Consider the following 56,510-nt stretch of genomic DNA (forward strand, 5'->3'; position numbering starts at 1 on the left):
CATCAACATCAACGTCACCGGAATTTTCTTCACAACTTTTCCCTGACAACACATAATGAACCAAACTCCAAATCGCCTGCAGTGCTTTCAACACCATTTCATCCTTAACAGCAAACAAAGCTTCTACCTTAAACCATGTTCTTAATTGGATTCAATCCTCCAACACTGTCGAAATTCGCACGCTGCTATGCCACGACATTAAGCTTTTCATCTACTATATTGTGGGACCAGATGCTCTCTCATGATTGGCGAATGCTTCAGTGACACCTTCAAGTATTTCTCCTTCACCACACTTCTCCACGAGGTATTCGCCGCCTTTTTCTCTGTCAGGGCTGCCGAGTGTGGCGAGGTCACCTTTTGCCGCTGAGCGATTAAGAGGGACGACTGGCACCCAAACGCCCAAGCTGATGACTGATTGAACGGCTTTAGAGATGGCCACTGGGTCTGCCACGTTGATCAACAGGCCGTCTCACCCTTCTGGATGAGGTCTTCAACGTCAGTGATATGTTAGGTGGCGTTCCGGCCATCGAAGACGACTTACATGCCTGTCTTTCCGTCTTCGTCAACAACTAAGTTAAAGTTGCTTTCTTATGAGTATAACAATATTATTTCAAATACTAATATCAAATTTTGGAGTAGATTTAAGAAATAATAATTAGAACGAATATGGAAAAAATAGTAATTTATCCAAAAATATATTCAGACCAAAATTAAATAATCATCAATAGGAAACAGGGTCAATCTCAAATATTATTTCTTTACTCCACAAAGGGTTTGACCCCTCACTACCCAACCGGCACAAAAACCCCCAACACCCCTACAAACCTCATATCCCTCCCCATAAACTCCGTCCTATGAACACTAAAAAACACATAATCCCGATACTCTGAATGACTTTTAATCATCCTCTCCCCTAATCCCTTCAACGTTTTATTCTCTAAAGGCTGATTGATTCCCATCCTTTCACCCATCACACCTAACAGCCACTCAGCATACATATCCTCTGTAGGCTTTGTCATGTACATGCTACTCAATAAAGCCACCGTGACGGCAGCGCTGACGATCCACTTTTTCAACACAATCCCTCCCCTATAGAAACAGGCAGAATGCTTATCCTGCCTGTTCGTTAATACATATATGATGAAAGAAATCGGGAGATGTATTTATCTTGCCAACATCCCCATTTAATTTAGCTTTGTATCTAATTCATGTTTATGACAACCTTCTCCATTTCCCTACTGCACTGTACAGAACGGGTATGAAGACAAGGGTGAGCAGGGTGCTGGTGGCAAGTCCGCCAATGACTGTGATGGCGAGCCCTTTTGATATCACACCTGATGAGGATGTGGATAAAGCGGGGGTTAATGAGGACGGATTCAATTTGACTTTATGCATTACTCTGGAAAAACCCACTTTCAAACTAAAGATAACTGACCGTTATCTGTTTCTGTTTTTCTATTCACTTTTGCAATTACAAAGAATGGGTCCATCCCCCAGCTCATTAACGCTTCACCGTACCTAGGGTCTGATACCAATATCAAGGTGCCCAAAAACCACTAAAAAGGACAAGGCCGCCGCCTTGTCCCTTTTTAACACTATTCGCAGTGAACCTAACACACTCTCTCACCTTATATGTGCCAGTTCCCCCGCTTTTCTTATCTATGCACGCAATAACGCTCCATTTGGCTCTTTTAACTCCTGCTCTACTATTTGATTCATCTTAGAGAAGTGGTCCAGAAATTGTTGTGCCAACTCTTGTTCTTCCGTGTCACTTTTCAATGAAACGATGTCGCGCAGAATCTGAGCCATCCAGGAATTATCAAAATAACGATACTTACCTGTATTCCAAGTGGTTTGCTGAGGGGATTTCTCATTGACATAGTACTTCCAGAAAGGCATCTGTTTCGATTCCTCGTCTGTCAGTTGGAGTCTGTAATGGGAATGGGCCGGAATATTTCCATCTTCACAAAGTTTACCGATGAAATGATCCTTCACCATATAGACACCTAAAATACGTCTGTCTTTTTCAGGACTGCCGGGATCGAGTGCTGTCAGCAGGACCGCACTGTTTTGGTGTAAGCGACTGGGCTTGTTTGGTTTACCCTTATTTTTACCACTTTTTATTTCACCAGAGGAAACCGTCCAATCTGAAAAGGAGCTGCTCTGTTCTTCTGGATCGCACTTGTAAACCATCTGCGATTCGGGATGTAGTTTATGATTTTTCATAAGTTTTTCATGACCCACTCGAAGCTCCTGGTTTTTTCTTTGGCGTGCCTTTTCCTCTTCCTTCTGCATTTCTTCCTCTTTGCGTTCCATTTCCTGCTCGTGTAAAATTTTTTCAAGTGAATTGGCAGCATTTTTATCATGTAGTTTCAAGTGCTGTCCAAATACATCCGGGTAAACAAATTTTTTATTTTCCGAGGCGAAATGTATTTCAACTACCGTATCATTATGTTTAACGATACTTCCCATACCAAACCGCTCATGTGTAACTTTCTTATTGATTAAATTCAATATATTAGTCCTCCTTGTATAATCACTCGGGTACTATTGCCTGAAAAGCTCACAAAACTGTTTGAATTTCCCTTCGGAATAAATAAGATATATAACTAAACGTTCTATATAAAAAATCACCAGGAAATAATTATAACATTTTTTTGATAAAAATACAACTTTAGTGTTGACAACCTATTTTATTGCAAGGTAAAATGAAATTTTGTTCAAATCTTGATGATTGGTACAGCTCATAGTTTTTTCGTTTTTCTCGTCAAAATCCCCGATTAAATGTGGACGGATCCAATTTGACTCTTTTTGAATTAATCTGGAAAACCGCACATTCCAAGCGAATGATAGGTGATCCTTAACAGCCATTGATTTTAGTAGTAACTATGCTGCTACGTTGCTTTCTTTCGGTCGATGCGTCAAGGAATTGGGACTGAACGCTATAACTTTCATTCTTACCCCTCTACCTCTCCAAAACCGGCACAAAAACCCCCAACACCCCAACAAACCTCATATCCCTCCCCATAAACTCCGTCCTATGAACACTAAAAAACACATAATCCCGATACTCTGAATGACTTTTAATCATCTTCTTCCCTAACCCCTTCAACATTCTATTCTCTAAAGGCTGGTTAACCCCCATCCTTTCACTCATCACCTCTAACAGCCACTCAGCATACATATCCTCTGTAGGCTTTGTCATATACATGCTACTCAATAAAGCCACCATGACGGCAGCGCTGACGATCCACTTTTTCAATACAATCCCTCCCCTATAGAAACAGGCAGAATGCTTATCCTGCCTGTTCGTTAATACATATATGATGAAAGAAATCGGGAGATGTATTTAATTTTGCCAACATCTCCACTTTATTTAGCTTTGTATCTACCTCATGTTTATGACAACCTTCTCCATTTTCCCACTGCACTGTACAGAACGGGTATGAAGACAAGGGTGAGCAGTGTGCTGGTGGTCAGTCCGCCAATGACGGTGATGGCGAGCCCTTTCGATATCACACCTGACGAGGATGTGGACAACGCCAGTGGGACGAGTGCCAGGATGGTAGCGAGTGCCGTCATGAGGATGGGACGGCAGCGTGTGGTACAGGCTTCGACCACTGCAGGCTCTAAGGTCATTCCGCTGATGAGATTGGCTTCTACCCGGTCCACCATGACTACTGCATTGGTGACGACGATTCCGATGAGCATCAGCATCCCGATCATGCCGCTCATGGATAGGGTTTCTCCTGTGATCAGGAGCGCGCCCAGAGAGCCGATTGGGACAAAGATCAATGATGACAGGATCACAGATGGGGTAATGATTCCTCCGTATGTGATGGTGAGCGTTAAGAACACGAGTCCTACGGCAATCATCATGGCCTGCCGAGATGATTAGACTATAAATTTGCCCTTCAGATATTCATGTGTAAAATAAAAAAACAACCATTCCAACTGGGAACGGCTGCTCTTGGATTTCGTTATATTTTCGTCGTTTCAAGATTTTTCAATATAAACTGTTCTAGTATTTTTGTATAAATCTCTGGCTGTTCAGCATGTACCAGGTGAGAAGCGAACGGAATAACCGAGACGTGTACCCGTTTATTCATTTTAGGATAAATTTGAGCGCCGGCTGTTTCATATTCATTTCCTTCTCCGACCATTAAAAGTGTAGGGGCGGATAGATCCCTTATATCCGTCGTTTCATGAAATGGATACCAATCTGCGTCCTCACCCATAGAGATAAACTGCCTCCAATCAGATGAATGCAAATGATCAAAATATTGTACTGCTTGTTCATCTTTCAGGAACGCTCTGAGTTGTTCTGCCTGTAAGTTATTCATTTCATCCCAATTACCAGGCTTTTCGGAAATAACACCAGATAACGTGAGCGTTAAAGTCTTCTCCGGGAACATCTTAGCAAATTTCAAACCAACCAAAGCCCCTAATGAACAACCAACAATGTGTACCTTTTTAAGGTCAAAATCATTTAAGGTCTCGGCTAAATCAGAAGCACAATCCTCAAAGTAATTAGAAAAATCGTTCTCACTGGATTTCCCGTGACCTCTTAGATCTGGAACAAGTACTTTAAAATCCTTCTTGAAATGATCTCTCTGGTATTCAAAATCCGTTAAACCACTTTGTAAACCGGTATGAAGAAATACAATGGGTTCTCCTTCGCCAAATGTTTCTGTATGTAAAATCAATTCATACTCTCCTTTGTTGGAATATTTATAATTTTACAATACCATAAAAAGTAAGTGATAACTTGGCTTTTTTGAAAGTAATAAGCTTTCATTAAAGTTGTCTGTTATGAACTAACCAATGACTTAGTCCTTAATAAATCCACATTCATTTCCCTCATAAGTAAAATATTTTGAGTTTGAATTTGTTATTCTTCCAATTCATTGGGTTCTCAAAAAACGGATATTCCATCGTTTCATTCGAATGAATTGATATTAATGTTAATATTGGCGTGGAAGATGGCCATTCCCCCCTTAGACAACTAAGAAAAAGTGACCACAATTATATTTATCTAAATCTAAAATATGATTATATTTTTCATTCCAATTTCCATTCTCTAAATCAAAACTTAATCTTTCAAGGCATTCAATCACTTCCTTGTTATTCTCTTTAGCGAGTGGAGAAGTACCTTTTTGAAATTCACTATTTAGATAGATTTCAGGTTTTCTCCATCCAGCGAAAAAAAATTGATCCATCAAATTATGGGGTAATGGATATGGAATGATTTTTGGAGTTCGTCCTACCTGTTCCTCAAGTAATTGTGAAAGATTTTTTAGAGGTGGATGAATATTATACGCATCTTCTAATATTGATCCGAAATAATCCAATAGCCAACAATTCGCGTCACATAACCTGGGATCAAGAGTGAAAAGTGTGATTTTCCCATTTTCTTTTAATACTCTTTTCATCTCTCTAAAACAAAGTGCCAAGTCACGAAAATGATGTGAGGCTAGGGTGCAAATAACCCCATCCACCGAGTTGTCTTCTAATGGTATTTGCTCTGCAATACCTTCTTTCCATAGAATATTCCTATGGTGTTTAGCTTGAGCTCTCATTACTTTAGAAGGCTCCAAAGCAATGACGTGGTACCCCATTTCAGCTAATTCGTAGCTATAGTTTCCTGTTCCTGCACCTATATCTAATATAGTTGCAGAAGGTTTTATTTTAAGCTCTCTAACCAATATATTTGTAATTCGATGATCAGCCTTTCTAGTAGTGTTATATGTCTTCCCGATACTATTATAAACTGGCATGTCTCTACTCACTCCCATCTCCAATAAATATCCATTAAAAAAAGCTTCTGAATTAACCATACCATAATTACATTTAATTCCATATTATACAATAATAAAGGTCTTTTCTTATTCTGTTAAAATCCCTTAAACGGAACAAAGAAAAAACGCTGAAGATCATCTACCCGATCGATCTTCAGCAAAAGCATTAATCCCTCTTTAAGCACCGCCCCCGTTTATTGAATAAGAGATGCTAATCTTTAATCCCTAAAAGTTTTTTACTCAGAGTCTCTGAATCTTCTTTGTTTAATCCATCTTTGGATAACCTAAATGGGCTATCTTGTCGATTGTAAAACTCATCACCTTCACGCCAGTTTTCTAACCAAGGAAGAGACTCATTCTCTACAAATAACAAGATTTGATTTGCACATCTATTAATCGAAGCATCATCCTTGTGGTAACTGAAGTCATAATTTATCGGATATTCATTTTTATGACCACTTGCTTCGATTCCATTTAATTCTATAAATTCTTGATTATCTTTTAGAAAGCGTATCCCAGTATGAACTCTAAATGCAGGACCATATGAGAATTTATGTAAATGTATAAATTCAATTCTATCTTCAAACAGTCTGGTAAAAAAAGTAGGCTTAGTTTTAATAAATCCATATACCGATAATAATTCACTTAATTTCTTTTTCACTAACTCAGCGTTCTTCTTTTCTAACCTTTTATCTTTCAAAACATTTACACCGTCCCTTCTTCTAAGAGGTTGAATGTAGGCAACATTGTTTTAATACGTATTGTTCTTCTTCAATTAACCTGTCCGTTAGTTGGAGAACAAAATTTCATAATCTTCAAGTTTACTTTACCACATAATGTAATAAATCCTTGGGGGGCTGTCCCCTCGTGCATTCATTATCGCCTCTCCGTTCCAAGGCTAAGACACCAGGATTCAGTGCCAGCAAAATGTCCACTCACCATCTCCACCCTATCTACATCCTTAGCGTCGCTATGTTGGTGGTGTTCTCTAATATCTATTCTTTCTCTAAGTTCTTAAGTCTGTTTGCAGGTTATTTCTACACCCGATTCACATGCTTTTCGCCGCACGAAGATAATCCGGAATCAGCTTTATTATCAAACTGATCAATCCCAGAATCATCATAACTCTTTTTTACAGACATACCGATTCAATAGAAATTATCCCCACAAGCTAAATCATTCATCGGCTTTAACGTATAGACTCCCCCATACTCATACTTCTCCGACTCCCACCTCTTACAAAAAGGCCTCATTCTCACTTTAAAAAACAGGTCCTCTCGAATCTTCCCAACCGACTGAATATACTGCCTTTCACCGAACAACACCACACACCCTAACTGAACTCCGCCCTTATACATGACATTCAACAGAATCCACACATACAGGTGAAGGCCCTCCAGGTGATAAAATGTATCCAAGTCGAACACCCATTGGTTTAAATTTCTCCATCTTTCCATTTGATCACTCCTGATTCAATATGTATTCAACCCTTATATAGTGAGATTGGCTGGGAAAGGATACCCATTAGATTAATTTTTTTTAAAAATATGTTGTTATAAAGTAGAGGAAGGCTAAATGCTAGAAGTGGAGGAGAAAATGAAGAGCAGGTTTGTTATCTTAAAGATAATTATTACTTTTGTATGAATCATTTGTTAAACAGGTTCATACCCGCAACTCATTTAGGGCAAACACATGAAAAGCTCAATTCTTTTCTCCACTACTTTTATCACCAATTAAAAAAACCTCATCCGTACAATTGCACGAATGAGGTTTCCCACCACAATTTATTCTTCAGAGTCTTCTATATTTTCCTCAGTTACGAGCTTCAACGGCACCGGAATATTCTCCTCCACCTTCTTACCCGACAACACATCAGCCCCAGCCTGCACGGCCAACGAACCGATCTTCTCAGGCTGCTGCGCAACAGTCGCAGACAGATTGCCATTCCGGATGCTGGTCATCGCATCTTCATTTCCATCAAATCCAACGACTAACACGTCACGACCGGAGCTCTGAATCGCCTGCAGTGCGCCGAGTGCCATTTCATCGTTATGGGCGAATACTGCTTTGATATCTGGATTCCCCTGAATCAGGTTTTCCATCGTATTTAATCCTTCAGTACGATCAAAGTTAGCAGTCTGCTTGGCCACGACATCCAGCTTTTCGTCCGCGATGTTGTGGAATCCGGCTCCACGCTCACGGGTGGCGGATGCTCCTGGAACACCTTCAAGTTCTGCAACTTTGGCTCCTTCACCAAGCTGTTCGACGAGGTACTCCCCTGCCATTTCTCCGCCCTTTTCGTTATCGGAGCTGACGAGTGTGGCGACATCTCCTTTTTCCGCTGAGCGGTCAAGGGTGACGACCGGGATGCCCAGGCTGTTGGCGGATTGAACGGCTGTTGAGATAGCCGCTGAGTCCGTCGGGTTGATGAGTAAGACGTTGACACCCTGTTGGATGAGGTCTTCTACGTCATTGATCTGCTTGGCTGCGTCGTTCTGGGCATCGACGACGACGACTTCCATGCCTTGTTTTTTGGCTTCGTCTTTTACGCCGTTTTTCATGGAGACGAAGAAGGGGTTATTTAGGGTTGAAACGGATAGTCCGATTTTGATGTCTTCAGGGTTGGTGCTTGTGTTTGGCTTTGCCCATTCCGGCGGCTGCAGGGAGCAGGCGCCCAGGAATAGGATTGAGAAACTGATCAGTAGTAGCCATGCTTTTTTCATCGTATCCCTCCTACGCTGCTTTCTTTCGGTCGATGAGCACTGCGATGATGATGACGACACCCTTGACGACCATTTGGAAGAAGGATGAGACGCCGAGCAGGTTCAGACCGTTGTTTAGTGTTCCGATGATCAGTGCGCCGATCAATGTGCCGACGATCAGTCCACGTCCGCCTGACAGGCTTGTCCCGCCGAGGACGACGGCTGCGATGGCATCGAGTTCATAGGATGTACCGGCTGTCGGCTGGGCTGAATTCAGGCGTGATGTGAGGATCGCGCCTGCGAGTGCTGCGAGTAGACCTGCCAGTGAGTAGATCATCACTTTGATGCGCGGTACTTTGATCCCTGAGATCAGGGCTGCTTTTTCATTTCCCCCGATGGCATACGTTTTGCGGCCGAACGGCGTTTTGTGCAGGATTACCCACAGGATCGCGAACGTCAGGATCATCGTGACGGCGGGAACAGGGATGCCAAGGAAGTATCCTCTTCCGAACAGTTGGAATGCATAGCTGTCGCCGAGTCCTGTGATCGGGTTACCGTCTGTGTAGACGAGCGTCAAGCCACGGAACATGGTCATCGTTGCGAGTGTCGCGATAAATGGTGCCATTTTTCCTTTTGTGATCAGTAGTCCGTTGACCATTCCCATCACGGCACCGAGGATACAGCCGATCAGGATGGCAAGAATCGGGTCGATGCCTGATACCATCATCCCTGCCATGAGGGCACTGGATAGGGCGAGGATCGAGCCGACGGATAAGTCGATTCCACCTGTCAGAATGACGAAGGTCATCCCGTAGGCAATCAGGGCGTTGATCGCGACCTGTCGTAGTAGATTCAATAAGTTCAAGGGTTCTAGAAAACTAGGGTTGATGATGGATACGGTCGCAACCAGTACAAACAGTCCGAGTAGCGGACCGAGCTTTTGCATCAGATTGCCGACGTGATTCGTTTTGAGTGCGTTATTCATGTGCGAGACCTCCTGTCGCCAATGTCATGATTTTTTCCTGTGTGGCTTCTTCCTTCGTAAGCTCTCCTGCGATGGTCCCTTCATGGACGACGAGGATGCGGTCGCTCATCCCGAGCACTTCCGGCAGCTCGGACGATACCATCACGATCGCGACGCCCCGGTCGGTGAGCTCGTTCATCAGCTGATAGATTTCCCGTTTCGCTCCGACATCGACTCCCCGGGTTGGTTCATCGAGGATGAGCACTTTCGGTCCGATGCCGATCCATTTGGCGATGACGACTTTCTGCTGATTCCCACCTGACAGATTCCGTGCGTGGGTCCTGGCTGATTCAGTCTTGATCGTCAGCCGCTTGATGAGCATCTCCACAAAGTCCACTTCGCTTTTATCGTTGATCAAGCCTTTCTTTGTGAAGCTGTACAGGCTTGGCAGGGCGATATTGTCCTTCAGGGAAAAGTCGAGGACGAGTCCTTCGTCTTTCCGGTCCTCAGTGATGAAACCGAGACCGAGCTTCACTGCCTGATCAGGTGTTTTGATGGTGACCGGATTCCCGTTCACGAGGATCTCCCCTTCATACCGGCCGTCGAGTCCGAAGATAGTGCGCATGATTTCCGTTCGGCCTGCCCCCATCAATCCTGACATGCCGACGATTTCTCCTGAACGGACTTCGAAGCTTACGTTTTCAAAGAGTCCCTTTTTCGTCAGGTTCCGTACTTCGAGCATCGTTTCGCCTGGCTTCGGGTTTCGTGCCGGGAAGCGGTCGGTTAATTCACGTCCGACCATTTTCTTCACGACGTCATCGAAGTTCGTCTCGGGGATCGGCGTCGTATCCACTGTGCGCCCGTCCCGCATGACCGTGATCGTGTCACAAATCGTGAAGATCTCTTCCATCCGGTGGGAGATGTAGACGATCGACACGCCGGCTTTCTTCAGGGAACGGATGACGGTGAAGAGCGTCTGAATTTCCCGGTCCGTCAATGCCGCCGTCGGCTCGTCCATGATGATGACTTTTGCATCCGTCATGAGGGCTTTGGCGATTTCGATCATCTGCTGCTGGCCGACTGAGCACTGTCCCGCTTCTTTGGTGAGAGGGATGGAAATGTTCAGCTTTTGGAACTGCTCATTCGCAACCGCTTTCATTTTTCTCGTATTGATGAGACCGAATTGTGTAACCGGTTCCTTATTGATGAAAAGATTCTCAAGGACCGTCATCTCCGGCCAGACGTTCAGCTCCTGATGGATGAAGGCAACGCCGTATTCCTCGGCCTGTTTCGGATTATCGAACGTCATGTCCTTCCCGTCGATGGTGATCGTTCCTTGATCCTTCTTGTGAAGGCCGGTCAGGATGTTCATCAGCGTCGACTTTCCGGCGCCGTTTTCCCCCATCAGGGCATGGACTTCACCTTCCCCGATCTCGATGTCCACGCCTTCGAGGACAGAATTCGTTCCAAATGCTTTATGGATATTCTTCATGCTGATCTGCATGCAACTCACCCCTTTTTGTTAAAAAATAACACCCGCGTGAAGGATACAGTTCGCATACGGTGTCACTTCACCGGTGCGGATCACGGCCTTCGCTTTATGGGTTTCTTTCTTGAAATCTTCATGGGATACATATTGGATTCGGTCAAACCATGATGTCATCTGTTCATGAACCCCTGCATTGGTTTCTGCTTCATGTGCAAGCGTCACACTTTCGACGACCATTTCTTCTTTTAACAGTTTAACCACGTCCAGGAAAGACGGGTCACCCTGCTTCAATGCCAGGTCGATTTTCACGGCGTCTGACGGAATCGGGAGACCGGCATCGGCCACGACGATTGTATCTGTGTGTCCGAGATCGGCTAGTATTTTTGCAATGTGACTGTTCAAGATGCCATGTCGTTTCATTCTGCCAGCTTCCTTTCCACTTCGTCTCTTGTCGGCATGCCGCCCTGTGCCCCGAATCCTGTCACGGAAAGGGATGCGGCCCGGTTTGCGAACTTGAGGCTTTCTTCTATCGTTTGACCTTCGGCGATAGCCGTTCCGAATGCGGCATTGAACGTGTCCCCGGCCCCAGTCGTGTCGACGACTTCTACCTTGAAGGAAGGAACGAGGATTTCCTCTGTCCCGCTATGGTAGCGGACGCCCGCGGCACCTTCTGTGATGATGACTTTTTCAGGGTATTTCTCCAGCGCTTCTGACGGCTTCGCTCCGTTGAAAAGCACATCCGCTTCATGTTCATTCGGTGTCAGGTAGCTCGCACCATCGATGACTGCCTGTGAAATCTTTCGGGCTGGAGCCGGGTTCAGCAGCAATGGCACTTCGATGTCGAGACACAGATTTGCTACGTACTCAACCGTTTCCTCCGGGATTTCCTGCTGAATCATGATCAGGTCGCATGTTTTAAGGAAGTCGGCTGTTTTCTCTACGTATTCAGGTGTCACCAGATCATTCGCCCCTTTTACGACGACGATGCTGTTGTCCCCTTCAGCGAGGATGATATGGGCCGTGCCCGATTTTTGACCTGTAACCGGTTCCACATACGTTGTATGTACACCGTTCCTTTTAAAATTTTCTAGAATCTCCACGCCGTACGGGTCGTCCCCGACACAGCCGATCATGTACACGTCAGCCCCAAGCCGCGCTGCTGCAACGGCCTGGTTGGCCCCTTTCCCGCCTGGGACCGTGTCAAAGCTGTCGCCGAGTACGGTTTCTCCTGCGCCGGGACGTTTTGCTGATGTGACCACGAGATCCATCGATGAACTGCCAATCACGGCAATCTTCGCTTTCTTCATTGTTCCTCATCCCTTTCTTGTTGTGTTCCGCTCGATCAGTTCCACTGGAAGCTGAACGGATGAATCGATATCTTTTTCTTTTTTTATCAGTTTAATCAGAAGTGCCGCGGCCTGCCTGCCCATTTCGTATGCGGGCTGGCGGATCGTTGAGAGCGCCGGATACGACAGGCTGCTCTGTGGGATGTCATCGTAGCCGATGATCTGCACGTCTTCAGGGATTCTCTTCCCAAGGCGGAGCGCCTCATGGAGAATCGCAATCCCGACGATGTCATTGCTCGCGATGATCCCGTCCGTATCTGGATAAGTGGCAAACAGCTCCTCCGCCCATCCCTTCGCGTCTTCAAAGGAGAAGGACGTCGTCGACATCACCGTGAAATCCACATCGGCCCCGCTTAAATACTCGACGGCGCCACGGAACCGATCCTGTGCAGGCTTGATGTGAGCCGGCCCCTTCATGACCGTGATCCGCTTCGACCCTTTACCTACGAGCGTCTCGGCAGCAAGCCGCCCCCCTTTGCGCCCGTCGGCATAGACAGCCGGATAGTTGTCCGTCGTCCGGTCAAGGAGCACGAGCGGGAGATTCAGCTCGCTGTATAGCTGATCATGTGCCACATGATTCGTCGCAGAGATCATGCCCACCACATTGTTCTGAACGAAGGTCTGGATATAATCCAGCTCCTTCTGAATGTTCTCGTCGCTGTTTCCAAGAAGAAGCCTGAACCCTGCCTCACTCACTTCATCCTCCACCCCTCTCGCCAGCTGCGGGAAGTAAGGATTCGTGATATCGGGAAGCAGCAGTCCGATCAGTCTCGACTCCCGTTTAAAGAGAGAGCGTGCCACCTCATTCGGGCTGTAATTCAGCTTCTCGATCGCCGTCATCACTTTCTTTCTCGTCTCGGCCCCTACATAGCCGTTATCATTCAGCACCCGGGAGACCGTCGCCACCGACACCCCCGCTTCACTCGCCACATCCTTTATCGTTACCACATGTGTCACTTCCTGTTCGTTTGTTGGTTATTGTGTAACCGGTTACAGATAAGGTAACATATTGTTGTAATCGTTTGCAATAGTTTACTTCTAAAAGTTAGGCTGTTTTCGCTTAGATTGTTGCTAAAAGTGAGCATCTTCGGTAATTTGAGACTGTAGAATAAAAAAATTGCCATAGTAATGAATCAACTGCAATGTACTTGAATAACGTTAATCACTATTATTCAGAAGATGAATAAGTAGTTAATTCAGTGACTTTTGGTTTTTACCTTCGATGGTTGATTGGAGCGGAAGATGCTCGACTCCTGCGGGAACTGATGGACAGGTGAGACCCCGCAGGACAAAGTCCGAGGAGGCTCACCGCCATCCCCGCGGAAAGCGAGCATCTGGAGCGGAAATCAACCGCACCTCGCTTATTTAAAAGCCACAATGTTTACGAAAACAGCCTAAATTTAAGAGACTCTTTATTTCCAGAAGCAAGGTAAATGTACAAGCAAATTCTATCAACTCAAATATATTAATAGAGACCGTTTAATATTTTTGAAAAGGAGTGTTGTATATGCATCATTGTGGTGATGGACTCGCCAAAATTTTAAAATGTCAAATCAACCAAGCAGTCGCACTGCTTCTTGGAAGTGGAGACATTCAAAACCTTGTTGTGAAAAAAGTTGAGAATGGCGTCGTTTCAGGTATTGATTTGAACAATCCCCAGGCTGTTTATTCCGTGGCAATTGATAAGATTGAACGTATTATCACATATTCAAATTAAGGTGCTGTCCGGCATGATAGAAAAGAGATCACTTCATGATGATAAGTGATCTCTTTTTCTGTTCTAGCGGTTATTTTTCCCCTCTACCATGCCTATCAGAAAGCCACGGGGACTGTCCCCATGGCTTCTCTCGTTTCTCCTTAAGATGTTTCGCGCTCTAACCCACGTAACCAAGCTGTTAATAATACTGCTCCGAGTACCATAAAGGCGCCAATCCAAGGCGTATGAATGATACCAATTCCATCTACGATCATTCCTCCTAAAAAGGAACCGATCGCAATCCCTACATTAAATGCAGCAATGTTCAGTGCTGATGCAACATTTACTGCCGAGGGTACATATTTTTCAGCTAAGTTCACAACTAAAATTTGTAATCCCGGCACATTCATGAAGGCGAATAATCCCATTAAGAAAATGGCGATCACCCCTGCAACCTTGAATGGTGCCGCGAATGTCAAAGCAACCAAAATGATGGATTGAAGCAGGAACATCCAGAATAAAGCCTTTAGAGGATTCTTATCCGACGCTTTCCCTCCAATTACATTTCCGATCGCTACCGCAATCCCATAGACAAGAAGAATGATACTGACCCATTTTGAACTAAAGCCCGTGACATCTTCCAGCAGTGGTGTTAAATAGGTGAACGCAACAAATGTTCCACCGTACCCAAGTGCTGTGATCGCAAAGGCCAATAATAATTTGCCGTTTCTTAAGATCTTAAGTTGTTCACTAAATTTCGCTGGCGGTGCTTCTTTCAGGTTTTTTGGAACAAGAATGGCACTGGCGATAATGCCAATAACCCCCAGTAATGCCACTCCCCAGAATGTCGCTCTCCATCCAAATGCTTGTCCTATAAATGTTCCTAGTGGGACTCCAGTTACGGTGGCTACAGTTAAACCAGTGAACATAAATGCAATGGCACTGGCCCGTTTATGAACAGGTACTAAATCCGCCGCGATCGTTGACCCGATGGAAAAGAAAATACCATGTGAAAAGGCTGTAATAAAGCGTGCTGCCAGTAATAAACCAAAACTGGATGAGAGGGCTGCAACCGAGTTACCGACGATAAAAATGATCATTAAAGACATAAGCAAAGATTTCCTGCTCATCTTACTCGTTAGTGCTGTTAATACCGGTGCACCAATGGCAACCCCGATGGCGTATCCGGATATTAATAAACCGGCAAGTGTAATTGAAATCGATAGATCATCTGCAATCGACGATAATAATCCGACTGGAACAAACTCTGTCGTCCCAATTCCAAAAGCACTGATTGCAAGTGCCAATAAGGCCGGCGTGCCTCCTTTTGATGTTGAGTGATCTATGGTTGTTGCATGGGAACTCATTTAGAAAATCCTCCTTAGATGAAAATAGGTTTAGTTTCAGGTACAGTTGGCGCCAACCGCAATCCCTTGTACAGATCATTATGAAATGTATATTGAATAAATGGAATAACGCACTTTAAAGTATCGTAGTTACTTCAAAGTCCTATAGGCACCTTAAAGTACCTATTACATTCTTTCATTGCAAGACACGTTTTCGTCTGTACAATGAAACGGGAATACGCTTGATTATGAGCCTATTAATCATCTTTGAAAAGTACGCACTTTCAAGTGGTATAGGCACTCTAAAGTACCCTAAGCTTCGATTTTTTTTAGTCATTGCTTTCTGACATTGAAAAATCTGTATTTTAGGAATGGCGAGAGAGATATGTTATATTCAAAAATATACTTTGAGTAGATCGCTGCCGTATTGTAGCTTAATAAAATACAGGATTCTGGAGGTTAAAGGAATGAAAAAATATAATATTCCAGTAGAAGCAGCTTTGGAAGTGATAGGAGGCAAATGGAAGGTTGTCATACTATGCCACTTAATCAAGAGCAAGTATCGCACGAGTGAATTAAAACGCTTAATGCCCAATATTACACAGAAAATGTTAACCCAACAACTAAGGGAGCTGGAGCAAGACGGCGTTGTAAATAGAGTCATCTATAACCAGGTTCCGCCGAAAGTAGAATATGAACTGACCGAATATGGCTGGTCCCTGAAGCCTGCTCTTGATATGTTATGTGCTTGGGGAGAAAAACATATAGAAAATATTGATAAAGACGAAGGTTCCTTAATGGACGTTTAGAATAAACGAGGCTGGGACAAAACCCTCCTTTGATATGAAAAAGCCGGTGAAATTTTAGTCGTAAAATTTCACCGGCTTTGTTTATGTGTAAATGAATATATGGACCTCTTCTTAGAGTTACCACACAAAATTTCATATATAGATTCTTTCAAGCTAAACGTTACTTTTAAGTGCCTATAGAACAATAAAGTACCTACTATTCTTTTTTTTACGTTTGATTTACTATAGTTCAACAAGACATAGTGTGGCCATCTATTCTTGATCAACTAAAATGTTTGCAAAGGAGTTTTCACATATGGGAGTTCATAATATTCGTTTAAATAATGGAATTGAAATGCCTCAAATTGGTTATGGGGTCTTTAGGGTAGAAGAAGGGAAAGATTTAGAAGAAGCTGTTGTGACGGCAATTCGCTCCGGTTATCGCAGCATTGATACTGCAGCAATCTACGGAAACGAGCAGAGCGTAGGAAATGGGATCCGTCAAGCGATTGAGAAAGGAATTGTAACGAGGAAGGAACTGTTTATCACATCAAAACTGTGGAATAACCATGGTTCATATGATGAAACAATTACGGCATACGAAGAGTCTCTTGAGAGAATGGGCCTTGAATATCTTGACCTTTACCTCATTCACTGGCCAGGGAATGATAAATATATAGAACCTTGGAAAGCACTGGAACACCTTTATAAAGAAGATAAAGTGAAGTCTATCGGGGTAAGTAATTTTCAAGTCTATCATCTCGATAATCTCTTAAAACATGCCAAGGTTACACCTGTCATCAATCAAATTGAATTTCATCCAAAATTAACTCAAACAGAGGTTAGAGAATATTGCCTTCGTCACAACATTCAGGTGGAGGCTTGGTCTCCTCTTATGAATGCGGAATTATTGAACCATGACTTAGTAATAGAAATCGCTGAGAAATATAATAAATCAGCTGCACAAGTGATTCTTCGTTGGGATATCCAGCACGGAATCATCACTATTCCTAAATCTATGACCCCTTCACGCATGAAAGAAAATATCAACCTTGATGATTTTTCATTAAGTGAAAAAGAAATGAAGCAACTGGACGCTCTAAATGAAAATCTTCGCAGTGGACCTCATCCTGACGAATTTGATTTCTAATAAGGCTGAAGAAAAAGGCACGTTAAAACGTGTCTTTTTTTCTTTGGGACAAATCTGAGTAACGGGAGCAGACAGTGAATTACACACAACGAGCCGTACATTTTAAAGTGGAAGTTCAGGAACACCCTTTCTTGCCAACGATACAAAAAGACAGCCCTGATCCTAACGGGTTAGGTTTTGGAGTGCAAAATGTCAAATAACAGCACTATTCGCTACACGATTAGCTATAAAATTCCCACTAAATTCACACTTATAAACGCACAGTGATTGGTTATCTGTGCGTTTTTTATTCATAATAGAGGATTTTTCAAAGGTTTTATGGGATTTTATGTTAATATATTGATAAAGGGATTGTTCAATTAAAGGAGCAGTTTAATAGAATAAATCAAAACTTAACTAATATGTATTTCGTCTAAATACTAAGGTGTTGTCAATAGAAAGTATAGTAAGTTAAAAATTAAAAGGCTATCTGGAAAAAGAGTTAAAGAACTTGAAAATAAATAAACAATTTAATATTTGTACATATAAGTAACAGAGGTGTTTGTTGAACAAGCAGCCGCCAACTGTTCAAGTAAAAGTGCAGGATAATGCAATAAGTTGATATGTTAAAAATAATTAAAATAAGGAGGTAGTTTGTATGAACCTATCTGAACATAATATATAAAAACTTTTTAATTACTGCCGGGGTCCTCCCTAATTGTTTGAATATCAAAAAATTAAATCTCGGGAGGAAATTATGATTAAAGATAGCCAATTTTTAAATTTAATTAAAGATGTAGATAGAAGTTTTAAAGGGTGGGATTTTTCATTTATATCAGGCACCGGACGTATGAGTAGTGGCCTACTTTCTTGGTCATATGGTAGCCAAGCAATTCCGTTAATCCAAAGCACAAATACTATGCTGGACATGGGCACTGGTGGGGGAGAGTTTTTATCGATGCTTAGACCCTTTCCTCAAAATGTTTTTGCAACTGAAGGATACAAACCGAATATATTAATTGCAAAGGAACGACTTGAACCAATGGGTGTGACTGTTGTTCCTATTGATGAGGATACCAAACTTCCCTTTAAAAACGAACAATTTGACTTAATCTTAAACCAACACGAGTCTTATTCCCCTAAAGAATTAAGAAGAATAATAAAAGAAAATGGTTTATTTTTAACACAGCAGGTAGGTGGCTTAGATTGTGTTGGAATTAATGAAGCCCTTGGTGTTTCATTGAATAATGAATTTATAAATTGGAACCTAAAATCTGCTAAAAATGAACTTGAAAAAAATTCTTTTCAGGTTCTGCAATGCCAAGAGGAATTCCCTTTTCAACGTTTTTATGATGTGGGAGCATTAGTTTATTATCTAAAAGCCATACCTTGGCAAGTACCCGATTTTAGTGTAAAAAGATTTGAAAATAAATTGTATGATATTCATAAAACTATTCAAGAAAATGGATTTTTTGAAGTGAAACAGCATCGCTTTATGATTAAGGCTAAGGCAATATAATTTAACTGAGGTCTTTTATTAGACCTCAGTAACTGTTAACGGGGGCAATAACCGAAGATCAGCTAGATGATCCGGCTATTGCCCTTATTCAATTATTGGGCAGGTTAATTGAAGAAGGATTCCATACTCTAACTAATGCAATCCTTCAAAATGAATCCCAAATATAGGATTTTATTTTCGATCGGAATAAGATTTAGTTTGCTTAAACGCAAAGTGAATATTTATTTAAGGACAATCATAAACCTCTTATGATAAGAGGTGATTAGAATGCAAAAGCAACATACGATATTTATTATTTTATTTTTGTTTTATCTATTTGTATTGTTGGTAGTGAGCTTTGTAGGATTGGGATTTGGAATGAACCACTTGAGGACGATTAATTACGAAGAAGTAAATAATAATTTTGTTCCCTTGAAAACTATGATTGGATACGTTTTTAATATTGACCATTATAACTTTGATACTTGGTTCTACAATACTTTTGGAATAGTTATCTTATTTATGCCATTAGGTTTCCTACTTCCAAAAGTTTTCTCTAACTTAAATACATTAAAAAATGTTTTATTTTTTACACTAGTGCTGAGTTTGTGTATTGAAGTTTTTCAGTATCTAACTAAATTAGGAGTATTAGATGTAGATGATGTTATATTAAACCTAATTGGAGCTGCCTTAGGATACCTGATCTTCAAGATTCAGATAAAAAGTAAAATTTAGGTTATTGAATATTAGGGACAATATCAGAAGATCAGCTGCTGAGATCAAGTTTATTGCCCGTAATCAATTATCGGGCAGATTAATTGAAGAATTGAACTTGAATAATGTAGTTCAAGACAACTAAAGCAGTTATGCTTTAAGGAATGAGCCGCACTGTTAATAAGAAATTGCATTGGAAGGAGGATAATTGGTATGAAGAAAATATTATTATCTTTATTGTTTATTACTTGTTGTTTTGCTTTAATTGCTTGTCAAACCCAAGTTAAAGAAATGAAACCAAAAGATAATATAACTGATATATCAATATCTATATCTAATGGATATGGGGGTTTGAACGAGGATTATATACTCTTAATGGACCAAGAGAATTCTATCTCAGGCTTTGAAAATGTTTTGCAAAATGCTAAAAAACGATCTAGAGATATGGATGTAGCTAATGAAAAACCTGACTACGACTTGTTAATACGCTATGACAACGGGGAGACGCAAGGTCTACATCTCCTGCTTGGAAATACGGGGGAAGAAAGCGTAATTATGTACATAGGACACGAAAGACAAGGTTATATAGTTTCTCCCAATGAGACGAAAGAAATAAGAAAGTTATTAGATGTGTAGTTCCACATCAAGTTGATTTTTATAAAGAAGTTATAAAAAAAATACAAGCACAGGTTGTGTAAATAAAATTGTTGCTACATTTTATGATTAGTAAATGGTGTTAAAGTGCTTTTTTTGAATGAGTATGTTAGATAGGAAGTGGAATTTATAGGGTTATCAATAATTATTTTACTTGTATTAATTACAACTGTCACTATAATTGCTAAGCCCGTGATGTCTATAAAAAGAAGTGAAAAAGGGAGCTCACCTAGAAAAGTCGCTTATGTAGTTATAGGGATTTTGGTTGTGCATTGGATATTTTTTTTAGGAGGCGGTTATGCTTCATTGCCAAGGAATATTGCAGATGCAATATTTATGCCTATGTGGTTGGTGTTATGCCTTGCGGGGTTAGGTATAGTTATTTTTGAATTCAAAAACAGCCAAGTTTTTTCCATTTTAGTTGCAGGCTTCGTAACCATTAGTTTGTTATTCAGTGTTTTTATTAATGGAATATCTAATATGTAAAGGTCGCTTTTCTTATTCCATTATAGGGGGCTTTAATGGAATAAGGCAGTATAGAAATGAACAGACCGATTAAGCAATCGGTCTTTTTCTTCGTTCTACTACTTATAAATCATTCAGTTCATAGCATATAGCTATTTAGTAATACCGAGAAGCTGAGAAGGCGTTTTTGAATCCTTTCTCACACAAGTATTGGTATATGTTTTAACACACCAATTCGCAGGAGTATGTTAGCCATCAAACTGCTGTAAATTAGGGTACGAAATTACCATAAACCCTTTAATAACAACAAAAACAAGAGATCCAATTCATATGGAATTGGACCTCCATTTATATTACTTTTTTAATGTTTGTACTCCAAAACCGAATCCGTTACCCTGATCCGGCTGTCTCTTCGTCTTTACCAAACTCTTCCCAAATCACCGCCAAAAGCTGCTTATCCGTCAGCAGTTCATACCCCGTCAGGGCAAGGGCCTTGGCCCCGGTCACAAGGGCACGGTCACCTTCGGGGGATTTCGCTGCTTCCCTGAATTCGTTCGTGTGGACGACGAGGGATTCGGGGCCGATCTTGATGTAGGGGTGGATCGTCGGGACGACCCGGCTGACGTTTCCGGCGTCGGATGAGCCGAGGCCTTTACGTTCTGTTTGGTCAAAGGGCTCGCCGAGTGACTCGATGGCACGCTGGAATACTTGATCGAAACGGCGGTTGAGCTGAAAGTGATCCACTTCATTCTGGATTTTGATCACATTCAGTTCCGTTCCGGTGGCAAGTGCCGCCCCTTCCGCGATCGCTTTCACTTTCTTCGTGACTTCATTGCACGCTTCCCTGGTGGCAGCCCGGATATAGAAGCGGGCTTTCGCATAGTCAGGGACGATGTTGGGGGCGTCCCCGCCGTGGGTGATGATGCCGTGAATCCGCACGTCTTCTGTGACGTGCTGCCGAAGGGCGTTGATGCCGTTGAACAGCTGGATCACGCCGTCGAGGGCATTGATGCCGTCTTCAGGGGAAGCCGCCGCATGGGCAGACCTTCCTTTGAATGCGAAATCAAGCGGGTCGACGGCAAGGGTTTTCCCTGTCTGGGTCGTCCTGTTGAACGGATGGACCATCATGCAGGCATCCACGCCTTCGAACAAGCCGGCCTTGACGAAGCTGCCCTTCGCACTTCCGTTGGGGCCGCCTTCTTCGGCAGGCGTACCGAACACCACCACTTCCCCTCCTGTTTCATTCAGTACGGAAGAGAGGGCGATCGCCGCCCCGCAGCTTGCCGTTCCGATGATATTGTGACCGCAGGCGTGGCCGAGTCCGGGCAGGGCGTCATATTCAGCCAGATAGCCGATGACCGGCCCTTCTTTCCCGGAGGATTTCCGTGCCACAAAGGAAGTCTCATGACCGGCCACTCCCCTTTCCACTGAGAACCCGTGGGCTTCGAGGAGGGTGGTCAAAGTTTCTGAAGCAAAGAATTCTTCGTTCCCGATTTCAGGTTTGTCGTGGATCTGATGGCTGATCGACACGAGTTTTACGCCCAATTGATCAACTGCTGAGACGAGGTTGTGTGTACGGTCGGCAAGCGCTGTTCGTTGACTCATTTCTTTTCCCTCCTAATGCAATTCACTGACTGGCACGAATGTCGGGATCAGCGAATCTTTGTATGTTTTCTTGATATGTTCCGCTACGTCATCTTGCTGATAGATCTCCACGATTTTTTTGTAAGTTTGATTGTCTTTGTCTTTTTCCTGTGCCGCGATGATATTGATGAATGGCTTCGATTCTGCCCCTTCGATATAGATGCTGTCATCAACCGGGACGAACCCTGCTTCAACCGCGACACCATTATTGATGATTGATGCAGCCACATCCGGCAGGACCCTCGGTGTTTGGGCAGCGACAACGGTTGTGAATTCAAGGTTTTTCGGATTTTCTTTGATCGCTTCAAGACCTTGTGACTGATCAAATCCTTCTTTCAGCTCGATCAATCCTGCTTCCTCCAGTAAGAGAAGGGCACGGCCAAGGTTCGTCGCCTCTTGAGGCAGGGCGACTGTACTTCCTTTCGGCAAATCTTCTACCGATTCGTATTGTTCCGAATAGATGCCCATTGGCGCGATAAGCGTCGAGCCGATCGGTACTAAATCCAGATTATGTTCTTCCACGAAAGAATCGAAATACGAGATTGTCTGGAAGGCGTTCAGGTCGATATCCCCATCGGCGAGCGCCTGGTTCGGTCTCACGTAATCGGCGAACTCGACGATCTCGATGTCAATCCCTTCCTTTGCTGCTTTCTCTTTTATATACTCCCAGATCGGTGCCCCTGAGCCGTTCACGCCGACTTTCACGACTTCTTTTTCACCTGATCCCGATGCACTGTTTCCCGAGCACCCGCTCAATAGCAGGGTAAATAATAGAATGGCGATGCTTGCTAGACTGATTGATTTTTTCATGATTCCCTCTCCTATCGTCTTCTGATGATTTTTGATAATGTATTTCCTGCTGTCTGCAGTCCCTGTACCATCACGATTAAAATGATGACCGTCACGATCATGACGGATGTTTCAAATCGCTGATATCCGTACGCAATGGCGAGATCCCCGAGGCCTCCGCCTCCGACTGCCCCGGCCATGGCCGATGCCCCGACAAGGCCGATTGTTGCGATTGTGATATTCAGGACCAGCGTACTCAATGCTTCCGGAATGAGGATCCCGAAGATGATCTGCCACGGCCCGGCCCCCATGGACTCGGCCGCTTCGATGACACCCGGTTCCACTTCAAGGAGCGAACTTTCTACGAGTCTTGCAATATACGGCGCCGCAAACACGACAAGCGGCACTACGGCGGCTGCCGTTCCGATCGATGTGCCGACGACCAACCGGGTAAACGGGATGATCGCGACCATCAGGATGATGAACGGGATTGACCGGAACACGTTGATGATGCTGCTCAATACGGAAAAGACGGCTTTGTTTTCAAGCAAGTGTCCCTTTCTCGTCACCACGACGATGATGCCGAGGGGAAGGCCGATGAGTGTGGCGAACAGAAGGGAAAATGACACCATCGCCACCGTATCCCATGTCGCTTCAATAATCTTTGGCCAAAACAATTCCCAATTAACTTGCACGCTTCTCCACCTCGCTTACGAATAATCTGTTTCTCCAATAATCCAGGATTTCTTCCGTTTCGCTCCTGCTGCCGATGATCTGGACGATGAGATTCCCGAACGGCTGACCCTGGAGTTCTGTGATCTGCCCGAATAATACATTGATGTGGGCGTTGAATGCTTTTGCCGTCTCAGAAAGGATCGGCAGGCCCGTTGAATCTCCTTTGAAAATGAGGCGGCAGATGCGCCCTTCCTTGCTGTCATTCAATTTGTCGAGAACCGATGCCGGCAGCTGATCATTCATGACACTTTTCACAAAGTTTTTCGTCGTCGAGGTCTGCGGGTTGGAAAAGATATCGAACACGCTTCCCTCTTCCACGATTTCTCCATTTTCCATCACCGCGACCTTATCACAGATTTCCCGGATGACCCCCATTTCGTGGGTGATCATCACGATTGTAATCCCATACTCCCCGTTGATTCTTTTTAATAGATTCAAAATTGATTCGGTCGTCTGGGGATCCAGTGCGGATGTGGCTTCATCGCAGAGGAGAATCGATGGCGAGGTCGCGAGGGCCCTTGCAATCCCCACCCTCTGCTTCTGACCGCCTGACAGCTCGTCGGGATAATGCTTCGCTTTATCTTCAAGTCCGACAAACGCGAGCAGCTCCTTGACCCTTTCACTGATTCTTTCTTTCGGCCACTTTGCAAGTTTCAGAGGATAGGCGATATTCCCTGCCACCGTCCGGGACTGAAACAGATTGAAATGCTGAAAAATCATCCCGATCCGGTGCCGCTCCTTCCTCAGATCAATCGCCGACTGATCCTTCAGGCTGCGCCCCTCTATGAAAATATCACCCGATGAAGGTTTCTCTAAAAAATTGAGACAGCGGACAAGCGTGCTCTTACCCGCCCCGCTGAACCCGATCACGCCATAAATCTCTCCCTTTTTCACCTCGAAGGAAACATTCTTCAAAGCATTGAACGGGCCATCCTTCGTCTCGAATACTTTCGTAACATTCTGAACTCTGATCATACAGGACCTTCTCCTTTCGCTATGTATCCCTCTTACTTGTGCTTCCGGCCAAATAAAAAGTGCCCCCCTTCATAAGAAGAGAGGCACAAATATGTAGATGTCCCGCTCTTCTCATCTTTCAAGTCACATGACTTGATGGAATTGGCACGGTATTCATAAGAACCCGTTGCCGAGGTATCACAGGGCCAGTCCCTCCACCTCTCTGGATAAGAAGATATCGCTTTATTTAATTAATGTTATGATGCGTTTAAGCATTAGGGTAATGGTATAGAATTTCCATTGTTTTGTCAACAATGTTTTTTGAATATTTCATAAAAAACTAAAAAAACTGACCTCAGTCCCAGGTCAGTTTTGCCGCAATACAGAGTGGAGAGAACAGGCCTCGAGCCTACTCCTCATCCTTCTCTTCCTCTTTTTTCTTCCCCATCTTCGGCAGCCGCACGGTCGTCATTTCCCGGCCTTCGAAAATGTTCCCGATCCTCGTTGTGATGAACGTGATCAGGGTCGCGAAGATGACGATCCCGTAAAAGCCTGCCCCAATCCCGATGCCGACTCCACCTACGTAGAAAATCATCGCAGCGGAAGTGAGTCCTTTTACCCGCAGGCCGTCTTTCAGGATCACACCTGCACCTAAGAAACCGAGCCCTGAAACAATTTGAGCCGCAAGCCGGAAAGGATCCATCATCTTCCCGCTGTCCGGCTGACTGAGCATTTCCGCCCCTTCAATCGAAACGATCGTGATCAACGTACAGGCCACCGCCACATACGTATACGTCTTTAACCCGGCAGGCTTATTTTTCGACGTCCGGTCCCATCCGATCACGAACCCCAGGACCGCACTCACCACAATCCGGAAATAAATATCATGCTGCCAGAAGAAATCCGCTGCTGCATTGATGATATGTGACATGGTGAAATCCTCCTCCTGTGCAAGATTGCTATTTGTAGAATATTTTTTTATCGTACACTAAATTATTTGGTATAGAAAGGGTATGTCCAATCAAAGTTTCCCTTCTCTCATCCACTTGGCAATCCTTATACTGCCAAATACCGCTACTGCAAATATCAATATAGTAAGAACGACATATATGTTCAATGCGTTGATTTCTTTCAAACCATTATCATTTCCGGTTATAAAAAATAGTAAAAAGATAAAAGCAATGTAAAGCAGCACATTGGGTATAATCCAGGCTATTCTCAATTTATTCATACACAACACCTTTATTATAAGTTATTCCCCATGTATCGGCAGCACCGTCGAATCCTTGATCTCCCGGAGCGCCAGGCTCGTCTGGATCTTCGTGATCCCCATTTCATTCAGCCGCCTGATAAAGAGCTCGAGCCCCTTCCGATCCTTGCAGGCAACCTTCAGGAGATAATCGTATTCGCCGGTCAGACAGTGACATTCCAGCACCTCTTTCATCGCTTCCAATGTCTCCTCCAACGCTTCCAGCTTCTCCGTCCGGTGCTCATTCGTACTCATGAACACAAAGCACAACAAATCAAATCCAAGCTTCTCATGATTCAGTATCGCTACCTGCTTCTTGATATACCCTTCCGTCTCCAGCCGCTTGATCCGAGCATGCACGGCCGGTGCGGACAAATTGACCCGCTTCGATAATTGGAGATTGCTCAAATTCCCGTCCTTTTGCAGCAAATCCAACAGCTGCAGATCCATCTGATCAAGGACCCTGCTTACGATTGATTCCATGGTTGGTGTCTCCTTTGTGAATTGATGGTTAGTGGGGGGATGTGGTGAAGATTTGTAAGCTATTACTCTTAGATACTTTTATTTGTTTTGGTTTTTCTTATTATACTATACAACAAAGAAGCACAAGCACGGGGACGGTTCCCGTGCTTCCATACACTTTGACGTAATGCAGGCGTGCAAAATCATGGTTCATCCATTTTTGCGTGTTTACCTGCTTCATTTTACGAAAGGTTCAACTACTTACCATACAAAAAAGACGCCTGTCCTCATAAGGATCAGGCACACATAAACTATAGAATATAATTGGCTTGAAACATTTGTTTTAATCTTTTTAAATCTTCTTTTACATCTTTGGTTCCTTCAAGATTCATATCTCTTTCAAGGTTAATCGTATGTACAGGGGCATTCTCCAGAATATATTCCAGTAATCTCCAGACTTCTTCATGAACAGGCTCAGCATGTGAATCGATGAGAATACCATCCATTTCTGTGAAACCGGCAATATGCAAGTGGTTAATCTTTTCCTTTGGTAGAGCATCAAAGAATTGATAAGGATCATAATCGTGATTGACTGAATTTACATAGAGATTAGAAACATCCAACAACATACCTATCTCTGTTTCGTTTAATAATCTGACCCAGAACTCACATTCACTATAAACATTATTGGGCCAGTTGAATTGGTATGTGATATTTTCCAGATAAAGTTGCCTGCCAACATGGTGGTGAAAGTGACGCGCTTTGTCTTTAAGTAAATGGATGGATTCGTCTATAAAGAAGGATGGAATAAAGTCAGTCAAAGAATATTCCCCCACACTGCTAACGGCAAGGTGATCCGTAATAAAGGGGGCATTGATCTCGTTACTCAGCTCTATCAGCCTATCCAATTTCCTTTCATTGATATCTTCGAATGTAGCCATAGATAAAGACAAACTATGAGCCACCAGGGTAAAGTCCCTTTTCAGCCTGGAAAGTTCTTCATTCGTACTTGGATGATAAAACAATTCAGGTGATATTTCTAAGAAATCCACCATTTCCTTTAAATCGTCCAGTTGATCTGCAAATTCATTTCGGTAGCTTATTCCTACCCCCCTTAAACTATGCAATGGAGTCACCTTCTTCACGAATCGTTTTCTCATTTGATAAGAGAATTTTAAATGAATAGTTCACCCGGAAAAGGGAGAGTATGGTAAAGATGATCAAGAAAGATACAACTCCGAATTCATCTATGATCAAGTAAGAAATCGGTATAAAGATTAGTTTACTAAGGTCGCTTAGAGCAATGGTAATGGATTTGTATTTGGCTTTCATATGGTTAGGGGCTTTAATGAATATTTCAGCCCGTAACAGATTATTGATGATCGGGGTCCCGAATGTAAATAATGAAAAGCCGATCAAATAAAAGATTGGAACGGGCGATGCAGTCATCATGATTAATCCCCCGACAATGAGGGCGTTTGAAGTGATGAGGAGCTGTAACTTTGACCACTTGTAAACATCCACTTTTGATAAAAGCATGTTGGCAAGGATCGATCCGATGCCTCCAATGATCCAGAACCCTGAGAATACGGCTGTACTTGCATCGTACCTTAAATCTAACACGAATACAGAAACGCTTATAATAATCGGGGTAATCATACCATTGATCGTCTCTAATATACTTAACTCGGATAATGTTTTACTCTTCCAGACACTGATAAAAGATTCCTTCAGATTATGCAATATTTTAGTTGGATTTCTATCGCTCACTGTATCGATCGTTTCATCTTTCACGTAAGATTTCTGAATAAAAAGGACGATTCCCAAACTAATAACATATGTAGCTAAATCGAAAAGCAATGCATTGGCCGCAAAGAGTTTGAAAAATACCGGCCCAAGACCAAACCCAAGTGTTTTTGCAGACAAGAACCAAGAATTTCTGGCACTAATGTGCTTGACTAAGTTATCCCCTTCAATTAACTTATTCATCCAGATGTTCTGTGCTAAAGCATTGGCTGAGCCAAATAACCCATTGAGTACCATAAGGGGAACAAGTAGATAGAACAGTTCTTGCTGAATGGCCAGGAAAAGGAAGGAAAAGGTAAAGATTGATCCAATGATGCACAGGATCATAATCGTGATTTTCTTGTATTTGTCTACGTAATATCCACCAAAGAAGGTTGTGACGATCCTTGCTATGGAGCTGGTGATAAATAAGAAACTGGTAAATAAAGGGGAACCTGTCAGGTAAAAGGCCAGGATCGGAAGGCCGGTCCATGTCAATGCGGATCCAAAGCTATTAATCGTACTTAGCGCAACGAGGAGATTCACAATTTTAGTGTGTTTCATATGATTCTGCCTTTCTAATAAGAAGATTAGGTATGTTCATCTGGATGATAAGTTCAGCGTTCTCTATATATTCAATCTTTCTGGACTCTTCTTTCGGAGAATAAATCAAATAGTCTACGGAAGGGTCATTTGTATCTGCAATCTCTTTTAGCCATTGGTAAATGTCACTTGTGATTTCATATATTTTTGTACTCTCTAAATAATGAGGCTGTACAAATAAAAAGTAAGTAGAATCAAACTCATCCTGAAACATTTCTGCTTCATACGGAAAAGAATAATCCATTTTAAGAACACTGGAAGATTTTGGGGTACTGGCTACTTTGTATTTTTCAATTTCATAATGGGTATATTGAATTAATTTCTCATCTAGTTGAGAAGATGTAAGATATGTATAAAATGCGCTCAGATCAGCTTCTACAGATTGCCCTTTAAATTCGTTTGCTGAAAAATAACCGGTCATGAGTTCTGTGAATCTTGAAGCCCCTAAATATTCTAGCGTTTTAGGCAGTACAGTTACAAATCTTCTTGTCCTGCTGTTTATGGTAAAGGATCTGAACCTATTAAACCCCTCAATATGTAAACCATAGAACAGGGAACGATGATCTGCTTCTCGAACTTCCTTAAAATCTCTTTCATTCACTGTTGCCTTCATAAGCTTTAACTGTGCTTCACGTAAATCCGTTCTATTCATCTTATCCCCCTTAACAAACGAAAGAGGCAGGAATCTGCCTCTTTAGCCTTTTTGCTAGTATGCATGTCATTATTTAATTGGAGCAGCTCCATCGTCCATGCAGATCTCTTGAATCTTTTTCACTTGCTCTTCTTTAACTAATTTCATCATGAATGACCTCCCTTATGTAAAATATTAGACTAATTACCGCGGATAAAAGTCCTATACAATGTAACATTATGTAAATCTATGAACAATTTGGATTTTTATGTATGTACACTTGTCAGGGCGGACTATTAAGCAGGATACTCCAATATATTTGTATATTCGACATTTTTTATAACTCTAGTTATATTTTATAGATGTTACCAGATTTTACAAAGTGGATTAGCCGGAATAATATGTTCAAAAATGTGGCTTAAACTATCATGTAAGATAGTTTGGACAGATTGTAAAAGCATCCTTAACCCTCCTGTACTTTACTTCAAAATCAACCCTCTAATATATATAATAAGCAGTAAACGTTAATCCGTTTTGAACTATGAGAATCAGGATCTGGTCGATTATTTGAAAAAAATCCTCCTGTCTCACGTTAAATATAGCCAACATAAAAATAAAGAGTATGATGATGGAAGAATAATATATTCTTTTATATGTAAAGCCCTTTTTTGAAAAATAGCCAAAAAGGTGAGCACGGGGACGGTTCTTGTGCTTCTTGTCATTCAACAGAATGAACCAATGTGAACAAGGGGGAACACCTTTCATAGAGAAGCAACAGAACCGTCCCCATGCTCTCAAAAACCAAGCCACGGTACCTGTCCCCGTGGCTTCAATAATTCTTCAACACCATATCAATATGCGGAATCCCATCATCCAGATAGGTTTCCGTTACCGCCCTGAATCCAAACGATTCATAGAACGCCCGCAAATATTCCTGCGCCTGGATCTTCACCGTTTGTTCCCCCCACTCATCATGGATGAAAGCCAATCCTCTTGTCATTAACTCGCTTGCGAAACCTTTTCCACGATAGGCTTCCTTCACGAGGACTCTTCCTATGGACGGTTCTGTGTATGAAACGCCTGCAGGTAGAAGCCGGGCATATGCAACCACCTCACCGTTCTCTTCTTTATAAAGGTGATGGGCGTGCAGATCTTTTCCGTCGACTTCAAGGTAGGGACAATTTTGTTCCACTACAAAGACCTGGGTTCTTACTTGTAGCATTTCGTATAGTTCGTAATTTGATAGCTCATTAAAGCTCTTCACCTTCCAGCTCATATATAGAACACCCCTACTATATTATTTTTTGAGTAACAACCGGACACCTTGATCTGTTTACCTCAGCTTCCTGGAACGATGATATTCATCAATGGAGTTATTATAGCAGTTTCTTTAGGACAATGGAGACCGTGTATCCTGGCTACTTTGATTGGAAAGTCGCGCTTCTCCCCCACTAAAAAAAGCCTCACTCCATATAATGAAGTGAAGCTCTGTCTACTCTATCCCTGCAGCAGATCCTTTCGAATCGGGGAAAACATATCCAATATCACACATTCTTCTAGTACTTTCACTCTGTGCTTAATGCTCGATGGGATATATTGCGTATCCCCTTGCTTCAGGACTCTCTTGTTTCCATTCACTTCAAATTCAACCTGTCCTTTTTCTATGAAACTTAATTGTTCTTCCGGATGCTGATCTATCTCACCGACAAATCCCTCTGCCAGTTCAACTTTTACTAGCATCATCGAGCCTTCACTGCTCAATACTTTTCTTTTTACCATTGCTGCCCACTCTCCTTTTTATTTCTGTTACCCAAGAAAAAACGATCAGAATAAGCTTGGGTTTATTAATTTAGGAAGATAGAATGCGACTTCCGGTAAGAATGCGACAAATAATAAAACGACGAGAACAATCAATATATACGGCATGACTGCAGAGAGCGACTTCTCGATGCTGAGTTTTCCTATTTTAGCTGCCAACAGGAGGCATAACCCATATGGAGGTGTGACGAGTCCAATAGCGAGCGTCATCACCACAATTAGACCAAGATGCACTGGCTCCATTCCGAATAGGTTTGCTGTTGGCAAGATGACCGGAACGAATAAGATCATAGCTGGAATCGCGTCCATGAACGTACCGACGAAAAGGAAGAATGCAATAATGATCAGGATGAATACCCATTCTGCCCCGACATTGTTCACGAAGAAATCTTGTGCCTTAACTGCTAATTGATAATAGCTCATCAGTTCACCCAGCGCGCTTGCAGCTGCAAGGGCAAACAATGAAAGCGAACTCAATGCCAGTGTGTCTTTGATGATCTTTGGAAGATCCGATAGTTTCAATGTTTTATAGAAAAACATACAAATCAGTAACGTATACAGGCAAGCAACGGCTGCAGCTTCCGTTGGGGTGAAGAATCCTGAAATGATCCCCCCAATAATGATGATCGGTGTGATCAAAGCAGGCACTGTTTCGTACACCAGCTTAAAGAATTGACCGAATGTAGCCCTTTTCGACCTCGGATAGCCCTTTTTTAACGCCATGATATAAATGAAGAGCATCATGCCTAGACCGATCAGTACGCCGGGAACGATTCCCCCGAGGAATAGTGCACCCACCGATGCATTAGTCAAACCGGCGAAGATGATCATCGGGATACTAGGCGGGATGATGACGCCGATCGTTGAAGAAGCTGCCGTCACGCCGACAGCGGTTTCCGTATCATACCCCTGCTTCTTCATGTTCGGTATCAGGATTTTCCCGACTCCGGCTGTATCAGCCTGGGCAGCACCTGATACCCCTGCAAAAATCATGGAAACCAAGATGTTTGCGTGGGCGAGGCCCCCTCTGATATGACCGACCATCGTCAATGAAAGGTCAATTAGCTTTTGAGAAATCTTCCCGTGGTTCATTAAGTTGGCGGCCAGGATAAATAGAGGCACGGCAAGCAAGACAAACGAATCTATTCCATTCAGCATTTTCATCGGGACCGTCACCTCAGGAATATATGGAACGGTAAATATACCAAGAAGGGCAATGATGCCGATGACAAAGGCAATTGGTACGCCGATCAGCATCAGAATAAGGAATAATACAACCAAGCCTATACCAATCATGCCTGTGCCCCCCTTCCCTTAAGTGATTTAATAGTAGCCCACAATTGACTAGCCGAGTAAATCATCATGGTCGCCCCCATGATTGGGATGGAAATCCATACATACCCCATTTTCATTTCCGGGATGGACGTCCAGTTATAATGCCAGAAATTCTGCACTGTCTCGATTCCGTAGTAGAACAGCGCAAATGAAAATAAGAATATGACAGCATCAATGACAATCAGCAACAATTGTTTGGACATCCCTTCCAGTTTCCCTAGAAGGAAATCAAAACTGAAATGTTCCCTTTTGCTCACCATGACGGAAGCCCCCATAAAGACTGACCAAATGAATGAGTAATTGGCAACTTCTTCTGTCCATATGACCGATATGCCAAGATGTCTTGTAGTGATTTGAACGATGATGGCAATAAAAAATATCACTAAGAAAATAGCACCGATGGTCATCTGAATTTTTTCAAGAGCTTTAATCATGATTGTCTTCCCCCTTTCAATATTAAAGGGAAGAACAAATCAACTCTTCCCTTTAACCATCCTCTTTACTTAAGCTCCCTTACCCTCTCCAGCAGATCTTCTGCTCCCATGTCCTTCGCTGCTTTCTCTTGAAGAGGTTCAGCCAATTCAATAAATGGATTTCGGTCGATTTCGTTTACTTCCGCTCCTTCATCAATTGCTTTTTGTTTGAACTCTTCTTCCTGTGCATACACTGCTTCTCTTTCTGCTTCAACAGAAGCCTTGGCTGCCTCGAGGATTGTTTCCTGTTGCTCTTTTGAGTATGAATCAAATTTCTTACCGTTCACCAAAAGGAAACGTGTAGTGTAATCATGCGCTGTTTCAGTGATATATTTTCCGTTTTTCGTTTTATGGTGATTTTGCTGAACGAAGTAAGGATACGAGTTTTCAGCTGAATCAACGACATTTTGTTGAAGTGCCTGATAAAGCTCTCCCCATGCAATCGATGTTGGGATTGCTCCGACTTTCTTCCAATAATCCGCCAAGACACCTGAAGTCTGTGTTCTAAACGTCATTCCCTTTAAATCTTCCATTTTGTTAATCGGCTCTTTCCCGTAATAGTGCCTGACTCCCGCCGACCAATAACCAATCAATTTAAAATCATTATTAGATTTTTCGTTTATTAATTTTGCCATTTCTTCTCCGACTTCGCCGTCAACCGTCTTTTCCCAGTGATCATAACTGTCAAAAAGATAAGGCAGAGCCAGCAGGTCTATTTCCTTGATTCCCGTCTGAGTCATGAAACCCGGTGAAACAAGAACCACATCTGCTGCGCCAAGCTTCAGCTTCTCAACAAGTTCAGATTCTTCCGTTCCGATCGTCCCTGCATGTACTTCTACTTCAATATCACCGTCAGACTTGCTTTCAGCTACTTCCTTGAATTTCAAAAGACCCGTTTGATATGGATTATCCGGAGATGTTTGATTGTGCGCTGCCACGATCTTGATTTTCTTACCAGCTTCTCCCCCTGCTGCTTCGTCACTTCCACACCCGGCTAAAATACCTGAAAGACCCAACAATAAAACCAGTGAAATTGATAAAAATTTCTTCATCCCTATTTCCCCCTTATTTGAATTATGTTGCTTGAACAGCCTTTACCTTCTGAACGATTCGCGCGTATTCACGTGCTTTCTGCGTCAAGCGCTGATAATCTTCAGCGTGTTGCAATTGCTTCGAATTGACCAGATTTCCCCCTAGCCCCACTGCCAGTGCGCCTGCCTCTAGATATTCAGCAAGATTATCCATATTAATTCCCCCTGTCACCATTAATGGGATCGATGGGAAAGGACCGTGAATACTTTTCACAAATCCCGGTCCAAAAGTATTTGCCGGGAATACTTTGATCATATCTGCCCCGTGCTCAAACGCAGTTAGAATTTCTGTCGGTGTCAAGGCCCCCGGTATACTTGGGATCCCGTAACGCTTAGTCATCTTCACTGTGTCCAGGTTGAGTGAGGGTGAAACGATGAATTCACTTCCTGCCATGATGGCAGCCCTTGCCGTTTCCGGATCCAGGACCGTCCCTGCACCGGTCAGGACTCTTCCATCCATTTCATCTCTTACAATTTCTATCAACCTTGTAAACTTAGGTGTTTCGGCCGTGATTTCAAGCACCTTAACCCCACCTTCATACAATGCTTCTGCTATCGGCAGAATGGTGTGAGGATTAGCTTCACGAATGACGGCGACAAGTATTTCATCTTTTATAAACTCTACTAGATTCATGTTTCTACCGCTCCCTTCACTCTATATTTGCATGGCGTTCAGCCATGACTTCGTTCGTTTCTCCCTGCTCCAAGGTCCCAATGATGATTGCATCAAGCAGAAGGTGAACTGATTGATCGAACTGGTTTCCGAGAGGCTGTATCGACGCAGGTTCATGAGCTCTCCTGTACTTCGTCGCCGCCGGAATACAAATGACCCCATCGCTTATGCCCGCAAGCTTTGATTCGATATTTGTAGTCACGAGGAATACTTTTGCGCCTATTTCTTTCGCCTTTGAGGCAAATTGGACAATCGAACCGGTTGACCCCGATCCTGAAATAGCGGCAAGTAAATCCCCTTCTGCCATGCTCGGCGTGATGGTTTCCCCGATGACGTAAACCGGGAAGCCTCCATGCATTAAACGCATCGCAAATGCTTTCCCCATCAAACCTGAACGTCCTTCACCATAAACGAAGATTCGCTTGGCTCTTTTCAGCTGTTCTGAAAGGTGGATGGCCTCTTCTGCTTTCACCTTCGATAAAACCTCGGATATTTCATCGGCTACTGTCGTAATGATTGATTTCATTCCCTGATCAGTCCTTTCATCGCCCTAACCGCTTCTTCCGGATCGGCCGCTTTCGTGATAGCGCTGCCAACAATGACCGTATGAGGTCTTTTTTCAATAATGGCTGGCAGTGTCTCTAAGGTGATGCCGCCGGCAACGGCCGTCTCAAGTCCACTGATTCCTTGTGAAAGATCGAATAGATTGCCGATGTTTTCACCTGCTTCCTGCATGTCCTTCCCAATATGCAGGCTGACAAGGGTAACACCAAGTTTTTGTAACTCTTTTACTCTCTTACTCTCTGAGACTCCTAATAAATCAACCATGACTCTCTTGCCACGCGTCTCCGCCACTTCGAGAGTATCAGTGATCGTTTTGTCCGCAGAAAACGCCATGACGGTCGTGATATCAGCCCCAGCATCAAATGCCTGGATAGCCTCGTGTTTACCGGCATCACATGTCTTCATGTCAGCAACGAGGGTTTGATTTGGATACTTTTCACGGATTTCACGGATAATCGTCATCCCGTATTCCTTAATGACCCCGGTTCCTACCTCGATCCAGTCCACATAAGGACCGGTCTTCTCCAAAATATGAAAGCATTCTTCCCTGGTCAGGCGGTCAAGCGCCACTTGTATATTCATCCCATCCCCCTATCTTTCCACTCGTTCTTTTTCGCCCATATGGACAAGGACATCTTCTAAGTAAGGCAGTCCTTCATTATCACCCGTCACACTGACGACCATCGATCCGATGATATTTGCGAAGTGAAGAGTTTTCTCAAGTGGCCACTTCTGCAGAACCCCGTAGATGAACCCTGCATCGAATCCGTCGCCTGCGCCTACCGTATCCACCACTTTCTTCGCCTTTACGGCAGGGGCTTCCACATACTCACCTTCTACATATCCCACCGAGCCTTCCTCGCCTTTCTTGATCGCAAGATGCGTGATGCCGAATTGCTTGCAATGCTCGATAATTTCATGGGTGTCTGTTGTTCCAAACAACAGCTCCGCTTCCTCGACTCCCGTCAGAAGGATATCGACATACGGGAGGAAACTCCTCAATACATCCCTTGCTTCATCCTCATTCCACAGTTTCAAGCGGATATTCGGATCACATGAAACCATGACTCCATGCTTTTTAGCTTCGGCGATTGCATGTCGGACAAGCTCGATGTTTTTCTTTTTATCGACGGCTGGGAATACCCCTGTAATATGTAGAACCTTTGTGTTGTTCAGATAGCTGATATTCAAGCTTTCCTTTGTTAATACCGTTGTTGGAGAACGGTCTCTGTAATAAAAGGTACGGACACTGCCATCCCCGGCGATTTCCTTAAAGTTCAATGAAGTTGGATATCCTGCCGCAAATTCTACTTCGGAAACATCCACCCCTTCACCACGAACCGTATTAAAGATGTGCCTGCCAAATTCATCATGTCCTAGCCGGCTGATCCAACCAGTCTTTAACCCCAGCCTTGCACAGCCAATCGCAAAGTTCAGCTCTGCTCCGCCTATCTTCCTGTCGAAAGAAGAAACAAACCGCATCGGGCCTGTTGAAGAAGGATCAAGAGTAATCATCGCATCTCCAATCGTCACTACATCATTCATGAATAACATCCTTTCTCTTACATGATTCCCGTATGATTAACTTCGGATCAAAACGGACTACCAAGCCCTTTTCCTGATCCTCTTTCTTCTGGATTGTATTTAATAAAAATTCCGCCGCTTTCTTCCCAATCTCAAAAGTCGGTTGAGCAACAATCGTTAAGCCCGGTTCATAAAAACTGGCAAAGGACACATCGTCGATCCCGATGATCGCTATGTCTTCAGGAATTTTCATATGGTTTTCTTTTACATATTTCAAAATCTCAATGAGCGTCAAATCATTGCCTGCGAGGATGGCTTCCGGAGGATCATTCAAGGATAATAGCTCATGAACCCCTTCTTTGATCCTGTTTACTTCCCGGCTCTTAATATAGTCATCCCGGACATCAAGTCCATTGGCAGTCATCGTGTTCTTATAACCGTTGATTCTCTCCATCCGCGGTGTAACATTCCGAATCACATTCGTGATGATACCGATCTTCTTGTACCCCATGTCAATGAGATGCTGCACGCCGATCCCAGATGCCTTCTCGTTATCAAGGAGCATCGATGGAATCTCTACGTCCGGCACAGTTCGGTCAACAAACACAATTGGGTAGCCCTCCTTTAGCATCTCATTGTATAAGTTGACGTTATCGCCGGTGGGTAGCAGGATGATGCCATCCACCTGTTTTGCACGGAGCATTTCAATATACTTCCGTTCTTTCTCTGGATTATCATCCGCGTTACAGACAATCGTATGAAAATCAGCATCCTGACAGGTGTCCTCAATCGCCCGGATTACTTGCGTCGAAAACGTGTGAAGAATATTGGCCACAATCACCCCGATCGTCGTTGTCGACTTCTGCTTGAGGCTCCTCGCGACAATATTTGGTCTGTACTCTAACGTCTTAATGGATTCTTCAATCCTGTTTTTCGTTTCTTCCCTCATATATTCGTAACGATGATTCAAATATTGTGAAACAGTACTTTTAGATACACCTGCATGCTGAGCAACATCAGCAATCGTTACCTTTTTCATGTATACTCTCCAACTTTCATTATCTAAACCGTTTTACTAAACCGGTTTATTAAACCGATTTATTGAAATTATATGATAATTGAAAGCGCTTTACAATAAGTTTTTGGAAAATTGGTGAATTTAATTTTTAGGTATCATAAAAAAACGCGGAGGGACGCGTTTTTTGGTTACGATTTGACCAATGGGGACTCTGTTCGAAAAAGCTTGATTGTAAAATGGATCAAGGTTCCTAAATAATGGATGCTTATCCTATGTTTCTAGGTCTGCTGGTTCTCTGGGGTTCATTTGATAGAAGAAGAAATCACTATCAACGTTTGTTGGGGTTATTTGATAGGATGTGCACTCATATTAACAATGGAGATTCACGGCTTACCCACGCAGGAAAAAAAGGATAAGACGACGACTACACCGAATATATCCTTTAATCGATTGCCACATCATTTAATATAGAAGGGTGTCCCGAATGAAAATTAAATATAGTAAGTTCATTATCATTGCCGTCTTATTCATAAGCACGGCTTTCATCTATCTCTTCTCATTCAAAGAATCCAAAGAATTCACCGGGTTCCCTGTTCCGAAGGGCGCTGAACTGACGGAGAAAGAGAGCAAGTTAGAGAAATACAACTGGGCATCCGCCTCTGAAGAATACGGCTTTCCATTGCGATATCAACTGATCATCAAACTGTGGGGATGGGACAAAAGAGAGCAAATGGGTGCCCTGACCATTTACGAAAAGAATGGGGAACAGGTTGGGGTTGTATCATTGGAGGAGTATTTTTCTGTTGGTGTGGATTGAATTTGGGTGGAGGGTTAATTGAAGGAGTAAAGAACACTGCGATGGCAGTGTTCTTTACTAGGTGATTCTAAATAGCCGGTTAAGATTTTGATGTCTTATCGTATTTATGTCTAAAATGAATACCTTCTTTCATTTTTCTCATATACTTGTCCAATCCAACCCTCTTTTCATTCATATAATAGAATAGTAAATTTTTTATCATTCTATTATGTTAGGAGGGATTCAAAGTGCCAAACGCACCTGAACTTTCACCACCATGGGTGATTTATTTTAATCAATTGAAATACTCAATTGGGGCTGATCCCCTCGTGGAGGTGGGACCATTGATCCCGGTTCAAGACCAGTACCTTGCATTGGTGATAGTGAACGATTATGACAAAGCACAGGCTCTGGCTACGCTTCTTACCCCATCACAAAATTTTGGAAATGTTACTTTATCTGTTGTCGTTATTTATAATCAAGACATTGTGACTCCTACACCTTGCCCATTGGATGCTTTTGAAGTCGCACACCTTGTAAAAGCTGCCTTGGAAGGAAACACCTATTTTCAAAATATAGTCGTGCAGCCGCAATTTCCTGGGAGTATGGATGCTGTATATCCTATTTTTGCAGCGGAGGTTATACAATTCTATGCTGATGACATCTCCAATTACTGTAATACATTCGCTGGAGTTGCATCCCAAGTATTCCAAGAGGTCATGATCGACGCGCTATGCAGAGTACAAATATTATATTCAACGAGTTGCAGTGAAGAAAATAGCGATCAATGACGCGAAGTACCGTTCGATTTTGTGAGATTCTTGTTTTTGTATAGATATAGGAGACAACTTTTTGAAGAACACTCTTATGATGAGGAGTGTTCTTCTGTTTTCGTGACGAGCATAATCTACTTCACCTTATTGTTTATTCATCCCCCTCCGGAATCTCAACCGTAAACGGTTTTAAATCCTCAGAAGAGACAAACGATGAGAATTTAAACTGTAAAATCGTATCTTCCAGTTTAAAGTCCTCTATTTTTTCTTCCCCGTTTAAATCGAATGTTGATTGGTAATGTGCAGTTGCTTTATCAATCATTTTCACTTTATTGAGTGTAATACCATGATTTTTAGGAGGAAATGGATTGTCCGGGTCAATTTCGGATACATAATTCTTATCGATCAGCCAGAATGCATATCCCAGGTTATGATTGATGATTTCCTGTTTATGTTCACTACTATTCTCCGGTAGTCCTGTAAGGTTATAATCCAAGATTAATTGATCGCCTTCTTGCTTTACATCATTCATCTTTAGCCCTAAACCAAGACGCTCGCTCTCTAGCGTAAACCTCTTCTTATTGAGCAATCTCATTTCCTTTGGAGCTGACACACTGATCTGTGGATTAAAAGTAAGAGAAGTGACGCCGGCCTTCAACTTGGTCATTTCCGACCGCACAATACTGTGATAGCCATCTTCCTGTTTCGACTCCTTCAGTATCGTCCGGTTTCCTAGCCGATATATATTCCCTTTCTCATCGATAATTTTTGAAATTCGCAAGTCATCATTCTTGTATTTCTGAGAGACTTCATACACAAGAGAAGATGATTCTTTTGCGGTAATAATTTCTTTAATACGAATGCTGCCATTCTTGTCCGGGTATTCCTTCCCTTGATCAATCACAATGGTCCGATTCGTATCCTGCTCTATCGGTATATTAAAGTTCCATTCTCCTTGAATGCCGTTAATGTTATGAATCGTTATTGGAAGTGTGAAATTTTCATTGAAGTCTTCATAGGGATAGTACATTTTCCATTGAAAGTTATAGCCATTGTCTACTTTTCTTAGGTCAGTAGATTTTCCGTCCAACCATGGATCATGATCTCCCTTATTGTTTTCAAAGTTCACATCAAAGCTAACTTCGCCTTCTTCATTCCTTCCATTTTCTACACCATCATCTACAAACCCTGTAATGGACACGACGCTTCCATCAAAGTAGGCGCTTGTCAGTTTGACGGTTACCCCATTTTTCGTAACCGATTCATTTAATTGGGTTACGGCATTCTGACTGGCAAGATTCAACCCTCTTTGATCGTTAAATTCCTGAAAGATCCCTCCGATTAATGGCGCGTTTGCCAAGACATTATTCATCACTGGACTGACAAACCCAGAGGCAATGGTAAGGACAATCACGGCTGCTGCAGATGCTGCACCTGCAAATATTTTCTTTTTCTTTCCACGACCACTATTTTCGTTCCTATCTATCCCCTTGGAAATCGCGTTCAACACTTTTTCTTTCGGCACCGGTATTTGTTCAAATGCGTCATGAATTTTCTTATTATCCATGGGATCTTGCCTCCTCTGTTTCATAAACCTTCTTTAACTCAGCTTTCCCTCTGCTTAAGTATGTCTTGACGGTATTCTCCGGTATATCCATCACGCGGCTGATCGTCTTGATTGAATAATCGTGATAGTAGAATAGAATAATGGCGGTACGATGAGTCACTTTCAGCTGCTGAATAGCATGCAAAAGCTGTGAAGACCCTTCTATCTCTAAAGTTGTTTCATCTGGCACATTGGACAAATATTCATCGTTCATCGGAACCACTTTGCCCCGTTTCCTGATGACATCCACCGAACAGTGAATTACAATCCTTGTCAGCCAGGTCAAAAAATATTTCGGATTTTTTAACGAATGGATTGATTTATACGCCTGATAGGCAGCTTCCTGAACGACATCCAATGCATCTTCCTCATTGTGCACATACATATAAGCTGTCCTAAAGATTCTTTCATAATGACTTTCAAGTAATTTTTCAAAAGAGTTCTTACTTCCTTTTATCGCTTGTTTCACTAGTCGTTGACTTTCATTTTGCAACTGTTTTGCCCCCCTTCATGTATTAGTGGGATTTAGCATTAAGAAAAGTTTCAATTTATTGGATTCTTTTTATAAATTTACATGAACAGAAATTAGTTTAAGTTCCTATTACGTTTCAATATTACACATATTGTAACGCTGTTAAATCCTTCAATAACAGGTCTCTTGTATGTAAGAATATTAAATTCCACTCCCACTGTCTTATGTTAGTCTTCTAATTTTTAAAAATTGACAACGATATGAAGAAAGAAACATTTATTGAAATACAAAAGAGAACCCTGTAAAGAAGGTTCCCTTTTAAAATCCCCTTACATTTAGATAGAGGTTCGGAGTAGTCAACTAAAAGGAAGTTCACTCTTTTATATACTCCATAACCTTATCAACGTAGCTTTCTAGAGGTTTACTTGTATCTACTAACAAGCATTTTATATTAGTCGGTTTTTTACTATTTCTAATTGTATGCCTAAATGCATCTTCTGAAGTGATTTCCTTTATTTGACTCGCCATCCTTTTTCTATTTTTCAACCGGAAATTAATCTCCTTAGGATCTTCGAGATAACATTCAACATATTTGTACTTAGCATTAAATTTATTACACAAGTCCGTGCCCTTAAGAACTAATTCCTCATATAAGCAAGGACTATCAAAAATAACATTGTGGCCTTGGGATAAGTGAAATTCAATTAAAGACCAATCAATATTGTAAGAAATTTTCCCAGCTAATCTGTTATCGATATCGTCTTCAATAGATTCTAATAAAGCTGATTTAACAATATCGTGATCAATGAGCACAGCTCCCGTTTGCTTTGCTATTTGTCTAGATAGCGTAGACTTTCCTGAGCCTGGGAAACCGGACATCTGAATAAAAAACATACATGAATACCTCGCTGAAGTTTTGATTTTTATTGGATCTTCCCCAGTGCAATGCCCTTTTTAATAAATAGGACTACCTTATTGGATACACCAACTCAATATCTTTTTCCGCCTTTAGCGATTGATAATACCAGTAATTATGGTCAGCTCCGTGGATGCAAAGAATCCTTTTATCCGGGTACTTTTTAGCAGCGTTTTTCACCCGCGCAGCCATTATGTAATGTCGGGCATTCCATACAATATTTTGAACGTCAGGATTCATTGAATACAGCCAGCTATACATTTCATTTGTAATAGCATCATATTCAAATGAGTTAAATGGGATATTTCCTTTATTCCATGCGGATAGTTTTTTCACATTCCAACTCTCTAACTCTTTCTCTAACTTACTCTTCGTTTCTGCATCATACTGATCAAAAGGACCTTCTTCAAATACATCCTCTTCAAACCAATTCACCGGTACAAACTCAATCCCCTTTTCCTGACATATGGGGAATATCAAGTGAGGATACTCATTCTGTGTCTCTCCCAGTATCCCGGATGGTTCACCTGTATTTAAATAAAGATCCCAGCTTGAAGGGTGAACTTCACCGCAAATGACATCAGGGTTAAATTCTTCTATTAACTCTTCCAATAGAGACAACGGAAAATGATACTTTCTTTGCATTTCTTCATCATGGGTCATTCCTAAAATGCCTACAACTGCCATGTTTACACATCCTCTATAATAGTAGTGCTTGGTTGGTTTCGGGATCCTGCCAATAGTGAATGAAGCAAGTGCAATTCTTATGCTATTCCCCCGATACATTAAGAACATCACGACAAAATGTTTCGATTTTTCCTTTTAAACACTTTATTTCGTTCTATCACCTTACATCCGTTATGTCTGAATGTTTTAAGCATCGGTAAGTTTTTGTGACCAGTAGAGCCTATGTAATAAGAAGCTTTAAAATCTTTTTTTAGTATCTCCAGAGCTTGTTGGTGGAGAAGTTTACTTTTTCCTTTCCCTCTCTCACTTGGAATGATCCCAAAATAAAAGATCCTTCCCTCATCTGAAGTCCCTGGTTCAATATGAGGCATCAAGACTCCGATTGGCGCTTCATTTTCATAAGCAACCATACAAGATTTCTTATAGGTCGGACCTAGTTCCACCTCTACGCTTCGCATTTGTTCATCAATATTTAGCGAAGATAATGCATTTAATGATTCTTTCATGGAAGCTTCCCAAATCTTTTTAAACTCTGGTATCGAAAGATCGTATAAATTCTTTAACGAGAAACCATATTCAATAGTTGATGCTTCATCAAGATCCTTGCGAACAGTGACGTTTTCATCATGTAATATAAACTCATACTCTGTTAAAAGAGATTCCACCTCTTGGTTAATTTCACTATCCACAAGGATGTTTACGTTTTTACAAGATTTTATAAATGGTTTCTCCATTATGCAGGGTATAAGTTCAATTAGTTCTGGATTTGTCAGACTTGTTGTATTTTCGATCGTGATAAAGTTTTCACCTTTTACCATTTTCAATCTTGCCATTAAATCAGTTATGCTAAGTGACTCTTTTCTCTCCATACAACACACCTCTCTTAGATCACAGATTTTGAATGATGGGACTGCAGTAATAATAACCATCCTACTCTACCAATTATTTCAAATAAATATATTTTTAACAATCGTTTATTCCTTCGGGGTGTCTTGGCCTTTCAATAAAATGATGAATCGCATTATGATCAAACTGTACATTGATCATTATCTTGCTAAAGTCATCGAAGCCCTTGCACCCCCCTTTTCAATTGTTCCAAAAACGCCTTCCACCCCCTCCTATTACTGAACTTTTTTCATCTAAAACTAAAATCCACTTTCCATTATTCCGAATAATCCCATCCAAACAATATCTTCTTTCGTATTTACAGGAAAATGTTAGAATTATTCTTATAGAAAATGTCATTGTGCACAGTGGCTCTTGGAAAAGGAGCTAAATGACGTGAAATATTATTATCTGCTGTTACTGACGAGTCTTCTGTGGGGAGGCAATTTCATTGTGGGGAAAACGCTCGTGGAGCACGCCTCCCCTGGAACGCTGACGATATTGAGGTGGGGTATTGCGGTTCTTTGCCTGTTGCCGATGGTCTGGTGGAAGGAAAGGAAGCTCATTCTACCGGTTCGGTCGATCCTGCCCCTCGCATTGATGGGGGTGACAGGGGTGGCCCTCTTTCAGGCGCTCCAGTTCATGGCACTTGAGAAGACGTCTGCGACAAACGTCGGGTTGATTTCAACCCTGAACATGTTCTCGATTGCGGGAATCTCTTTTATTTTCTTAAAGGAAAAGATGAACGCCTATCAATTCCTATCCATGCTCATCTCCCTCTTTGGCGTGATGCTTGTGCTGTCCAAAGGAAATCCGGAGATGGTCTACTCCCTTCAGTTCAATGAAGGGGACCTATATATGCTCGCTGCGGTGGTCATGTGGGGATTCTATTCCGTGTGCAGTAAATGGGCGATGAAGACCGTCACACCGATGATGTCGATTCTTTACTCCGGCATATTCGGCCTTCTCTTCCTGCTTCCATTCAACCTGCAGGATTTCCGGGTGACGGATGTGGACGCATCCTTCATCCAGTCCATCCTCTATACAGGCGTGATCTCAACCGTTGTCTGCATGGTACTGTGGAATGTCGGGGTGAACAAACTTGGACCGAGCACATCAGGATTGTTCCTGAACTTCAACCCGGTCTTCACCGCATTGCTTGCTTTCATCTTTTTGGGAGAAAACATGACCGTACTGCAGGCAGTCGGGAGTGTCGTGGTACTGGCAGGATGTGTGCTGTTCTCACTGTTCAGGAAGAAGCCCCGCATGTTCAGGGAGGTTCCTTCCATGATGCCTGTAAAGACTCCTTCATAACGATCCCTATCACAAGAAACGCTCAGAGAGAGATCTCTGAGCGTTTCTTGTATCCACATCTATTGATCGTATCTTCTGCTGAATTTCGAATTTCATAGTTTATTCATCTAAGCAAATATGTGGTTTATAGCATATACATACTAGAGACATGACAAACAAAGAGGTGATGAAATCAAATGTCAGAGTTAACATCAATAGAAAAGCTACTGCTGAACACAACCCCAGGAACCTTGATGAACCGTCTCATCATAAACGGAAGTGCAGTCGAAATCAGGAATTTCATATCTTTTAATTCAACAGATCGTGTAGCCATCTTCACCCCAACGACCGCTCCTGAATACCTGGTCGTGAATTCCCAATCCATCGAAGCCATTATCTATTGTCAGCCAGAACCGAATCAGGATCATGGGTGATGGTGGAGGTATAGTGAATAAGACCGCTTCTCTTTGGTGGGAAGGGGTTTTGTTTTTGATATGTGGTCTAGTGATTGGTAGTTTTGGAGATTGGTGATCTGTCACGCTGACTTTTTCAAGGAAATAAGGTAATCTACTTACTTTAACAAAGGGCAGCTGCTTGTTCAGCAGACACCCTCTATAATTTAATATCATTTTCTTTATTCTTTTTTATAGAAGTGGCTACAACAACGTTCACCAATACTCCCAATCCAAGGAAACCTGAAAAATAAATACTTTGTATCCCTGCTCCAAAGCCTCGTTCTATTACATCAAGCCTAGCGAGTAAAAAGGGCAAGAAGAAGGCTATAATGGCTAAGCACATTAGTGTAAATGTTGGAATAAATCTTTTTGAGTAGGTCATTCTTATCGTCCAATAAACTGAAATGATCACTATTGACAACGGCAGTACAAACCCCACAAAAAAATTCAGGACTGACGTACTCAAATAATCCCTCCTAGAAACGGTGTATTTCAAAGGACACTTCATAAATTCAATTGAGTGCCCTACCCTATTGAAATCAGACAAAAATCTGTATACCCGATAACAAGTCTACACCCCTGTCATCCATTATTATCGATTCTTTTTATAGTATCCCAATGATACATATTATTATTGCGATTACTGCAATACTTTCCCCTTTTTGATGTACTCCCTCGTTGATCCTGCTGTTCTTAATTTCCCTAAGTGCGATGAAAGAACCAACCAACCCTGCCATACCAAGAAATATGCCGATATAGGGTGTAAAGGTTGATAATATTCCAAGTAAAATTGAAGAAACTGCTTTTCCGTTGGTCTTTTCCTCCATAACTCCATCCCTTCTTACATAACAGCTGATATTTGATTCACGTCTCCCTCACTGACAGGACGGAGGTATACTTCCTAGATTGCTGTCCCAATGATTATCGAAATCTCCTTTTTCCCTTCAAAGTAAATACATAATGGATGACAAACAGAATGGATACAGTTGCGGCAAAGACATACCACATACTTGATGATACTCGGATAAAAAACCCATTCGTATCGGCATGTGCCATAAAGAAATCAAACACACTGATTGTTTGTTTTGTAAAAAACGCCATCCCTGTCACACTGAACAAAGCGAGCATCAGGGAAGCTGAACAGATGGAGATAGAAGTCTTTAAGGATTGAATGATATCCCCCTTCATTGTAAACACCCCTTATATAGTTTCATGGCAGCATGACGATGTTTTTCCATTTTCAGGATACAATTAAATTCATCATAGCATGATTTGAAGGTTCTACCAATCATAAAATGGGGTGAGGTTCCTTCTCAGATAAGGGCTTTAACATCACGCGTAAATTGGTTAACAACAAAAAGAACATCGGGCAATCCAATCCACCCCAATGTTCCTTATCTTTAATATTAAAAAATAATAGGAAAAGTTAAAATGACGAAAGCTGCCCAAAGTCCGTAGACCGGCAAATACTTCGTAACGGAATCTTGGATCGCCGACGGTCCGGTTTTGTTTTGCAGAAAGCGCTTATAGGCAAACATGATCCAAATGAGATTTGCCCAAATTAGTATGTTCACACCTAGAACAGCAAGTCTGTTTGGCGTAATGCCATAAGAAGAAAGCCTGAACACAATGGCTGACAATGCGACACTGTCGATGATCAAGGCCAGGACAATGAGGGCAAAATTGATATAGTCTGAAATGTTTTTTTCCTTGTCCGAATCGCTTTCGGTAATCGAAAAGATCGTAACCGCCAATACACCAAGGAGGATGCCGTTGAAAGCGATCAAGAACTGACGGTCCAAAAATGGATTTTTCCCGAGCCATATCACCGCAACTAGGAAAGTCACCAATGTGACCAGAACAAGCGGGCTGAAAATTTTGGCTATATAGGGTGTGATGTTTTTAGCAAGTTTAAGATTCATGGATACGAGATATGCAGACACAATCGCAAGACCGGCTGCACCAAATAACACGATATTGCTAAAATAAAATTCCTCAATATTCAAGCCGATGATGCTGAATAACTGCATCGTGACGGCTGCCAGTACCATTCCGCTCACAGCCATGCCGGCGTAAAGAATGCTAAATTCCAAATTGAATTTGATGTAAGCTAACCTGTTACTGCCTCTTCCATACTCATTGCCGGTAAAAGCAAGGCCTAACAACATCCATAAGAATATGGGAAAGTGCAAGTAAGCAAGGATCGTGCTGTCATGATCATTCATAGGCAGCAGATTCAGATAACCCCCGGAAATCAGAAGCAGGCCTGCAAAGGTATACACCACACTTTTTCCCGGTGCATTTTTGTACATAAAATAGGCCGCCATAAAAGGAATGATGCCAAACGCCAGGTTAATCGGAGCAATCGCTTCCTGTTCGACAAAATGGAAAAGAATCCTCGTAAGCACCCCTGCCATCATGGCTAACATGCCCATGACTATAAAATCTTTCTGGCTCTTAGACTTTTCTTTATACGCAGTCTCCTTGAAATGCAATCTTTCATACCAAACGCGAAGCACCGGAGAATCCGGATTCTGCTCCCACGCCTGTAGAAATGAATGTTTAAAAGCTTTTGGGTCTTTTCTATACATTCTCTCCAGCTCATGTGGATCAGCGATGTTTTCAATAATCGGATTGTTCCCTTCCATGGGCGTACCTCCCTTAATCGTCTTCTGATGTTGATTTTAATATAAAATTTATTGTTTTACAATAAATATTTATTAATTATTATAATGGTTTTGTTGTGAAAAGGGGAACTCCCGTTTAAGAAGTTCCCCTTTTGCGATACCTTTTATTAACCTGACCTTTTCTACCCTATCTACTCAAACCTCACCCTCCTCAATCCCACAATCAAAAACACAACTGCAAATCCAAGCAGGATCCCGACCGGTGCTATGATATCAGTGAACCCGCCGCCTCGTACGGTCAACTCGGTGAATCCTTCCATTCCCCAATACTGTGGCAGGAATGTGGCGACGTCCTGGAAAAAGTCCGGCATGATTTCAACCGGCCAGTAGACGCCTGCGAGCATGCAGGTGGAGATGATGACCAGGTTCCCGAAGATCGACTGCTGTTCTGCCGTCTTGACGAAGCCTGCGATGAAGAGCCCGAAGCCAATCGTGCAGAGAAGCAGGCTTGATACGAGGATGATGTTGGCGAAGGTGTTGCCCCATTCGATGTGGAAAATCACCTTTGACAGCATCATCAACATGCCGAATTGGATCCAGCCGATGAGGAAAAATGCCAGCATGTAGCCGCATAGCAATTCCACTTTCGATGCCGGTGTGGACATCATCCGGTACCAGACACCGGTTTGCCTCGCATCGAGGAGGACACCGGTGCTTGATAGCATCGCGATCATGACGAACATAATCGTGAAGCCTGCCGAGCGGCCGGTCAGATTGTTCATCGTTTGAAGTTGTTTGTTTTTCGTGACAGTAATGGTTTCTATCGCTGGAGGTGCGGCCTTCAGTTGTGTAGTGATGTCCTCCTGGATGGTGGATGGATCTTCTCCGGTTGTCTCTTGATAGAACCGGCCGGCAGCTGACGTGATATTGATTTGTAAGAGGCTGTCATCGATGAGCTGCTTTACAAGGTCCGTCCCTTCAAAGGAAGGAGAGGACACGAAGACGACTTCCGGGGTTTTCTGCTCGTGGATCTTTTTTTCGAATCCTTTTTCCACCCGTATATAGCCAGTGATGTCCTGGTTCTCGAACTGACCCGTGACTGACTTCGTGTCTGTAAGTTGAAATGAGTAGTGTTGATTTGCTTGCAGTTGGGTGATCAGTTGCTGGGATAAAACCGACTGATCCTCGTCGACGATCGTGATCTCCGGTTTGTTATCTCCTGATTCCGTGAAAGCCCCGCCGAAGATGAAGGTGAATAGCATGGGCATCCCAAACAGAAGCAGGAATGTCTGGCGTTTTTGAAAAAGCCGTTTGATTTCAAAGCGGGCGATGCTGATGATTTTCCTCATTCTATTTCTCTCCTTATCTATGCTTTAATTTCAATGAACCGATCATACATGCAGTAAGGCCGCTCAGGATGAGGATGGTGATGGGCAGAATCAGTGTCCCCCACTGAGTTCCATTCATGATGTCGAGAAAACCGCCGAGTGCCCATTTATTCGGGGCGATGACGGCGAGCTGCTGTAAGGCCTCCGGGAATAAAGCCAGCGGAATCATAGAACCACCGAGCAGCGCGAGCACCTGGACACCGATGCCCCCGATTGAATCCACCGTCTTTTCCTCCGAGATGAAACCGGCAAGCATCATCGCAAGTCCGGATACCGCAACCCCGTAAGCCATCCCCATCAGCATGAGCTGGGCTCCGTTACTGCCCCAATCCACCCCGAATAAATAGTGGGTGGCGCTCACGAACACCGTGAACTGAAGGAGAGTGAAGGCGAGGGTGCCGAGGAACTTCCCTCCCATGATCGAGGAGTGGCGGACGGGACTGATCATGAGCCTTGCCAATGTATCGGTATTCCGCTCCTGAAGGATTGTTTTGGCGCCCATTGTCGTGTTGAAGAGAATGAACATGACCCCCATGGCGGCAGCGTAGTATTGCATGCCTGTAAGAGGTTTCTTTCCATTTTCTTCAGAAAGGACACCGCTTTCCTTTGAACCGGCAATTCCATTTAGCTTTCCTGAAAGATCCTCCATGGTTCCGGCAAGGTCCGCATTCTGATTGGCCACCGGCACGGCCAGTTCCTTCCCTACGGTCCTTGTTGCCGCAGAAACGGTAGCCACCCGATTGGTGAATGATTCGGTGATGGTCGAGAGGATCGAGAACTGAATCTCTTTCCCTGGATCCTTGAACATTTTGACCGGCTCATGGTTCCCCTGCAGCAGCCCTTCTCCCCAGCCTTCAGGAAGTACAAGGCCAGCATCCACCTGCCCCTCCTGGATCGCCTTCCGTAAGTCGGCTTCATTGCTGTATTTCTTTATGGTGATGCTTTCCTTCAACGCCTCCCCTTGAAGGGTGTCCTGAAGGAATCGTTGGGTCAGTTCATCTTGGGACGCCGTGACGACTCCCGCAGTCAGATCGGGGAGCGTTGCGCTTTCGCTGAATGTCCCCCTCAAGGCAGTCCCAAGGATGGCGGTCAGGATAATCGGCATGAGTAAAAGTGTGATGAACGATTTGCGGTCTTTGAGGCGGATTTTGATATCTTTCCATGCAATCGTGAACATGTTCATTTCATTCTCCCCCTAATCCCGTAACGTTCGACCTGTGAGTTGCAGGAAGAGCGTCTCAAGATTCGATTCTTTGATTTCAACGGATTGGATCTTTAACCCGGCATGGACGGCCGTCGTGATGACCGATGCCACGGCTTCCTGGGGGTTCGGCGCGAATACTTCAATGGTGCATTCTTCTTGCTGAAACACCATATGCACACTTTCAGCTGTATTTTTTAAGGCTTCCATCGCCTCATCAGGCAAACGGTCGACTTTCATTTCAATAAAGCTGCTTCCCGTCAGGCGGCTGCACAGCTCCCGTTTCGTCCCAAGGGCGATGACTTCTCCGTGGTCGATGATGCCTACCCGGTTACAAAGGAACTCAACTTCTTCCATGTAGTGACTCGTGTAGATAATCGTCATGCCCTTTTCATTCAGGGCTTTGACCGTTTCCAGAATATGATTCCGTGACTGTGGATCGATGCCGACCGTCGGCTCATCCATGATCAACAGCTCCGGCTCGTGCATCAGGGCCGCTCCGATGTTGATCCTCCGCTTCATTCCCCCGGAGAAGGTTTCGATGCGATCTCTCCCCCTGTCTTTCAGCCCGACGATTTCAAGCACTTCCTCCACTCGCTTTTTTGCCTGCGTGCCGGTCAAACCGTACATCTTCCCCCAGAAAATCAGATTATCCCTCGCCGACATCGTTGGATAAAGGGCGATTTCCTGCGGCACGACCCCGATCTTCTTCTTGATTGCCAAGGGGAATTGTTTCACTGATTGGCTTTCGACCAGCACTTCTCCATGGTCGCAGGGCACAAGCCCGCAAATCATTGAAATCGTCGTCGACTTTCCCGCTCCGTTCGGTCCAAGAAGTCCGAACGCTTCACCCTTTTCGATCGTAAAGGAAACGTTCTTGACGACCTCTTTTTTTCCATAGCTTTTCTTCAGTTCTTTCACCTCTAACATATCTCCACACCCTTTTTTATTTGGCTATACATCTAGTATAGTGGGATTCCTCTCTTTCCAAATCCCTCCAGCGATAGAAATTGAACATAAAAAAATACAGCTGTGATAGCTGTATTTCATAAGCGTAATATGCCAAAAGTCATGGTTCAGTAATGTGTGATATGATAGCGGACAGCAAAGATCGCCGCCTGGGTCCGGTCCCTCAGCTCCAGCTTGCTGATGAGGTTCGAGACATGATTCTTCACGGTCCCTTCCGATATAAACAGTTGCCCCGCAATCTCTTTATTGTTCAGCCCGAGGCCGAGTTGATTCAGCACTTCGAGTTCCCGTTCCGTCAAGTCCTGCAAGACGTCCGGGACGGTGGTGGAAGATGGATCAGACGACTGGTTCCTTTTCATTTCCCTGACGATATCGGCGGTCAGTTCTTTCGGGAGGACCATGCCCCCTGATTGCACCGTCATGATTGCCTGGACGATGGCGTCTGTCGGCATATCCTTCAATAAATAGCCACTGGCACCTTCTTCGAGGGCTTTAAAGATGAGCTCACTGTCATTGAATGTCGTCAGCATGAGCACCTTGATGTCCGGATAAGCGGAAGTGATCAACCTCGTCCCTTCCACCCCGTCCGCGACCGGCATGCGGATATCCATGAGGACGAGGTCAGGTTGGAGTTCCTCCGCTTTCTCGAGCGCTTCCTTTCCATTGGACGCGACCCCTACGACATCGATCTCACTTCTGAGATCAAGGATCGTTGCAAGTCCGTCCCTCATTAATTCTTGATCGTCGACGATTAAGATGTTGACCATTTATGCTCCCCCCATTTGCCATTTCATCTCTTTCAGCGGTACCGCTGCTTTCACAAGGAAGCCCTCTTCTGTGCTCTGAAATACGGTCGTACCCCCATGTTCATGGATCCGGTCCCTCATATGCTTCAAGCCAAATCCAGGGTGGATGTCTCCTGCCCCCACTCCGTCGTCGTGAATACCGACCGTCACGTCGGACACTGAGACTTCAAGCGTGACGCTGCAAGTCTTCGCACGACCGTGACGGACTGCATTGGTGATCGATTCCTGAATGACCCGGGTCAAGTCCATCTGAAGCGAAACCGGGATCGTCATCGCATCTCCTTTGACGGTGAAGGTGGAGACGAGTCCGGTCATTTCCTGATAATCCTCCAACAGTTTCCGGATTGTCGTGATGAAGGACTGTGGCTGATTGTCATCCTTCAGCGTCCTGACAGACAGGCGGATTTCCTGGAGCGTCTCCCGGGCAAGCCCTTCACAAAGCCCGATCTTCTGCCGGCTCACATCTGGACGTGTCTCCATCAGCTCTTTCGCCACTTGAAGCTGAACGAGGAGCGCCGTCATCTTATGGCCGACCGTATCGTGGATTTCCCCTGAGATCCGGTTCCGTTCCCGAACGAGCGTCAACTCCTCCACCTGCTTCGCATACTGATGCAGCTGCTCATGGGCGGACGCCAATTCATCATGTGCAGACTGAAGCTCCCCGTACTGGGTTTCGATCTTCGTCCGGGCACGGAGAAGTTTGTGAATGAGCCTTCCGACAACAGCCTGAAACAGGATAAAACTGAAGTTGATGACATTTTCCAACGGGGAAAACACGCCTGTCACTTCATAGATGTAGTACATTGCCCCAAACCACGTGATGAAAAAGGCAATGGAAAACATGTAAAGGACCCTTCTGTTTTCAGCAGTCAAGAAAAGACTGACAGCGTTCACCCCGAACAGGATTAAATACAGGGAGGAATTCGGCTGAAACAGCACGAACCCTGTAATCAATATGAAATCCAGGACGAGCGGCAGCGGATAATACCTGTCTCCCCGTTCGCTGACAAAAAGGAGATGATTGAGCGTAAACCCAATCCCAGCTGAAATCACAAAAATCAGTTGTAAGGCTGTAGGCGTCCCGACTGAACCATAGTAGATATAACTGATCATAAGCAGCATGACGAGACGAAGCCCGGTCAAAAACGTCAACTTCACGGAATCACCCTTCATATGTAGAATATATTACCATTATAAGCTTCATTCCGATGTTTTGTAAGGTCATATCTGCCCTCAGTCCTGCTATACTTAAATAACAACCACCCCATAGAAAGAAGGTCATGCCATGAAAGATGTCCTCATCCAATACATGAAACGCTTCTCAGATCTCAGCGAAGAGGAGCTCCGAAAGCTGACGGCGGACGTACCTGTTGCTTCTTATAAAAAAGGAACCGTCCTCCTGCATCAAGGAGAGGTCCCTCATAAATGTTATTTTGTTTTAAAAGGATGTATTCGTCAGTTTGCCGTTGACCAAGATGGAGATGAGCATACCTTCAATTTTTTCACAGAGGAACAGAGTGTCACCATTTTCAGCATGGATCAGCCCTCAAAGTACGCTCTGTCCTGCCTGGAAGACTGCACGCTCATTGTCGGTGATTTGGCGACCGAGCAGGAGAATTATGATGCCCATCCCATCCTTGAAGCGATGACCCGCAAGATGATGGAAGCAGACATGGGCACGATGCGGGATGAGTTTGCGTCGTTCATGTCTTCTTCACCGGAGCAACGCTATGGGCTGCTACTCGAAAATAGGCCCGACCTGATTGAAAGGGTGCCCCAATATCAGCTCGCAAGCTATTTAGGCATCACGCCCGAGTCCCTCAGCCGCATCAAGAAACGGGCCGCGGGCAACCTGCGGATCGTCGACTAATCCATCGTCAGCTTCCGTCCCCTGACGAGGAGCCAGATCCCAAACCCGATTTCCCCGACAAACATCGGCGCCATCAAGATCAGCTCAAGAAGATGGGTTACGCTTTCAAGGGACGGCATGAACGTATAAATCCCGTGAATCAGCGTATAACCGAAGCCTGCCAGGATTAAGAGAATGCTGACCGGCTTCGGAATATACCCCGTCCTCACCGCCACATAACCAACGACCATGAGATGGAAGCCGAACAGAATCAACCCCAATGACCAAACATCTTCAAATGCCGCAATCGACCCCATCACCTCCACCGCCGTCCCGTCCGGATTCCCTGCAGCCCGGCCCGCAACCGCAAGATGGGACACAGCTATCGCCAGCACCACCGTGTAAACGAGCCGCAGCCCTCCGCCTATCCATGCCCCCACCCGGTCAAACGGCTTCAAAAACAGAACCAAACACCACGCCACCACCAAATCGGTGATGACAATCACCACCCACCCCACTATCTCCATCCCAAACCACACCGAACCCGCCTGAATATTCCTCAGCGTCGCCTCCCCGTCCCCCGCCACAACAAGTGAACTGTGCACAAACCCATAAGAAAAAAATGCCGCAACCGTCATGATCAACAGAGAAACCCCGGCAACGGCCGCCGATTTATGTTGAATTGTTTTCATAAAATGACCTCCTGATATGTTGGTACTTATGATTGTAGAGGGATTTGGAGGGAGGGGCATTGACTTAAGTTAAGAACCTGGGAAAAATGATGCTGACTCTTATTGGTTTATCCCTGCATCCTCACAGGCGGAAACAATTATGTGGTAAAATATAGTAATCATGACTGAAATATATTGATTCATAGGGGGAATTTGATGAATGTTCTCAGAATTGGTTTGAATATACTGATCCCATTTTTCATTGGATTCCTGGCTTTTGCTACCTGGATGGGGTATATAGCAGAACATATCAGGGATGATTACAACTTTAAATGGATTGCCCTTTTACTGATGATAGCAGGATACATTATTCAATTTTATAAGAGAACGGTTGGGTATGTGCTTGTTGGTTTAAGCGTGTGGTGGTGGTTTGTGTTGTGAATCGGGCTTTGGGAATGACATGTGTTCCGGCGAATCTACACAAGACGACTCACCCCAAAAAAACTCTTTTCACGAGGTGAAAATATGATCATAGCGGCACTCATCGCCCTTAATGCAATTGTCGGTTATCAATTTGTTTCAAACCTGATTGAAGCAATCAAAGTGGAGGATTTTGAGGAAGAAAAGAAGAAAAAGATGAATGCAGGCATACATTTTGTTCTGTGGACGTGGTCAGTCATCTTTATGATGATGTTGTTTATTGGCGGGTGAGTTGAGAGGTGTTGTTTTCACTAATGTAGGCATGGCTTAGACAGCTTTACCAGCAAATGAATGGGCAATAGATTTAATAATGTTGGAGGTTAAGACAATGAGCCAAATCATACATATTACATCCTTGAAGTATCCTGATTCCTTACATTACGAGTGGGAAGGCGAACTGGTTTGGAAGACATCCAATTATGTAATGGTACTGTGCAAGGCAGGAAGGAAGTTAATACACCACACAAAAAACACTACGTTTACAATTGATGTTACATCATTGGAATTCTTCTCACTCAAAGAAGGATTTACAGCCGCGATGGAAATAAGAGATGGCAGTATTGTTTCATATTATTGCAATGTTGCTTCGCCGGCGGTATTAAGAGGCAATGAACTGTCTTATGTTGATTTGGATTTAGACCTCATCAAAAGGGAAAATGAGCATTGGCAAGTGATTGATGAAGAAGAGTTTGAAATCAA

Annotated in this window: 65 protein-coding genes, 2 pseudogenes and 1 riboswitch (1 of these 68 only partly in view); of the genes and pseudogenes, 15 read left to right on the top strand and 52 right to left on the bottom strand. The window is 43.4% G+C overall.

Annotated features, from left to right (window positions below):
* Positions 1–214: 214 nt before the first annotated feature.
* The 16 genes and pseudogenes from KH172YL63_RS16520 to KH172YL63_RS16595 all read right to left on the bottom strand — a co-directional run bounded on the left by KH172YL63_RS16520 (position 215) and on the right by KH172YL63_RS16595 (position 13,247).
* Entirely contained in the window at positions 215–460 is a 246-nt protein-coding gene (locus KH172YL63_RS16520) for a type 1 periplasmic-binding domain-containing protein (protein WP_173107135.1), read from the bottom strand.
* 325 nt (positions 461–785) lie between these two features.
* Positions 786–1,076: a hypothetical protein gene (locus tag KH172YL63_RS16525; protein ID WP_173107136.1), complete on the bottom strand. Its 291-nt coding sequence runs from the start codon at positions 1,074–1,076 to the stop codon at positions 786–788.
* Positions 1,077–1,212: 136 nt separating this feature from the next.
* Positions 1,213–1,395: a hypothetical protein gene (locus KH172YL63_RS16530; protein ID WP_232066046.1), complete on the bottom strand. Its 183-nt coding sequence runs from the start codon at positions 1,393–1,395 to the stop codon at positions 1,213–1,215.
* A gap of 264 nt (positions 1,396–1,659) precedes the next feature.
* Positions 1,660–2,514, bottom strand: coding sequence for a malate synthase (locus tag KH172YL63_RS16535; protein WP_173107137.1), 855 nt, complete (start codon positions 2,512–2,514; stop codon positions 1,660–1,662).
* Between the two features lie 451 nt (positions 2,515–2,965).
* Positions 2,966–3,262 carry a hypothetical protein gene (locus KH172YL63_RS16540; protein WP_173107138.1) on the bottom strand — a complete coding sequence of 99 codons (297 nt, stop codon included), beginning with the start codon at positions 3,260–3,262 and terminating at the stop codon, positions 2,966–2,968.
* Positions 3,263–3,399: 137 nt separating this feature from the next.
* Positions 3,400–3,882: pseudogene (locus KH172YL63_RS16545) on the bottom strand (efflux RND transporter permease subunit); the annotation flags it as partial.
* A 98-nt stretch (positions 3,883–3,980) separates the two neighbouring features.
* A complete protein-coding gene (locus KH172YL63_RS16550) occupies positions 3,981–4,706 on the bottom strand; it encodes an alpha/beta fold hydrolase (protein WP_173107139.1) in 726 nt (241 codons plus the stop codon).
* Positions 4,707–4,997: 291 nt separating this feature from the next.
* Positions 4,998–5,777 (bottom strand): class I SAM-dependent methyltransferase, encoded by a 780-nt coding sequence (locus KH172YL63_RS16555; protein ID WP_173107140.1) that lies wholly within the window; start codon positions 5,775–5,777, stop codon positions 4,998–5,000.
* A gap of 232 nt (positions 5,778–6,009) precedes the next feature.
* Positions 6,010–6,498: a DUF4304 domain-containing protein gene (locus KH172YL63_RS16560; protein ID WP_173107141.1), complete on the bottom strand. Its 489-nt coding sequence runs from the start codon at positions 6,496–6,498 to the stop codon at positions 6,010–6,012.
* A 448-nt stretch (positions 6,499–6,946) separates the two neighbouring features.
* Positions 6,947–7,255, bottom strand: a complete 309-nt coding sequence (locus KH172YL63_RS16565) for a hypothetical protein (protein ID WP_173107142.1) — start codon at positions 7,253–7,255, stop codon at positions 6,947–6,949.
* A 327-nt stretch (positions 7,256–7,582) separates the two neighbouring features.
* A complete protein-coding gene (rbsB, locus tag KH172YL63_RS16570) occupies positions 7,583–8,521 on the bottom strand; it encodes a ribose ABC transporter substrate-binding protein RbsB (protein WP_173107143.1) in 939 nt (312 codons plus the stop codon).
* A 10-nt stretch (positions 8,522–8,531) separates the two neighbouring features.
* Positions 8,532–9,485, bottom strand: coding sequence for a ribose ABC transporter permease RbsC (gene rbsC, locus KH172YL63_RS16575; protein ID WP_173107144.1), 954 nt, complete (start codon positions 9,483–9,485; stop codon positions 8,532–8,534).
* Positions 9,478–10,968 (bottom strand): sugar ABC transporter ATP-binding protein, encoded by a 1,491-nt coding sequence (locus KH172YL63_RS16580; RefSeq protein ID WP_173107145.1) that lies wholly within the window; start codon positions 10,966–10,968, stop codon positions 9,478–9,480. Before KH172YL63_RS16580 ends, rbsC begins: the two co-directional genes overlap by 8 nt.
* Positions 10,969–10,986: 18 nt before the next feature.
* Positions 10,987–11,373 (bottom strand): D-ribose pyranase, encoded by a 387-nt coding sequence (gene rbsD / locus KH172YL63_RS16585; protein WP_173107146.1) that lies wholly within the window; start codon positions 11,371–11,373, stop codon positions 10,987–10,989.
* Positions 11,370–12,260 carry a ribokinase gene (rbsK, locus tag KH172YL63_RS16590; RefSeq protein WP_173107147.1) on the bottom strand — a complete coding sequence of 297 codons (891 nt, stop codon included), beginning with the start codon at positions 12,258–12,260 and terminating at the stop codon, positions 11,370–11,372. The genes rbsD and rbsK overlap by 4 nt, the downstream gene beginning before the upstream one ends.
* Before the next feature lie 6 nt (positions 12,261–12,266).
* Entirely contained in the window at positions 12,267–13,247 is a 981-nt protein-coding gene (locus KH172YL63_RS16595; protein ID WP_173107148.1) for a LacI family DNA-binding transcriptional regulator, read from the bottom strand.
* Positions 13,248–13,806: 559 nt separating this feature from the next.
* Here KH172YL63_RS16595 and KH172YL63_RS16600 point away from each other — a divergent pair.
* Positions 13,807–14,016: a hypothetical protein gene (locus tag KH172YL63_RS16600; RefSeq protein WP_173107149.1), complete on the top strand. Its 210-nt coding sequence runs from the start codon at positions 13,807–13,809 to the stop codon at positions 14,014–14,016.
* Positions 14,017–14,156: 140 nt separating this feature from the next.
* Here the strand turns inward: KH172YL63_RS16600 and KH172YL63_RS16605 are convergent, their stop codons facing one another.
* Positions 14,157–15,362, bottom strand: coding sequence for an MFS transporter (locus KH172YL63_RS16605; RefSeq protein WP_173107150.1), 1,206 nt, complete (start codon positions 15,360–15,362; stop codon positions 14,157–14,159).
* A 446-nt stretch (positions 15,363–15,808) separates the two neighbouring features.
* Here KH172YL63_RS16605 and KH172YL63_RS16610 point away from each other — a divergent pair, with 446 nt between their 5' ends.
* The 6 genes from KH172YL63_RS16610 (at position 15,809) to KH172YL63_RS16635 (ending at position 20,610) form a co-directional block, all read left to right on the top strand.
* Entirely contained in the window at positions 15,809–16,150 is a 342-nt protein-coding gene (locus tag KH172YL63_RS16610; protein WP_173107151.1) for a winged helix-turn-helix transcriptional regulator, read from the top strand.
* Positions 16,151–16,445: 295 nt separating this feature from the next.
* Positions 16,446–17,279: an aldo/keto reductase gene (locus tag KH172YL63_RS16615; RefSeq protein WP_173107152.1), complete on the top strand. Its 834-nt coding sequence runs from the start codon at positions 16,446–16,448 to the stop codon at positions 17,277–17,279.
* 736 nt (positions 17,280–18,015) lie between these two features.
* Entirely contained in the window at positions 18,016–18,777 is a 762-nt protein-coding gene (locus tag KH172YL63_RS16620) for a methyltransferase domain-containing protein (protein ID WP_173107153.1), read from the top strand.
* Positions 18,778–19,044: 267 nt separating this feature from the next.
* Positions 19,045–19,491 (top strand): VanZ family protein, encoded by a 447-nt coding sequence (locus KH172YL63_RS16625; RefSeq protein ID WP_173107154.1) that lies wholly within the window; start codon positions 19,045–19,047, stop codon positions 19,489–19,491.
* 192 nt (positions 19,492–19,683) lie between these two features.
* Positions 19,684–20,106, top strand: coding sequence for a YhfM domain-containing protein (locus KH172YL63_RS16630; protein ID WP_173107155.1), 423 nt, complete (start codon positions 19,684–19,686; stop codon positions 20,104–20,106).
* A gap of 138 nt (positions 20,107–20,244) precedes the next feature.
* Positions 20,245–20,610: a hypothetical protein gene (locus tag KH172YL63_RS16635; RefSeq protein ID WP_173107156.1), complete on the top strand. Its 366-nt coding sequence runs from the start codon at positions 20,245–20,247 to the stop codon at positions 20,608–20,610.
* 369 nt (positions 20,611–20,979) lie between these two features.
* Here the strand turns inward: KH172YL63_RS16635 and KH172YL63_RS16640 are convergent, their stop codons facing one another.
* The 20 genes from KH172YL63_RS16640 to KH172YL63_RS16735 form a co-directional block, all read right to left on the bottom strand.
* Complete coding sequence (locus KH172YL63_RS16640; protein ID WP_173107157.1) at positions 20,980–22,194, bottom strand: M20 family metallopeptidase; 1,215 nt, start codon at positions 22,192–22,194, stop codon at positions 20,980–20,982.
* 12 nt (positions 22,195–22,206) lie between these two features.
* A complete protein-coding gene (locus tag KH172YL63_RS16645; protein ID WP_173107158.1) occupies positions 22,207–23,043 on the bottom strand; it encodes a MetQ/NlpA family ABC transporter substrate-binding protein in 837 nt (278 codons plus the stop codon).
* Positions 23,044–23,054: 11 nt separating this feature from the next.
* A complete protein-coding gene (locus tag KH172YL63_RS16650; RefSeq protein WP_442858788.1) occupies positions 23,055–23,699 on the bottom strand; it encodes a methionine ABC transporter permease in 645 nt (214 codons plus the stop codon).
* Between the two features lie 7 nt (positions 23,700–23,706).
* Positions 23,707–24,732 carry a methionine ABC transporter ATP-binding protein gene (locus KH172YL63_RS16655; protein ID WP_173107160.1) on the bottom strand — a complete coding sequence of 342 codons (1,026 nt, stop codon included), beginning with the start codon at positions 24,730–24,732 and terminating at the stop codon, positions 23,707–23,709.
* A 108-nt stretch (positions 24,733–24,840) separates the two neighbouring features.
* Positions 24,841–24,945, bottom strand: a riboswitch (SAM riboswitch).
* 175 nt (positions 24,946–25,120) lie between these two features.
* Complete coding sequence (locus KH172YL63_RS16660) at positions 25,121–25,642, bottom strand: MgtC/SapB family protein (protein WP_173107161.1); 522 nt, start codon at positions 25,640–25,642, stop codon at positions 25,121–25,123.
* A gap of 90 nt (positions 25,643–25,732) precedes the next feature.
* On the bottom strand, positions 25,733–25,942 hold the full coding sequence (locus KH172YL63_RS16665) for a hypothetical protein (RefSeq protein WP_173107162.1): 210 nt from the start codon (positions 25,940–25,942) through the stop codon (positions 25,733–25,735).
* A gap of 21 nt (positions 25,943–25,963) precedes the next feature.
* Positions 25,964–26,443: an Lrp/AsnC family transcriptional regulator gene (locus KH172YL63_RS16670; RefSeq protein ID WP_173107163.1), complete on the bottom strand. Its 480-nt coding sequence runs from the start codon at positions 26,441–26,443 to the stop codon at positions 25,964–25,966.
* A gap of 290 nt (positions 26,444–26,733) precedes the next feature.
* Positions 26,734–27,567, bottom strand: coding sequence for a multinuclear nonheme iron-dependent oxidase (locus KH172YL63_RS16675; protein WP_232066047.1), 834 nt, complete (start codon positions 27,565–27,567; stop codon positions 26,734–26,736).
* Positions 27,542–28,771, bottom strand: coding sequence for an MFS transporter (locus KH172YL63_RS16680; RefSeq protein ID WP_173107164.1), 1,230 nt, complete (start codon positions 28,769–28,771; stop codon positions 27,542–27,544). Before KH172YL63_RS16680 ends, KH172YL63_RS16675 begins: the two co-directional genes overlap by 26 nt.
* Positions 28,758–29,462, bottom strand: a complete 705-nt coding sequence (locus KH172YL63_RS16685; RefSeq protein ID WP_173107165.1) for a hypothetical protein — start codon at positions 29,460–29,462, stop codon at positions 28,758–28,760. The genes KH172YL63_RS16680 and KH172YL63_RS16685 overlap by 14 nt, the downstream gene beginning before the upstream one ends.
* A gap of 808 nt (positions 29,463–30,270) precedes the next feature.
* Complete coding sequence (locus KH172YL63_RS16690) at positions 30,271–30,717, bottom strand: GNAT family N-acetyltransferase (protein ID WP_173107166.1); 447 nt, start codon at positions 30,715–30,717, stop codon at positions 30,271–30,273.
* A 221-nt stretch (positions 30,718–30,938) separates the two neighbouring features.
* Positions 30,939–31,220 carry a cupin domain-containing protein gene (locus KH172YL63_RS16695; protein WP_173107167.1) on the bottom strand — a complete coding sequence of 94 codons (282 nt, stop codon included), beginning with the start codon at positions 31,218–31,220 and terminating at the stop codon, positions 30,939–30,941.
* A gap of 45 nt (positions 31,221–31,265) precedes the next feature.
* Positions 31,266–32,555 carry a TRAP transporter large permease gene (locus tag KH172YL63_RS16700; protein WP_173107168.1) on the bottom strand — a complete coding sequence of 430 codons (1,290 nt, stop codon included), beginning with the start codon at positions 32,553–32,555 and terminating at the stop codon, positions 31,266–31,268.
* Entirely contained in the window at positions 32,552–33,028 is a 477-nt protein-coding gene (locus KH172YL63_RS16705; RefSeq protein WP_173107169.1) for a TRAP transporter small permease, read from the bottom strand. The genes KH172YL63_RS16700 and KH172YL63_RS16705 overlap by 4 nt, the downstream gene beginning before the upstream one ends.
* A 65-nt stretch (positions 33,029–33,093) precedes the next feature.
* Positions 33,094–34,119, bottom strand: coding sequence for a TRAP transporter substrate-binding protein (locus tag KH172YL63_RS16710; RefSeq protein ID WP_173107170.1), 1,026 nt, complete (start codon positions 34,117–34,119; stop codon positions 33,094–33,096).
* Between the two features lie 22 nt (positions 34,120–34,141).
* The gene (locus tag KH172YL63_RS16715) at positions 34,142–34,792 is read right to left on the bottom strand and encodes a bifunctional 4-hydroxy-2-oxoglutarate aldolase/2-dehydro-3-deoxy-phosphogluconate aldolase (RefSeq protein ID WP_173107171.1); all 651 of its coding nucleotides are present in this window, start codon (positions 34,790–34,792) and stop codon (positions 34,142–34,144) included.
* 16 nt (positions 34,793–34,808) lie between these two features.
* Positions 34,809–35,357 (bottom strand): 6-phospho-3-hexuloisomerase, encoded by a 549-nt coding sequence (hxlB, locus tag KH172YL63_RS16720; protein WP_173107172.1) that lies wholly within the window; start codon positions 35,355–35,357, stop codon positions 34,809–34,811.
* Entirely contained in the window at positions 35,354–35,977 is a 624-nt protein-coding gene (gene hxlA / locus KH172YL63_RS16725) for a 3-hexulose-6-phosphate synthase (protein WP_173107173.1), read from the bottom strand. The genes hxlB and hxlA overlap by 4 nt, the downstream gene beginning before the upstream one ends.
* A 9-nt stretch (positions 35,978–35,986) precedes the next feature.
* Entirely contained in the window at positions 35,987–36,940 is a 954-nt protein-coding gene (locus tag KH172YL63_RS16730) for a sugar kinase (protein WP_173107174.1), read from the bottom strand.
* On the bottom strand, positions 36,933–37,958 hold the full coding sequence (locus KH172YL63_RS16735; protein ID WP_173107175.1) for a LacI family DNA-binding transcriptional regulator: 1,026 nt from the start codon (positions 37,956–37,958) through the stop codon (positions 36,933–36,935). The genes KH172YL63_RS16730 and KH172YL63_RS16735 overlap by 8 nt, the downstream gene beginning before the upstream one ends.
* A 463-nt stretch (positions 37,959–38,421) precedes the next feature.
* Here KH172YL63_RS16735 and KH172YL63_RS16740 point away from each other — a divergent pair, with 463 nt between their 5' ends.
* Positions 38,422–38,754, top strand: coding sequence for a hypothetical protein (locus KH172YL63_RS16740; RefSeq protein WP_173107176.1), 333 nt, complete (start codon positions 38,422–38,424; stop codon positions 38,752–38,754).
* Between the two features lie 227 nt (positions 38,755–38,981).
* Entirely contained in the window at positions 38,982–39,524 is a 543-nt protein-coding gene (locus tag KH172YL63_RS16745; protein ID WP_173107177.1) for a hypothetical protein, read from the top strand.
* Positions 39,525–39,657: 133 nt separating this feature from the next.
* Here the strand turns inward: KH172YL63_RS16745 and KH172YL63_RS16750 are convergent, their stop codons facing one another.
* The 5 genes from KH172YL63_RS16750 to KH172YL63_RS16775 all read right to left on the bottom strand — a co-directional run bounded on the left by KH172YL63_RS16750 (position 39,658) and on the right by KH172YL63_RS16775 (position 44,056).
* A complete protein-coding gene (locus KH172YL63_RS16750; protein WP_173107178.1) occupies positions 39,658–41,073 on the bottom strand; it encodes a DUF4179 domain-containing protein in 1,416 nt (471 codons plus the stop codon).
* The gene (locus KH172YL63_RS16755) at positions 41,066–41,605 is read right to left on the bottom strand and encodes a sigma-70 family RNA polymerase sigma factor (RefSeq protein WP_173107179.1); all 540 of its coding nucleotides are present in this window, start codon (positions 41,603–41,605) and stop codon (positions 41,066–41,068) included. Before KH172YL63_RS16755 ends, KH172YL63_RS16750 begins: the two co-directional genes overlap by 8 nt.
* 351 nt (positions 41,606–41,956) lie before the next feature.
* On the bottom strand, positions 41,957–42,478 hold the full coding sequence (locus KH172YL63_RS16760; RefSeq protein WP_173107180.1) for a P-loop nucleotide/nucleoside kinase family protein: 522 nt from the start codon (positions 42,476–42,478) through the stop codon (positions 41,957–41,959).
* Between the two features lie 73 nt (positions 42,479–42,551).
* On the bottom strand, positions 42,552–43,187 hold the full coding sequence (locus tag KH172YL63_RS21650; RefSeq protein WP_232066048.1) for a hypothetical protein: 636 nt from the start codon (positions 43,185–43,187) through the stop codon (positions 42,552–42,554).
* Between the two features lie 107 nt (positions 43,188–43,294).
* Positions 43,295–44,056, bottom strand: a complete 762-nt coding sequence (locus KH172YL63_RS16775; protein ID WP_173107181.1) for a GNAT family N-acetyltransferase — start codon at positions 44,054–44,056, stop codon at positions 43,295–43,297.
* Positions 44,057–44,468: 412 nt separating this feature from the next.
* Between KH172YL63_RS16775 and KH172YL63_RS16780 the strand changes: the two genes are divergently transcribed.
* Together KH172YL63_RS16780 and KH172YL63_RS16785 are read left to right on the top strand one after the other, a co-directional pair.
* Positions 44,469–45,386 carry a DMT family transporter gene (locus KH172YL63_RS16780; protein WP_173107182.1) on the top strand — a complete coding sequence of 306 codons (918 nt, stop codon included), beginning with the start codon at positions 44,469–44,471 and terminating at the stop codon, positions 45,384–45,386.
* A 176-nt stretch (positions 45,387–45,562) separates the two neighbouring features.
* The gene (locus KH172YL63_RS16785) at positions 45,563–45,799 is read left to right on the top strand and encodes a hypothetical protein (protein ID WP_173107183.1); all 237 of its coding nucleotides are present in this window, start codon (positions 45,563–45,565) and stop codon (positions 45,797–45,799) included.
* A 178-nt stretch (positions 45,800–45,977) separates the two neighbouring features.
* On the opposite strand, the gene KH172YL63_RS16790 is transcribed toward KH172YL63_RS16785, so the two are convergent.
* The 9 genes and pseudogenes from KH172YL63_RS16790 to KH172YL63_RS16830 form a co-directional block, all read right to left on the bottom strand.
* Positions 45,978–46,286 (bottom strand): hypothetical protein, encoded by a 309-nt coding sequence (locus KH172YL63_RS16790; RefSeq protein ID WP_173107184.1) that lies wholly within the window; start codon positions 46,284–46,286, stop codon positions 45,978–45,980.
* 139 nt (positions 46,287–46,425) lie between these two features.
* Positions 46,426–46,647 (bottom strand): DUF4190 domain-containing protein, encoded by a 222-nt coding sequence (locus KH172YL63_RS16795; protein WP_173107185.1) that lies wholly within the window; start codon positions 46,645–46,647, stop codon positions 46,426–46,428.
* Between the two features lie 94 nt (positions 46,648–46,741).
* Positions 46,742–47,008: a hypothetical protein gene (locus tag KH172YL63_RS16800; protein WP_173107186.1), complete on the bottom strand. Its 267-nt coding sequence runs from the start codon at positions 47,006–47,008 to the stop codon at positions 46,742–46,744.
* A gap of 218 nt (positions 47,009–47,226) precedes the next feature.
* Positions 47,227–48,468 carry a DUF4153 domain-containing protein gene (locus tag KH172YL63_RS16805; protein ID WP_173107187.1) on the bottom strand — a complete coding sequence of 414 codons (1,242 nt, stop codon included), beginning with the start codon at positions 48,466–48,468 and terminating at the stop codon, positions 47,227–47,229.
* Between the two features lie 170 nt (positions 48,469–48,638).
* The gene (locus KH172YL63_RS16810; RefSeq protein WP_173107188.1) at positions 48,639–49,796 is read right to left on the bottom strand and encodes an ABC transporter permease; all 1,158 of its coding nucleotides are present in this window, start codon (positions 49,794–49,796) and stop codon (positions 48,639–48,641) included.
* Between the two features lie 13 nt (positions 49,797–49,809).
* Positions 49,810–51,018: an ABC transporter permease gene (locus KH172YL63_RS16815; protein WP_173107189.1), complete on the bottom strand. Its 1,209-nt coding sequence runs from the start codon at positions 51,016–51,018 to the stop codon at positions 49,810–49,812.
* Between the two features lie 278 nt (positions 51,019–51,296).
* A pseudogene (locus KH172YL63_RS16820) lies at positions 51,297–51,966 on the bottom strand (ABC transporter ATP-binding protein); the annotation flags it as partial.
* Positions 51,967–52,112: 146 nt separating this feature from the next.
* The gene (locus KH172YL63_RS16825; RefSeq protein ID WP_173107191.1) at positions 52,113–52,772 is read right to left on the bottom strand and encodes a response regulator; all 660 of its coding nucleotides are present in this window, start codon (positions 52,770–52,772) and stop codon (positions 52,113–52,115) included.
* On the bottom strand, positions 52,773–53,969 hold the full coding sequence (locus KH172YL63_RS16830) for a sensor histidine kinase (protein ID WP_173107192.1): 1,197 nt from the start codon (positions 53,967–53,969) through the stop codon (positions 52,773–52,775).
* A 127-nt stretch (positions 53,970–54,096) separates the two neighbouring features.
* Between KH172YL63_RS16830 and KH172YL63_RS16835 the strand changes: the two genes are divergently transcribed.
* Positions 54,097–54,681 carry a Crp/Fnr family transcriptional regulator gene (locus KH172YL63_RS16835; protein WP_173107193.1) on the top strand — a complete coding sequence of 195 codons (585 nt, stop codon included), beginning with the start codon at positions 54,097–54,099 and terminating at the stop codon, positions 54,679–54,681.
* On the opposite strand, the gene KH172YL63_RS16840 is transcribed toward KH172YL63_RS16835, so the two are convergent.
* Positions 54,678–55,352, bottom strand: a complete 675-nt coding sequence (locus KH172YL63_RS16840) for a DUF4386 domain-containing protein (RefSeq protein ID WP_173107194.1) — start codon at positions 55,350–55,352, stop codon at positions 54,678–54,680. The two genes, KH172YL63_RS16835 and KH172YL63_RS16840, sit on opposite strands and share 4 nt — an antisense overlap.
* Before the next feature lie 195 nt (positions 55,353–55,547).
* Between KH172YL63_RS16840 and KH172YL63_RS16845 the strand changes: the two genes are divergently transcribed.
* From KH172YL63_RS16845 to KH172YL63_RS16855, 3 genes are all read left to right on the top strand, one after another.
* A complete protein-coding gene (locus tag KH172YL63_RS16845) occupies positions 55,548–55,772 on the top strand; it encodes a hypothetical protein (RefSeq protein ID WP_173107195.1) in 225 nt (74 codons plus the stop codon).
* An 84-nt stretch (positions 55,773–55,856) separates the two neighbouring features.
* On the top strand, positions 55,857–56,042 hold the full coding sequence (locus KH172YL63_RS16850; RefSeq protein WP_173107196.1) for a hypothetical protein: 186 nt from the start codon (positions 55,857–55,859) through the stop codon (positions 56,040–56,042).
* Positions 56,043–56,139: 97 nt separating this feature from the next.
* Positions 56,140–56,510, top strand: partial view of a DUF402 domain-containing protein gene (locus tag KH172YL63_RS16855; protein ID WP_232066049.1) — the 5' portion only. 169 nt of this gene lie beyond the right edge of the window; only the first 371 of its 540 coding nucleotides appear in the window; the start codon lies at positions 56,140–56,142; its stop codon lies beyond the right edge, outside the window.

Origin of the sequence: Bacillus sp. KH172YL63 (assembly GCF_011398925.1) — a bacterium.
Taxonomy (GTDB): domain Bacteria; phylum Bacillota; class Bacilli; order Bacillales; family Bacillaceae_B; genus Rossellomorea.

Excerpts from the sequence above, each read along its gene's own strand:
- KH172YL63_RS16530 (WP_232066046.1), bottom strand. The coding sequence starts at position 1,395 with ATGCATAAAGTCAAATTGAATCCGTCCTCATTAACCCCCGCTTTATCC.
- KH172YL63_RS16555 (WP_173107140.1), bottom strand. The coding sequence starts at position 5,777 with ATGCCAGTTTATAATAGTATCGGGAAGACATATAACACTACTAGAAAG.
- KH172YL63_RS16565 (WP_173107142.1), bottom strand. The coding sequence starts at position 7,255 with ATGGAAAGATGGAGAAATTTAAACCAATGGGTGTTCGACTTGGATACA.
- rbsB (WP_173107143.1), bottom strand. The coding sequence starts at position 8,521 with ATGAAAAAAGCATGGCTACTACTGATCAGTTTCTCAATCCTATTCCTG.
- rbsC (WP_173107144.1), bottom strand. The coding sequence starts at position 9,485 with ATGAATAACGCACTCAAAACGAATCACGTCGGCAATCTGATGCAAAAG.
- KH172YL63_RS16580 (WP_173107145.1), bottom strand. The coding sequence starts at position 10,968 with ATGCAGATCAGCATGAAGAATATCCATAAAGCATTTGGAACGAATTCT.
- rbsD (WP_173107146.1), bottom strand. The coding sequence starts at position 11,373 with ATGAAACGACATGGCATCTTGAACAGTCACATTGCAAAAATACTAGCC.
- rbsK (WP_173107147.1), bottom strand. The coding sequence starts at position 12,260 with ATGAAGAAAGCGAAGATTGCCGTGATTGGCAGTTCATCGATGGATCTC.
- KH172YL63_RS16600 (WP_173107149.1), top strand. The coding sequence starts at position 13,807 with ATGCATCATTGTGGTGATGGACTCGCCAAAATTTTAAAATGTCAAATC.
- KH172YL63_RS16605 (WP_173107150.1), bottom strand. The coding sequence starts at position 15,362 with ATGAGTTCCCATGCAACAACCATAGATCACTCAACATCAAAAGGAGGC.
- KH172YL63_RS16610 (WP_173107151.1), top strand. The coding sequence starts at position 15,809 with ATGAAAAAATATAATATTCCAGTAGAAGCAGCTTTGGAAGTGATAGGA.
- KH172YL63_RS16615 (WP_173107152.1), top strand. The coding sequence starts at position 16,446 with ATGGGAGTTCATAATATTCGTTTAAATAATGGAATTGAAATGCCTCAA.
- KH172YL63_RS16620 (WP_173107153.1), top strand. The coding sequence starts at position 18,016 with ATGATTAAAGATAGCCAATTTTTAAATTTAATTAAAGATGTAGATAGA.
- KH172YL63_RS16625 (WP_173107154.1), top strand. The coding sequence starts at position 19,045 with ATGCAAAAGCAACATACGATATTTATTATTTTATTTTTGTTTTATCTA.
- KH172YL63_RS16630 (WP_173107155.1), top strand. The coding sequence starts at position 19,684 with ATGAAGAAAATATTATTATCTTTATTGTTTATTACTTGTTGTTTTGCT.
- KH172YL63_RS16640 (WP_173107157.1), bottom strand. The coding sequence starts at position 22,194 with ATGAGTCAACGAACAGCGCTTGCCGACCGTACACACAACCTCGTCTCA.
- KH172YL63_RS16645 (WP_173107158.1), bottom strand. The coding sequence starts at position 23,043 with ATGAAAAAATCAATCAGTCTAGCAAGCATCGCCATTCTATTATTTACC.
- KH172YL63_RS16655 (WP_173107160.1), bottom strand. The coding sequence starts at position 24,732 with ATGATCAGAGTTCAGAATGTTACGAAAGTATTCGAGACGAAGGATGGC.
- KH172YL63_RS16660 (WP_173107161.1), bottom strand. The coding sequence starts at position 25,642 with ATGTCACATATCATCAATGCAGCAGCGGATTTCTTCTGGCAGCATGAT.
- KH172YL63_RS16665 (WP_173107162.1), bottom strand. The coding sequence starts at position 25,942 with ATGAATAAATTGAGAATAGCCTGGATTATACCCAATGTGCTGCTTTAC.
- KH172YL63_RS16670 (WP_173107163.1), bottom strand. The coding sequence starts at position 26,443 with ATGGAATCAATCGTAAGCAGGGTCCTTGATCAGATGGATCTGCAGCTG.
- KH172YL63_RS16680 (WP_173107164.1), bottom strand. The coding sequence starts at position 28,771 with ATGAAACACACTAAAATTGTGAATCTCCTCGTTGCGCTAAGTACGATT.
- KH172YL63_RS16685 (WP_173107165.1), bottom strand. The coding sequence starts at position 29,462 with ATGAATAGAACGGATTTACGTGAAGCACAGTTAAAGCTTATGAAGGCA.
- KH172YL63_RS16690 (WP_173107166.1), bottom strand. The coding sequence starts at position 30,717 with ATGAGCTGGAAGGTGAAGAGCTTTAATGAGCTATCAAATTACGAACTA.
- KH172YL63_RS16695 (WP_173107167.1), bottom strand. The coding sequence starts at position 31,220 with ATGGTAAAAAGAAAAGTATTGAGCAGTGAAGGCTCGATGATGCTAGTA.
- KH172YL63_RS16700 (WP_173107168.1), bottom strand. The coding sequence starts at position 32,555 with ATGATTGGTATAGGCTTGGTTGTATTATTCCTTATTCTGATGCTGATC.
- KH172YL63_RS16705 (WP_173107169.1), bottom strand. The coding sequence starts at position 33,028 with ATGATTAAAGCTCTTGAAAAAATTCAGATGACCATCGGTGCTATTTTC.
- KH172YL63_RS16710 (WP_173107170.1), bottom strand. The coding sequence starts at position 34,119 with ATGAAGAAATTTTTATCAATTTCACTGGTTTTATTGTTGGGTCTTTCA.
- KH172YL63_RS16715 (WP_173107171.1), bottom strand. The coding sequence starts at position 34,792 with ATGAATCTAGTAGAGTTTATAAAAGATGAAATACTTGTCGCCGTCATT.
- hxlB (WP_173107172.1), bottom strand. The coding sequence starts at position 35,357 with ATGAAATCAATCATTACGACAGTAGCCGATGAAATATCCGAGGTTTTA.
- hxlA (WP_173107173.1), bottom strand. The coding sequence starts at position 35,977 with ATGAATATACAAGTGGCGCTTGACCGCCTGACCAGGGAAGAATGCTTT.
- KH172YL63_RS16730 (WP_173107174.1), bottom strand. The coding sequence starts at position 36,940 with ATGAATGATGTAGTGACGATTGGAGATGCGATGATTACTCTTGATCCT.
- KH172YL63_RS16735 (WP_173107175.1), bottom strand. The coding sequence starts at position 37,958 with ATGAAAAAGGTAACGATTGCTGATGTTGCTCAGCATGCAGGTGTATCT.
- KH172YL63_RS16740 (WP_173107176.1), top strand. The coding sequence starts at position 38,422 with ATGAAAATTAAATATAGTAAGTTCATTATCATTGCCGTCTTATTCATA.
- KH172YL63_RS16750 (WP_173107178.1), bottom strand. The coding sequence starts at position 41,073 with ATGGATAATAAGAAAATTCATGACGCATTTGAACAAATACCGGTGCCG.
- KH172YL63_RS16760 (WP_173107180.1), bottom strand. The coding sequence starts at position 42,478 with ATGTTTTTTATTCAGATGTCCGGTTTCCCAGGCTCAGGAAAGTCTACG.
- KH172YL63_RS21650 (WP_232066048.1), bottom strand. The coding sequence starts at position 43,187 with ATGGCAGTTGTAGGCATTTTAGGAATGACCCATGATGAAGAAATGCAA.
- KH172YL63_RS16775 (WP_173107181.1), bottom strand. The coding sequence starts at position 44,056 with ATGGAGAGAAAAGAGTCACTTAGCATAACTGATTTAATGGCAAGATTG.
- KH172YL63_RS16785 (WP_173107183.1), top strand. The coding sequence starts at position 45,563 with ATGTCAGAGTTAACATCAATAGAAAAGCTACTGCTGAACACAACCCCA.
- KH172YL63_RS16795 (WP_173107185.1), bottom strand. The coding sequence starts at position 46,647 with ATGGAGGAAAAGACCAACGGAAAAGCAGTTTCTTCAATTTTACTTGGA.
- KH172YL63_RS16800 (WP_173107186.1), bottom strand. The coding sequence starts at position 47,008 with ATGAAGGGGGATATCATTCAATCCTTAAAGACTTCTATCTCCATCTGT.
- KH172YL63_RS16805 (WP_173107187.1), bottom strand. The coding sequence starts at position 48,468 with ATGGAAGGGAACAATCCGATTATTGAAAACATCGCTGATCCACATGAG.
- KH172YL63_RS16810 (WP_173107188.1), bottom strand. The coding sequence starts at position 49,796 with ATGAGGAAAATCATCAGCATCGCCCGCTTTGAAATCAAACGGCTTTTT.
- KH172YL63_RS16815 (WP_173107189.1), bottom strand. The coding sequence starts at position 51,018 with ATGAACATGTTCACGATTGCATGGAAAGATATCAAAATCCGCCTCAAA.
- KH172YL63_RS16825 (WP_173107191.1), bottom strand. The coding sequence starts at position 52,772 with ATGGTCAACATCTTAATCGTCGACGATCAAGAATTAATGAGGGACGGA.
- KH172YL63_RS16835 (WP_173107193.1), top strand. The coding sequence starts at position 54,097 with ATGAAAGATGTCCTCATCCAATACATGAAACGCTTCTCAGATCTCAGC.
- KH172YL63_RS16840 (WP_173107194.1), bottom strand. The coding sequence starts at position 55,352 with ATGAAAACAATTCAACATAAATCGGCGGCCGTTGCCGGGGTTTCTCTG.
- KH172YL63_RS16845 (WP_173107195.1), top strand. The coding sequence starts at position 55,548 with ATGAATGTTCTCAGAATTGGTTTGAATATACTGATCCCATTTTTCATT.
- KH172YL63_RS16850 (WP_173107196.1), top strand. The coding sequence starts at position 55,857 with ATGATCATAGCGGCACTCATCGCCCTTAATGCAATTGTCGGTTATCAA.